Origin of the sequence: Allobacillus sp. SKP2-8 (assembly GCF_007559355.1) — a bacterium.
In the GTDB taxonomy this organism is placed as follows: domain Bacteria; phylum Bacillota; class Bacilli; order Bacillales; family Alkalibacillaceae; genus Allobacillus; species Allobacillus halotolerans.
Genome location: NZ_VMHF01000007.1, coordinates 1 through 54,144, shown reverse-complemented (window position 1 = coordinate 54,144; position 54,144 = coordinate 1). Strand labels below are relative to the sequence as shown.

Genomic DNA, 54,144 nt, shown 5'->3' with positions numbered 1-54,144 from the left:
ATGATCAAAAATCCATATAGTTAAAAGTAAATGGGTATACAAGTGGAGGGAAAAGTACATGCAAACATACTATTTAACCGTTTACGCTCAAACAGGTGAAGCATTATTGAATGAATCCTTTGAAGCAGAAAATGATGAAGCGGCCACGAATATGGGGAAAGAAAAGTTAAACGAAAACGGACATGCAGATATTACCCATCGTCTCGTATCGCCGGATGGCCGTCTTTTGCTATTTCATCGTTAATGATACACAATGTCATTAATAATAAAAAAAGACCTCAAACGCTTAATGGCCGCTTGGGGTCTTTTTTCGTTTACTGAACGTCATTGTTGCCTGTTCCGTAAAGCTCTTCTAATGGTTTTGTGATAATTTGGCTAATGTCAGAAATAACCGTATTTAACCGTTGCTCTTCTTCCATTAACTTATTAATGTCTTCGTTTTGCTGAACAAGTTCAACTACTTGTCTCGCTTTTTCAACTTCTTCCTCGGAAATGTCTTCACCTTGCATTTGTTTTTGTTGCAAGTTCAATTGTGTTTCACGGAAATTATCAAACATTTGCTTAGCGGATGGATCGCCCATTACTTTCTCATAAGCTTCTTTTAATGTTTGAAATTCTTGGCTATCTCGCAAGCCTTTTTCTAAGTCATAAGCTAAATCATAAATATTTGCCACAATGATTCCTCCTCAATTTTCATGCCTTTTGACTCTTTTAACTGTAACAAAAAACATCTTCTGTGTATAGGAATAGTCCATCAACCAATGATCGACACGAGAATCGCTTGAAAGAAACCGATTGCGCCTCCTAATAATGCGCCGAGATACGTAATCATTTTTAGTTCTCGCTTTGTGATTTCGATTAACATACCCTCCAGCTGCTTGATTTCAAAATTCTTCACTTCATTTTCAACGAGACCTGCTAAATTGAGATGCTTCATCATACGTGGTAGTCGTGTCGCTAAAAGGTCGATCGTTTGCTTTGCGATTTGAGGGATAACAGTCTTTTCAATACGTTCTTTATAGGGATACAACATGTCGGAAAGCGGACGATTAATCTGCTTATTTACATTGAAGACTTGGACGAGCTTTTGTGCGAATTGCTTTTCGTCGATTTCAGGAAAGACTTTTTCCCGAATCGTTTCAAGTTCATATTTTTTGATACTTTCCCATTCATTCACCAATAAGCGGTCCGTTGTTTCTTTGAGTTCTTCGGATTGCAGGGCTTGAAGAATGGAAGGTAACAATTTCTCACTTATTCGTTTTTCGCCTAAATATTGAATGACCATTCTTCCTAAGAATCCTTTTTCACGTAAAAAACGATCGGCAAAAAGAGAAAGTTGGTGCTTACCCTCTGTACTTTGTATATATCGTTCAACTTTTTCCAGTAATTGCACGCGGATCTGTGGGATGAATTGAAGTGCCTGCTCATTCATTTCATCGCTAATATACTGATCGATTGGATTACTTTTATGCTTCTCATAAAAGTCTTTCAGTCGTTTCTCAAGAGCCTGCTCGATCGTTTCTTCAATTCGCTTTTCAGTTAAAAGAACTCCTGTTTTATCGATGAGCTGATGTAAAGTTAATTTTTGTTCATTCAAATCATACCAATTTCGTAACAAGAATCTTTCCAATTGTTCTTGATACATCGGCTCCCTTAATTTCGATTGAATGGATGCCGTTGTCACCAAATAATTGGTCACTAATCGTCCGAGTTGATTAGCTAGTTCATCCTGACGCTTTGGAATTAAACCTGGTGTGAAAGGAATTCTCCATTTTCCAAAATATTTTGCGTCATACGGACGGAATAGCATGCGAATCGCCAATAAATTTGTTACGCCACCAATTAAGGCACCAATGGAAATCATGGTGAGACATAAGATCAAGAAATTCATGATTGAAGACTCCTTATCGAACTTGTGTTTTTGCGCTAGAGAATTTTATACAAAAATCATTGCTTTATTAAGACACATCTTCTTTATCATACATTCCCTTTTGGTACCTGTTTAAGCACAAACTACAAACTCTTTTCCAGTAAGCTTACGGTATGTTCTGACCGTTTCGTCAAAAGATAATATATGAGGAGGGATTGTTCATGTCAAAAAAACAAAGAAAAGAGCATCCAATACGAAAAGCTCAAGATTTAAATTTAGACGGTGTTACTGAAGCCGAAGAAAGTGAAGATGGAATCACCGCTAGCGATATACCCGATGAAGTGCCAGCGTATAATCAAGAGATTGCTGCAGACAACTCCGTTGATGCGAATCAATATACGCTTGATTTGGAAAATGAGGGCCGTAATGCTTATGACCTCGACATCGACCGAATGATCAATGAAGGAATGGCCGGTGGTTATATTCGAGGGGAACGGAATCAAATCACAGAGGCCCATCCAATTCTTGAAAATGACGCACCCTTTCCGACTCCTGGAGAAGAAAATGAATCTGAATAAGTAATATGTATAAATGAAGAGGGTCATGGTATTCATGACCCTCTTTTGTTTGTGTGGTTATTGAGATCCTCCACCTAGTTGTTGTTCAGCCATTTGAACTAGGCGCTTAGTAATTTCACCACCAACAGAACCGTTGGAACGTGAAGTGGAGTCAGGACCAAGCTGTACACCAAATTCTTGGGCAATCTCTACCTTCATTTGGTCTAAAGCTTGGGCAACACCAGGTACTACTAATTGATTTGAACTATTTCCTTGGTTAGAAGCCATTGTCATTCACCTCCTGTGTATCTCTAGTTTCTTCAGGAGGTGAAAATAATATGAGTAAAATTAAACGGTAAATATTGTTAGCTTATTTAACGTTCGGCTTCGTCATTTCTTCTGGCTTAACAAGGCGTTCAAAATCTTCTTCAGAAAGAATGCCAGTCTCAACGGCAGATTCTTTTAAAGTCAATCCTTTTTCATGTGCGTTCTTCGCAATCTTTGCGGCATTTTCGTAACCGATATGTGGATTCAATGCGGTAACTAGCATCAATGAATCATTCAAGAACTGCTCGATTTTTTCGTGATCAGGTTCAAGACCTGCCAAGCAGCGCTCGTCGAATGAGATCATACTATCAGCAAGAAGCTGACAAGATTGCAAGAAGTTATAAGCAATCACCGGCTTGTACACATTCAATTCAAAATTCCCTTGACTTGCAGCAACACCGATTGCCGTGTCATTCCCCATCACTTGAACGGTTACCATTGTTAGCGCTTCAGCCTGAGTTGGGTTGACTTTTCCTGGCATGATGGAACTTCCTGGCTCATTTGCTGGGATTGTAATTTCACCGATACCAGAACGTGGCCCACTTGCTAGCCAACGCACATCATTGGCAATTTTCATTAAGTCAGCCGCAAGACCTTTCAATGCACCATGTGTATGAACTAATTCATCATGGCTTGTCAATGCATGGAATTTGTTTTTCGCTGAAACGAATTGACCATTTGTTTCTTCATTGATTTTTTGAGCAACGACATCCGCAAAATCAGCATGCGCGTTAATTCCTGTACCAACTGCAGTGCCACCAAGGGCAATTTCGCGAACGTATTTTAACGAATCCACGATCATAGATTCTGTTTTTTCAAGCATGCGGAACCAACCACTGATTTCCTGACCAAGCGTAATTGGCGTCGCATCCTGTAGGTGTGTACGTCCAATTTTCACAAGGTCCATATATTCATCTGACTTTTGCTTCGTCGTTTGCTTAATTTGTTGAAGTGCAGGCAAAACATGCTCTTCGACTTTTTTAACCGCAGCAATGTGCAATGCCGTTGGATACGTATCATTCGAGCTTTGTGACTTGTTGACATCGTCATTCGGATGCAGTCGAACTTCTTTTCCTTGTTCTTCAAGCCACTCATTTCCGACATATGCAATGACTTCGTTTACGTTCATATTTGACTGGGTTCCACTACCTGTCTGCCAAACAACCAATGGAAAATGCTCGGTCAACTCTCCGCTTAAAATTCGATCTGCCGCGTGCGCGATCGCATCCGCTTTGACGGAATCAAGCAATCCGAGTTGTTCATTTGCTCGAGCCGCACTTTTTTTCAAAATCGCAAAGCCGTTGATAATCTCAACAGGCATTTTTTCATCTCCGATAGGAAAATTTTGAAAACTACGTTGTGTTTGTGCTCCCCAATACTTATCACTTGGAACCTTCATTTCCCCGATTGTATCTCGTTCAATACGATAATCCATTCAAGTATCCTCCTCATTAATCTGCAATTTTTTCTTTCCCATATCTTATTATAATGCGAATTGAAATTTTTTTAAATGAATTGTGACAGAATAGATGATAATTCGAGAAATAACCTTCTTCACATAGGTATTCCTACGAACCTTATGTAGCTGTCGGGCGGTTTCACGCGTTTGTTGAGCGGTTCCACGCGTTTGTTGAGCGGTTGTCAGCGTTTATCGAGCGGTTGTCAGCGTTTATCGAGCGGTTGGCCGTGTTTGTCGAGCGGCTCGGCGCGTTTATCGAGCGGTTCCACGCGTTTGTCGAGCGGTTCGGCGCGTTTATCGAGCGGTTCGAACCGTTTGTTGAGCGGTTCCATGCGTTTGTCGAGCGGTTCGACGCGTTTGTTGAGCGGTTCCACGCGTTTGTCGAGCGGTTCCATGCGTTTGTCGAGCGGTTCGGCGCGTTTGTTGAGCGGTTCCATGCGTTTGTCGAGCGGCTCGACGACCAGCTAAGTGTCGATGAAAAACCAGTCAAACAGAAAAACCCGAGCGATTTAATCGTTCGGGTTTATGGCTTATTCAACTAATCCAAAGAATTTCTCGATCGTGACCTCTTGTTCATGGATGCTTGTCGCGATCTCCTGACCAACATACCGTAAGTGCCATGGTTCATAATTGTATCCAGTAATATCACTCTTTCCTTTCGGATAACGGATCACAAAGCCGTGTTCATGCGCATTTTCAGCAACCCATTGTCCTTCAGGAGTTTCTTCAAATGCTTCAACTAAGTCAAACGCAACGGAAGCTGCAGACACATCCATCGCAAGTCCTGTTTGATGTTCGCTATGTCCTGGCTTCGCAGAATACTGATCAGCATACTCTTTTCCGTTAACTTCGACACTGCGATTATAAAGATACTCTTGCGTTTCGTATCTGCGGTAACCGGAGACGGCCACTAATTCAATTCCGTCATCTTCAGCAGCTTCAAATAATTTTTCTAAAGCTAACGCCGCAGGCTCTCGTAAATGCTTCCGCTCTTGATTGACCGCTTGAAATGCAACATCTGGTATCTTCAAGTCTGGCGGTTCATATCCTTCCGGAAGTTTGCGCTCTTTATTAACGATGACTTGTACCGATTCTGGTTCACCGACGACAGTGACACCATCCGAATTCACTTCACCAGATACAGCTTCTGCCCACACCTCTTGTCCAATATTCGCCATGCCATGTGTTATAATTTTTTCTTTCTCGGATTGCTCTGTTTGTATTTTATTTAATGAATTTACAGTCTTCACTTCACCATTCATTGAACAACCTGCAAATAGTGCTAGTAGAGAAATAACAAGTATTGTGTATGTAAATCTCATGCTGAACCCTCTTTACTAATCAAATTTAATTCTTTTTTATTGTAACAAAAAAAGCTACTCGAAAGTAGCTTTTTTCGTGAGTCTTATTCATGAATGACATAGACTGCATACTGTTTACTCAATCGGTAAAATTCTTCTTCATTCTGACTGTCAATCGCAGCGTCAATTCGTTTTTCCAAATACTCTTTATTCCATTGATAAATTGCTTCATCCAAAATTAACCTTGCTGCTAATTTAATCTCATAATTCATGTCTTTCCTTGCCATTATCGGTAAGTGTCCATTGGAAAAATGTAAACGTGATAGTTTATAGGAGCTAAATTGCTTTTTCATCATGGTAATGCCCCCTTATCTCCTTTTTAATAGTTTACCCCAAAAACCACATGAATTGCAATAATTTTCTGACTATAACAAGTTTGAAAAATCCCTGGCAATTCCATATTGCCAGGGAAAAGTCCTCTGTTGGGAGAGAGGTGTATAATGAACTTCGCCATTGCGAAAGGTTCATCTAAGCTGTATATCATATTCATTAGGATGATCTTCCCTGTTTATGGGGGTCATTCAAAACTTTATGAATGAATTTGTTTTGTAATAGTATACGCTCTTTTCGCTTGATGTTTCACAGCTTTTTCAACATCATCTTGGAGATTTCCTTCTCCATCCACTGTCGAGCTTGTGCCATAAGGGTTTCCACCAGCTGCGAAAACTTCTTCAGCGGAGTAACCTGGCGTTACAACAATCGCTCCCCAATGGAACATCGATGTATAAAGTGCCGTTAATGTTTGCTCCTGTCCACCATGTGGATTTTGAGCAGATGTCATTGCAGTTACGACTTTATTCACCAATTTTCCTTGAGCCCAAAGTCCTCCAGCTTCATCAAGTAATTGTTTAACTTGAGCAGGCACATTTCCGAAACGTGTTGGTACACTGAAAACAAATCCGTCTGCCCAATCAAGATCGTCTGTACTCGCCTCTGGGACATCCTTGGTTTCTTCGTAATGTTTCTTCCAATTTGGATTACTTTCAATTGCTTCCATCGGTGCTGTTTCGCGAACTTTAAGTAATTTCACTTCTGCACCAGCTTCTTTTAAAGCTTCTTCAGCCCACTGTGCCAGTTGATAGTTAGCACCCGTGGAACTATAATAAATTACTGCAATTTTTGCCATAAGGAAAAACTCCTTCCAGTACTTTTCTTCTCAAATAAAGCCTTCCCCGGAAACCGTTGGATTAAACGGATTCCAGGGAATCTTTATCTCAAGATATGAAAGGATAAAAAATAACTGATTAGATGGTCAATAAATAAACGGTAACAATCGCACCAACGACTGAAAAAATAACGTTCACATTTAACAGTGCAATCGCAGCTGCTACAAGACCTCCTGTAATTCCGATCCACGGAGCATCTTCAATGACAGTCATGATTCCTGGAAAAATCAATGCGCCTAGCGCAGCAAAAGGGATTGCATTCAGCCATTTATTTAGCCATGGCTTTAACGCAAGTCGGTCCATAATGAATGCTGGTATGAAGCGTGGTACCATAGTCACAATCGCCATACCGAGTATCGTCAGCATAGTCATTGTGCATCATCCTCCTCCATCATTGGTATCGCAATTAAGCTGCCAACAACTGTAGCGAGAACAATCGCCCAACCTGTTTCAAGACCGACGAACTCACTGAACATATAATTAAGCAACATACTGACCACTGCAACTACACCAATTCGCCATTCTTTTTTGACGGAAGGAGCCAACAAGCCAATAAACATGGCATATAACGCAATGCCCATACTGTCACTCAGTTGCTTAGGGATGATCTCACCCAAAAGTGCCCCTGCAAAACTACCCGCAACCCAAGAAAAATAGGCCGTCAGAATTAAGGCTAAATAAAAAAACTTACTATTTTCTTTATGCGCCTCTTTTTTATGTAATGCGGAAACAGCAAAGGTTTCATCCGTCAATCCGAGCGAAAGACCGAATTTCCACGGTACAGAATAATGCTTTAGTTGGTTCATGAATGACATACTCATAATGAAATGCCTGAAATTCAAAACGAAAGTAGCCACGACGATTTGTAAAAACAATGCGCCTTGAGCTATCATATTCGCTGCCATAAACTGAGCTGCTCCTGCGAAAACAAGTACACTCATCATTGTTGTTTCAAAAATCGTCAATCCTGACTGGCTTGCTAGCACACCATAAGCGATAGCGATCGGCATATAACCGAGAAAAATAGGCATTCCTGCAACAGATCCTTGCTTAAATGCTGTGCCAATGGATTGTTGTGTTTGAACGACTGCTTCTTCTTTCACTAAGTCTCCCCCCCCATTTTCTTACAATTAATCTGTGCCGAATATTTCCGGATGGAGTATTGGGGCAAGTTTTTTCAACCCTTCCAATAATCTTGGAGAAGGGCGACAATACAAGTGTTCTTCAAGAACATGAATACGGTCTTGTTGAATCGCTTCAAGTTGATTGGCACCTTCCCGCTTCTTAATAATTTTTGGATTCATTTTAGCTTCTTGAACACCAACCCACACCATACAAATATCATCCGGATCTTTCTCTAGCACTTCTTCCCATTCAACTTGGATGCTGGCATCAGCATAGCTAGAGAATACGTTTTCTGCACCTGCCAATTCACTAATATAACTTAACCAATTTTTACGACCCGGTGTAAAAATCGGTTTTGGCCACCATTCCCAGTAAATTCGTTTTTTCTTCGGCACTTCACGTGCTTTTTCTTTGTAAAAATTAATTGTTTCATGATAATGATTGTATACGCGTTGAGCCCGGTCTTCATACCCGGTCAACTTTCCCACTGTCAAAATATCTTCTCCAATTTCATTCAATGAATTTGGATCTAAAATAACATAAGGAAGATTTCGTTCTTTTAATCCTTCTATATTTTTCTCCATACCTGGAACACTTAAAGAAGCTAACACCAAATCCGGCTGTAATCGTTCCACTGCATCCATATCGACACTCAAATCACGCCCTACTTTCGGAAGCTCATTCACCGCTTCCGGCCAATCAGAATCATCGTCCACACCGACCACTAAATCCATTAAATCCAAATAGGCCATAATTTCGGTGTTGCTCGGACAAATAGATACGATGCGCATGTTTTCATCCCTCCAGTAAATAAAAAGAAAAGACTGCTCCACACAGTCTTCAAATGTATTCATCTATTATAAACGAAATTTTTCTACTTTTCTATTTAATTCTCCAGCCAATTGATTTAAGTCGTTAGCAATCGTCGAAATTCCGTCCATTGAATGACTCGCTTGCTCAACGGAAGCCGCCGTTTCTTCGATCCCTGAAGCTGATTCTTCTGAAATGGAAGCAATTTCTTCCACTGAACCACTCATGTTCACACTTTCGTTTAAGACATCCTGTAGATTAGAAGTAATTTCTTGAATTTGTTGGCTCATCTGTGTAATGGCTTCATCAATTCCTTTGAATGTTTCTTGTGTAGAATGAATTTGTTTTGTTCCCTCCGTTACCTCTTTATATCCTAATTGCAACGATTCTGAGACAACGTTCGATTCTTTTTGGATGTTAGAAACGATTGATGTAATGTCACTGACTGAGTTTCCTACTTGTTCCGCAAGCTTTCTCACTTCATCTGCTACAACAGCAAATCCTTTACCATGCTCTCCCGCACGAGCCGCTTCAATTGCTGCATTTAATGCGAGTAAGTTCGTTTGGTCGGCAATATCTTTGATCACCTCAACCAACTGAGAGATTTCACCGGATTGTTTAGCAAGCCCGTTCACCTTAGTGACAGAATCTTCAACAATCGCATGAATTCGATTCATTTGAGCTACCGAGTCTGCCATTTTTTCCCTACCTGATACAGATAAGCGCATCACTTTTTCCGAGGTAGACGACATCTGCTCGCTATTTTCAACCGAATGGTTCATTCGCCCAACTAACTTTTCTGTCAGCTCAGATATTTGTGAAGCACTTTCAGCTTGTGTTTCCGAACCGGAGGATAATTCTTCCATAGTTGAGGCGATTTGTTCGCTACCTTCTTTTAAAGACTCAGCTGCATGCTTCAATTCATCGGATTGACTGGTAATCGATTTGTTCGAGAAATTGACGTCATGAATGATTCCATGCAAACTCGCTTTCATCGAATTAATGGATTGAGCCAAATCGGCAATCTCATCTTTTCCTTTTACAGAAACATCTGTAACACTTAGGTTCCCTTTTGCCACTTCATTGGCAACAACCTGTACAGCATGTATATTTTTACGAATTCGTCGATTAACGACTATCAACAACAGAACAGCCATCATAACCGCTAAAACAATTCCGATCATTAGTGCGAGTTGCATTTGTTGAAACGAAGAACTCATTTCATTTTTTGACTGTTCAAATTCAGCTTGAACCGACTCTGTTAATTGGGTGAGTAGTCCGACTGCATCTCGGCTTATGATCGTGGCTTTCATCCGGCTCGAAATGGCATCGTCCTCGTTTCGACCTTCTACATTAGGGATAATTTCTTCCTCAACTATTGCATTGATCTCTTGATTAATCGTCACCACTTGCGTCAACAGAGTCTCCTGCTCTTCATCTAAGTATTGGCGTACATTTTCTTCTATGTTTTGAAAGGCTTGGTTTAATTCTTCATATTGACTGACATAGTCATTTGTTTTAAAGGTAATATAATCACCAAGCAATCCATTTTTCGCCCGAAAAGCAGATTCCATGTTACCGATATCGATTGCGACACTTGTTTTTGTCTCTTGCTCATTCAGTTTCGTTTCGGATTGAGAAGAGAGTATGTAAACAATTCCGGAAGCAATAACGAAAAAGAGCATAATCGTAATCACAATCCATGCATATTTCGCCCCGAGTGAAATCCCCCTTCTTTTGACTGGTTCCTTCTTTGTTTTTTTGGATGGTAGTTCCTTGTTCTTTTTTTGTTTTTTCACCAATCTCCCCTACTTTCTAAATCGTTATTTCTCTGGCTTGATATAAACTCTCCCGCCCCAAAGAGTTTGTAACTGTTGACGGATTTCTTGAAAGGAAGCTTTGTTATGTATGTCTTGTGCTTGATAGTAAACCGTCAGTTCTCTCGTTTTCTCCGTTTTTAAGCGGTCTACCTTTAATATCGGATAGAGGTCGAGATTTGATAGGTTAATTAAAAATTTTTTTACTATTTCATAATCTCGTAGCTTTTTTTCATTCGTAAACATTACCGCAATGTTTTCATCATGATGGATTGTCTTTGTATACGCTCGCTGGATCAAGTCTGCATCGTTAAATGTCTCGACGGCTTGACGGATTTCCGGTTCAGTCAATTGCTGCAAGAGGGTCCTTCCTAAATCCTGTAGACGTATACCTGTCGGCCATCTTTTCATTTGATTAAATAATAAAGCTCCTTCAATTGTTTCCTTTTTCGATAATACATTTGCCATGATGTCCATTTGTTTTAAGCTTGCCCAGCCTTCGCGCAAGAGAGATGTTGAATGATGTATGTATTGCTGACGAAATCGATTTTTTATGATTTGTCCTAAATCTCTTTGCCACGGAAACAATTTGTTATTCGTTTCTAATATGTATGTGTATAAGTTGTCCGGCTTTTGTAAGGTTGTAAAACCAATTGCCTCAAACGCCTTGATCAATCGGTTGACATCGTCTGTTTCATATATTTCTCGATAAGATTGGATGGCTTGACCTACAGGGTGGGGATATTTTTTTGTATATTGATTTCTTCTATAAAAATCAGCATAGACCATTCCTCGAATAATCGCCAGCTTTTTTTCACTATTATTCAAATATTTCGACACCAATAAATTGATCTGGCCTTGTTCATCTATGGTCAGGGTGCTTGGTAATTGATTTTTTCCATATAACGAAGAATACGTTGATGGAAGCTCACTCACATAGGTAAGTTCAATCTGGTCAGCTTGTAAGCCTAAAGCTAAACTTACCGATTGGATTTGCGAAAAATCGTTCACTGAAACTCGCCTCCCTTTTGTTACATTTATATGAGCGTGTGTACACGTAAAATCAATTCTAAGCATTTTTTAAAAATAAGACTCTGTTAAAATCCATGATTGAACTTGTGATTTCACGATTGGTTTCTCCATGATTTTTCGATGGCTTTGCGCAATTTTTCGATGGCTTCGTTTGATTTTTCGGCGGCTTCACTCGACTTTTCGATGGGTTCGCGCTGTTTTTCGACGGCTCCACTCGACTTTTCGACGGCTTCGCTCGGTGTTTCGGCGGCTTCACTCGACTTTTCGATGGGTTCGCGCTGTTTTTCGACGGCTCCACTCGACTTTTCGACGGCTCCACGCGTTTTTTCGACGGCTTCGCTCGGTGTTTCGACGGCTTCACTCGACTTTTCGATGGGTTCGCGCTGTTTTTCGACGGCTCCACTCGACTTTTCGACGGCTTCGCTCGGTGTTTCGACGGCTTCACTCGACTTTTCGATGGGTTCGCGCTGTTTTTCGACGGCTCCACTCGACTTTTCGACGGCTTCGCTCGGTGTTTCGACGGCTTCGCACATTTTTTCGACGGCTCCGCTCGGTGTTTCGACGGCTCCGCGCGTTTTTCGACGGCTTCACTCGGTTTTTCGACGGCTTCGCTCGATTTTTCGATGGCTCCGCACGGTTTTTCGACGGCTTCGCTCGGTTTTTCGGCGGCTCCGCGCGTTTTTTCGACGGCTTCACTCGGTTTTTCGACGGCTTCGCTCGGTTTTTCAACGGCTTCGCTCGAACCTTTAACAGAGCCAAAAATAAAAAAGAAACCAGCATTGCGCGAGCTGATTTCTTTCTTCGATATGGTTAGTTACTATTTTCATGATCTGGAAAAACACGTCGAATCATATCATTCATTTCTTCGAATAATCCTTCGACCGGTTCACCATTGTCAATACTTTCGGCGTAATCATTCAACGACCCAGCGAAATCCGGGTTCGCTGTAATATACACATCATCAACCCGATTACTGGATGTTTGAACAATATCCGTAATTTGATCGTTTAGTTGTTGCCCGACACCATTTTCGTTTCCATCGGTGTTCCGATTACTCCCTAAATCAACCGCAACATAAGCGTTTTGACCATCCGTCATGACGTTTGCATCCTCAACACCATCGACATTATTAACAATCCGTTCAGCAATTCCCTCGGCCATCTCAAAGTTATCTTGCTGATTCCCAATACCAAAATCATCATCATTGGCATCGGTCCCTCGATGTATTCTGTCTTGGACACCATTTCCGTTTCTGCTATTGTTCATTTGAAACCCTTGACCTCGGCCATCCTGGTTGTTTGTATCATTATACCTTGTTTGTTCATAATTCGTTTGGCCGTCTTCATTCCCCATTCCAGTGTCATCTGTCTGACAAGCTGCAAGCAACATGACAATGGCGAAGAATGCCGCCATCAAATAGATACGCATAATAAAAACTCCTCCTTTCACGATATTACTCGTTAGTATGGAGTGAAAAGGAGGAAATATGCTTGATAGACGTTTTCCAATATCTTCTAATGTTCAGTTAGAGACCCTATACTGCGCTGCGTGTGTACTCCTTATCAATACCGATGAAAAGAGATCATTTTTTGAAGAGCAGAAGAAGTATCCGGCAATTCAATGTGATCGTGAACAACTTCATCAACAGTGGCTTCGTGCAATAAATCTCCATTTTCCATTAGCCACATTTTATCTGCCAATTCATGGATGACTTGCCAATCATGTGTGACAAAAACAATTGTAACTCCTCGGCTATTTAAGCGATTTAACCAGTTGAGCATATCGTGTTTGGCCGCTAAATCCACACCGACAAAAGGTTCGTCCAAAAACACGATTTTCGGTTGTTGGATCATACCGACAGTGAGATTTACTTTTCGTTTCATTCCACCGCTTAGTTCATCGATTCGTTTATTCCAAAAATCTTTTAATTGTAAGGTTTCAATCATTTCATTCATGAAAGGATTCGTTTTGCTGCCTATCATTTTTTGATAAAAACGAAGATGCTCCTTCACAGTCAAATTTTCAAATAACGCTAATTGCTGTGGAATATAACCGATTGCATTTTTTCCTGACAATGAATCATCATAGGTAATGGTTCCGCTACTTGGCTGGATGATCCCGGCCATTAGCCGCATGAGCGTTGACTTCCCCGCTCCGTTTGGCCCAAAAATTGTCAGTCGGTCTCCCGGTTGAACGGTGGCAGAGACACTTTGGATTAAATCACTTTTTCCCTTTTGGTAGGAAACGCTATTCAACTGAAGCATAATCTCACCTCTCTTTAAAATGGCTATACCAATAACCATGTTGGTATAAATAAATACATCCAGTCACTTTCAATGATTTTCCAATCGGCCAACAGAAAAATAACAAATGAAGCTACACTATAACTGATCATCCAAGCATACATCGTCCATTTCTTTTTCACGATTTCAAAGAAAATAAAATAAATAAGCACCGTACCGAACGGGATTAAATATGCCCACTTGACTACTGGTATTTCCATCAGTTGTGTAGCCATTAAAAAGATACTGTAAGTAATACCAAAAACTCCGATTAACCAAGTTAAGTAAAAGCGACCAGATCGCTGAACCATTTGAAGTCGTTCTAACACTCCGTCAGCACGCCACTCATATAAAAATTGTGTAAAATAGCCAATCAGCATCGAAATATACAGCCATAAGAGGATAAACAGCAAGTGGTCTCCTGATTCATCTACTGTTGCTGACCTATCTTCAACACCACTGATATGCTCGAATTTCATTTCGAAAATCGGACGCGGTTCAAAATACCGCAATCCATATTCGTAAACTTCTTCCCAATCCGCTTCAGGTTTATATTGAGTAACAACCGATGCTGCTTCCGCACGAACCACTCGACTCATCAATGCTGAAGCGAGCTTTTCTTTAAATAAGCCGTCTACATAGCTATTTTCAGTTCGATACCACGTAATGATCTCATCTGTTTGTCCAGATAAGATATTCGCTTCCATGTTGTCATTGAAAACAAAGATTGCTTCTGCCTCACCTGTTGACAATAAACGAAGATCCAACGTATCCATCCTGGAAACTTGAAAAGGTTCTTCATCGATTTCATTTAGCAATTCATCTGTAATCTCTTGGTCTGTCTGATCGACAACCGTAATCGGAACCGATACCTGACTCACCGTATCCTTGATTGTCGGATAAATAACCAACCCGAATAGGATTGGAATGATGACGACTAACACCCAGGTCGTTTTTCTTTTCAAAATCGACTTCCATATCATACACATCAGCGTTGCACCTTCTCTCTAGGCAACCCATTCAATAAAAGAATGATTCCAATACCGACCAGTATAAAAACCCATTCGACCCATGGCCACTGGTTATGCGCCAAAATAGATACAAAGCCCGTATACAAGCTGCGTAGAGTCATCAGCCAAGTAGCTTGTAAAAATTCAGGGAGATAAGCTGGTGGAATAATGAAGCCATTTACAAAAAGGAATGCAATCGAAATAAGTATAAAAACAAACCACATACTTGCACGTTCCTTGATCAAACGACTAGTGACCATAAACAATCCAGCAAATATAACCGCCAAGCTAAACCATTGGAGGATATACAGCCAGCTAAATGACAAGTACGCTTCAAACTGACTAGATACAATCCATATCAACATACATAAATAGATCCAACTAAACGAAACATGAAACAAAAAAGTTGCCAATCGTTGTTTAGATTTGGTCACGGAAATCAATTGCAATCGCTCTTGAATGGCGTGGTTTTCCTTTGGTTGAAAAAGACTCGCCAACAATATGTACGTAAGAAAATAAACAATCAATATACCGGTTAGGACGGCTTGGTGATTCCAGCTGAGTAAGCCACTTGAAGCTCCTTCACGCATATCAAAAAGATCGTTTCTTCCTAATGCCAAAAAAGTAAAATGGATGGTATTTTGTTGGAGTACATCACTTCGCTCTTCTCCCTCTAAGTCGCTACTATAGAAATGGTGAACCGTGTTGACACCCGCTTGTGCTGAAGTGATATAAGATTGTCCACTTTCCAAAAACAATTGAGCCAACTGGGAACTAAATGGTACTTGTTCGTTCAAATAAATCGTTATATTTTCATTTTCACCGGAGCGGAGCTGTTCCGTAAAACCTTCTGGAATCTGGATAATTGCAGCTGCCTCTTTTGGATTTTGGATGTGTTCTTGAAGATTCGTTCCACCGTCTATAAAATGAATTTGTTCTGCCAATGTTTGATCGCCGGCCAGTTGATTGATGAGTGCCTTCGTTTCAAACGTTTCATCTTCATCAATGATGACCATTTCAACTTCTTCAAGATCTTCTTGAACAGATGAATAAACCACGAACCCAACAACGATCAATAAAGCAACTGGTAATAATAACGTAACTAACAAAAGAGCCGGTGACTTCCAAAGTCGTTTCCATTCATTTATCCATAGATGATATAACAACATTCACCGCCCCTCTCTTTTTTGCAATATGGAACCATTATAGTATATTTTCACTTCCCCGTTAACTTTCGAAAAAATTCTGATCCGTTATTTTGAGTATCAGGAATATTTTATGAAGACAGAGCGCCTGAATGCATAGAGTAATAATTCTGATTAATGATGAAGGCGCTCTAATTAATGTTGAAGCATTCCACATTAATGAAGAAGACGAGGAAATTAACACCGCAGCATTGCAAAGTCGCCAACAGTTAGCGAAGGATTTCAACGTAACGGTAAACTAAAACCCGTACGAATGATTAAAACTCTTCAATCAATCATACGGGCGCTCTATAATGATCATCCTCGCTTGAGCTGTTAACTTCATCATTATTTACCGGATGGATTCCCTCGATTTGATGGGTGATCATCATCCTTATTTGATGGGTGATGATCTGAATGCTTAGCAGGTTTGTTCCCTTTTGACTTTGATGAATCAGTCCCTGTATGTTGGTTATTATTCTTCCCCTTTTTTGACGGATGGTTTTCTCCCTTTTTTGACGGATGACCTTTTCCCTTGTTAGATGGGTGATCATCTCCCTTATCGGAAGGGTGGTCACCCGAAAGATGAGGCGGGCCGTGTCCTCTTGAGTTAGAAGGATGGTCGTCGTCTTTTTCCGATGGATGACGCCCGCCTTTATTTGGAGAATTATTTTCTTTACGATCTGAAGCATTCTCCCTCTTTTTGTTGGATGGGTGATCTCCCCCTTTACTGGATGGATGGTCTTTTCCCTTATTTGATGGGTGGCCTTCCCCTTTATTAGATGGATGATCTTCTTCTTTTTCAGATGGATGGCGATCTTGATCGGCTTTATTTTCTACTTCTGATTCGTTATCTTCAAGCGATTCGGTTGATGAGTTATCTTGATTGTCCTGTTTCTTTTGCAGTCCAGGCGGAAGTGCTTTGTCTTCTTTTATTTTCTTCAATAATCCTGGTGGCAGCGAATCGGCATTTGAACGTTTAATAAATCGTTTCAACATCTCCACTTTTTGTTCATGATCTTCAGCTCTAAAACTTCTGCTTTTTCTTGTCGCTTTACTCTCTCGCTCAGCATTTTCTTCATCCGTTGAAACATCCAAGTCAACAGGAGCAGCGCTTTCTCTTTCTTCATAGTACGTCTTCAATGTTTCACTGGCATATGTTAAATTCATTGATTGATTTTTATGATGTGCCTGTTTACGAACATATTCCGGTATTGTAAACATGGCCACTTTAATATGATCGTTGTAGTCATTTAGTTTGTCGGAAATCTGTCCAAGCAGGTCGGTTTCGTCTTCATCATTCAAATAACTGATCCCTAGCATGACTTCATGCTCTTTTTTTAGGTAACCTAACTGATCACTCTTTTGTATGATTGTCTCAGCCAAATCCACTACCGACTCATCCTGCCATGTCAGGTCATTGATTAATGCAGTTCCTTCTTTATTCAAGCCTTTTATATCAATGACTTCATCATGATGATTGACCGTCAATTCGATACTTGGGTTAATATCGATGCTGACATAAGCTTCGGCTTTGTTTGGTTGACCCATCCAAGAATATATCGGAAAAATAAGTAATAAAATAAGTGCAACTGCGGTGCTTAAGCGTATGGATGGATGCTTGAATAAGTTATTGATCATCGATTGAGCGGATTGGCGCTCTTTGAATGGTGGTAAGATTGCTTCTTCCCCAATTTCAACATGATTGACAGGCTTTGTTTTCTGAAAATCACCCTCTTCAGTCAGCACAATGGCATATGACTTCCTTTTTTCGATCAATACACCCTTAATCATTTCTGCTCACACCTCCTTTACATATTCTTTCAGATACATAAAATCTTCATTGAGTAATACGAATACAGCAAGAATGTATTTTCGGTTACGCTCAATCGTTTTTTTGCTGACGTCAACGAGAGGTAAAATCTTTTTGATCGGCAACCGCTTTTTTTCCATAACATATTGGCGAATTTCTGGTTGCCCATAGATCAACTTTGCAATTTTCTGCGCTTGTTTCTTCGTATCTTCATGCTTCGGTGAAAATTTCACCAATTCCGCAAAAGATAGCTTATATTCCTGTAATTTCTCATTATATTCTTCAATTTCAATCTGGCGGTTCCAAGCATGCTCGCTTTCGATAAATTGATTCGTTGAGAGTTCAGAAACGCTTTTTTCTTCCGTATACGCTTCATTCGATTGACCGGAATATTCAAGTGGAACGGTTTGACGATGATGCTTCTGTTGACGAATGTAATCAATTACTTTTCTTGAAATCACCAGACGAGCGAAGGTAAAAAAAGAACTACCCTTCCCCTCATGGAACGAATCAATGGCTTCGTTAAAAGCAATTAAACCTACACTAAATTCATCGTCTTGCTCTTGATCAATATACCTTTTGCATACTCTCGACACACTGGTCGCGATGAAAGGCTGATAGTCTTCAATCAGGCGATGACGAATCTGTTCGTCTCCAGCTTGGGCTTGGAGAACCAGTTGCTCAAGGGTTGTGTCATCTCTCTTTTGACCTCTGAACACCCCTCATCACTCCCAACTCCCTATAGTTTTCGAAACTTTTATTCACGATTAGACTGTTCTTCATCAGAATGTTCATTGATTTTCGGTAAAATCGTATCACCTGTTTGTTCGAGTAACGCTTCGATTGGAACGGCCAGCCCGATCCGACCATGATCTGGATCTTCTTTTGTCGCATAAATGACACCAATGACTTGGCCATTTTCAGTGATGACAGGGCTTCCGCTATTTCCTTTGTAAACAGGCGCATCCAACATGTAAGCCTCTACGTCAATGGATACAGCATCTGTTTTTCCAATGACTGTTCCCTCATTGGCAATTCCGCTAAACCGTAACGGATTCCCGATGAAATAAATCGGTTGATTCGTTACATCTTCCGGTTGTTGATTGACCTCAAGATAAGGAAAATCATCTCCTTCTAAATCCAAAACAGCTAAATCAATAGCTTCGTATGTATGTGTCACTTCAGCAGAATATGGACCTTTCTCATTGATATAAACCCATAGTTGCTCACGGTCTTCAATGACGTGATGATTCGTGATGACGTAACCTTCTGGGTGAACGGAAAAGCCAGTTCCTTTACTGTTTCCTGTATCCACTAACGCAATGGACTGCTTATACGTTTGCATTTCTTCATCCAAGAGTAATGTTACGGAAGTTTGCAGAAAGTCGATTGCCGGGATGGAAAAGATTCTTGGTAAAGCCGCTCCCAAATTGATGACCATAAAAACAGCAATAAGCCAAAAAACCCATTTAGGAAACGGGGGGCCTTCTGGCTTGCTGTCATCGACGGTTTGTTTCGTTTTTCCTCTTTGTTCATGAATGATTTCACGAATCTGTTCTTCATCAAGCTCTTCATACAAATCTTGTTCGTCCACAGTTTCAGGAAGTGATTCCTCACTCAACGGATTCTCTTCCTGGGAAATATGGTCGTCTTCTTCTTGCGTCGGCCTATGATGATTTTGGTGATGATTTTGGTGATGATTTTGGTCTTTGTCACTCATCGTTTTTCCCTCATTTGCAAAACGTCTTAGGAAACACTTTCCGGCTGCCTGCCATGTTGCATTTCATACATCTTAAAGTATTCGCCTTTTTCTTTCAATAACGTTCGGTGTGTCCCTTCTTCTAATATTTTACCATGTTTTAAAACAAAAATTTGATCGGCTTGTTGAATGGTTGATAAACGATGCGCAATGACCAATGTTGTCCTTCCTGTTTTTAAGATATCCAGCGCTTTCTGGATCATTGTTTCCGTTTCTGTATCGATGTTTGCGGTTGCTTCATCTAAAATGAGGATGGCTGGATCAAACGCCAACGCTCTGGCAAACGATAACAGTTGTCGTTGACCTGTTGAAAATTCATTCCCTTTCTCCTTGACCGGTTCATCGTATTGAAGGGGTAGCTGCTCGATAAACGTATCTGCACCGACAGCTTTTAACGCTTGAATCGCATCTTTTCTTGAAATAGATGGATCATTCATCGTAATATTAGAAAGTATCGTTCCTGTAAAAATGAATGGGTCCTGAAGAACAATCCCAATATGTTGCCGCGTTTCTTGTCTTGATCCGTGGGTGATATCCTTCCCATCAATCCGAATCACCCCATGTGTCGAATCGTAAAAACGGAATAACAAATTCATGATTGTGCTTTTCCCTGAACCTGTATGTCCCACAAAGGCAACAGTATCTCCAGGGTTTACGTTAAACGAGATATCTTTAAGCACATATTCGTCTTTTTCGTAGGCAAACGAAACATGGTCAAATTGAATGGCTCCTTCATAGCGCGGTGAAGATTTTTCTTCTACTGTTTCACCTTCGACATTCAATAATTCAAACACTCGACTACCGGAAACGCGTGCTTGCTCTAATTGTGGTAGCTGGCTAATAATTTGTTCTACTGGTTCGAATAACCGTGTCAAATAATCAATAAATGCATACAACACACCAGCTGTTACGATGCTCGTTGCATTTAAAGACGCGCCCCCAAAGTACAAAATAAATACAACGAAGGATAAATTTCTGAGCAAATCGACGAGGTTAAATGATGAGTAAGACGTAAATGTGTTCATCCGTGTTTGGAAATCTCTTTTCTTTTCATTTAAGACCTCGAATTCACCCTTCATTCGCTCTGTCTGGTTGAAGGCTTGAATGATTGGCATGCCTTGGATGGATTCATTAATATTCGCATTGATTTGACTGTTTGTTTCACGGATGACTCGGTTGTATTTTCCTCCTACTTTCTTATACACCTTCATCCAAACATATAAAATCGGCAAGAGAACAAGACAAATGGCCGCCAATTTTGCATTCAATAAGAAAAGTGCAATAAATATGCCAGATATATAAATAAACCCAGATGCAAATACTTCTAACACCCGTTCATATAACTCTTTGATCGCTTCCGTATCATTTGTCACTCTTGATAATATGGTTCCCGCCGGTTGATCGACAAAATAAGAGACCGGCAGCCGTTGAATATGTTCAAATGCATCACCGCGCATTTTTTGAACAATCCGATTCGATACATATTGCAGCAAGTACGTTTTGTAATACAAAAAGATCGATGCAATGAGGATGAGGCCCATATATAAGCCAAGCAGCCATAAAATCGGCTCAATTTCTCGTTTAAAAAATAGAAACACATCATTAGGCGTCAGCTTTTCACCTGTTGTGTGCATTAAGCGATCTTGATATTCGAACTGAAATTGTCCATTATTGCTATCAACTAGCTTTGCATCTAAAGGCACACGTTCATGTAAAAAGTAGAACGATAGGCCATCTTGAAACAATGTAAAAACTTGGGTTTCCCCCTCGCCATGAAGTCTTTCTAATTGAAGCCCATTGTAAGTGATCGCCGACTCATCTTCCGATTCCACATAATGATTGGCAACATCTACAATATGGTCATCAATTAACTTCTTGGCGATAAATGGACCGGTCAACTCCAATGCAACCGCTATGATCAAACAAAAAAGGCCGATGAAAATTGTTTTCTTGAATTGCATCGCATACTCAACTAATCGTTTTTCTGTTGAGGGATTATTCATCCTGATTCCCTCCTTCCATTTGTTGTTTTTTATATTGAGAATAATACCAGTTATTATTGTGCATTAGTTCTTTATGACAGCCACGTTCAGTAACTTTTCCGTCTTTGAGCACGATAATTTCATCGGCATGTTTGACTGCGGATAGACGGTGTGCAGCAATTAATGTCGTTTTTCCTTTTCGTTCCTCTTTCAAATGTTGAATGATTTTGGCTTCAGTCTGACCGTCGACTGCCGATAACGAGTCATCTAGAATCAAAATCTCGGGATTTTTAATAAGTGCTCGCGCAAGTGATACCCGTTGTTTTTGGCCTCCGGATAGTGTTACGCCACTTTCACCGACAAGTGTGTCGAGTCCCTCCGGCAGTTCTTCAATATCCTTTTTTAACGAGGCCATCTCTAAAATTCGGTAGATCTCTGCATCGGTTGCATCCTCTTTTCCGAACAAAATATTTTCCCGGACTGTTTTAGAAAATAAAATATGGTCTTGGGGTACATAACCAATCCAATGACGTGTTTGTTCCAGTGCATATTTTTGGATTGGATAGCCATTGATAAAAACATTACCTTCATCACTTGGTGGATATTCTCTTAACAATTGACGGAACAAAGTCGTTTTACCTGCACCGGTTTTCCCGACAATTCCTACTGTTCCTCCTTGGTCGATGTGCAGGGAAACATCCTTTAAGCTAAAATCGGCTGCATTCGGATAGCGAAATGAAACATGATCAAATGTAATCTTTTCTACATGCTTGGCTTGAGCTGGATTCAAAGGATCCGTCACATCCGCTTTCTGGGATAATAACTCCCCCGTACGATCCAAAGAAGCATTTCCTCGTTGCATGACATTGATCAGTTCTCCCACTGCGAACATTGGCCAAATCAACATGCCTAAAAAGATATTAAAGGTCACAAGTTCACCAATTGTAATCACACTTTGCATAACAAAAAAAGCTCCATAACCGATTCCAATCGCATAAGAAAGACCGACCAATACTTTGATCGTTGGCTCAAAGAGCGCATCCAACTTCGCAACTAAAATGTTTCGTTGAAATACATCCTCCGCTTGTTCTTTAAACCGTTCGGTATCCCGATTTTCTTGCACGAAAGCTCGGATCACCCGGACACCTTGAATTGATTCGAGTGTATTATTATTCAAATCACTAAACGCCGACTGTGCGTCCATAAAACGCTCATGAATTTTTTTGCCGTACTTTTGCATGATCAGTGCCATAATCGGTAAGGGAATGAGTGCAGCAAATGTTAGTTTCCAATTGATGACAACCGCCATGACACCAATAATCAGTGCCATAAAAATAGTTGCATCGACTAACGTTAATATGCCGAAGCCTGCGGTCATATTGAGTGCGCGAAGATCATTCGTACTACGAGCCATCAAATCACCCGTTCGAAATCGTCCGTAAAAAGGCGATGTCATTCGCATAAAATGGTCCATTAGCTTTGAACGCATTTTCTTCTCTAATAATATCGCCCGTCCAAATAATGTGTAGTCCCAATAGATCGATAATAAATAACTGACCACCAATATAGAGATAAACAGAACAACATAATAGGTGAAATCCTCCTGTGTGAGTCGGTTATATTGAATTAAATCAATGACCCGACCGACGAGTATAGGCGGAATAACACCTAATATATTGACGACAATCAGTGCCGAAATGGCTAACGTATATTTCAGCCATTGTTCTTTAAAGTACCATGATAATTTCTTGAATACGGAAATCATTTGATTCCCTCCTTGTTCAATCCATTCTTTTAAACGTAAAAATCCAATCTCTAAATTCATAATTTCTTTGCTTGATCTCAAACGAATCAGCAAGTTCCAGTGTCTCTCTATAGTCAATGCCTGTTTGATCGAAATTCTATTACAGCTAAAGCTCTTAAAACCGCATTTCTTAGTGGCTATGCTATTTATACACAAAAATACCGTGGGTTTTGTAGCCCACGGCATGCAATTTCGATTATAAGGATTGGTCGACAATTCACTGTTCATCGTATAAAAATATCATAACGATATAATTTATAAATGAACAGAAACTTGAACGGCTTAATCACCCACCGACTCCAGCAAGGTCACGGACTTGTTTTCTAGCATAAATTTTCACGGTGTTAATTTGTTGAATCATCAACATCTCCATGACCTCCTTTCAATCATTTTCTCTAAAAAGTATAACCATTAAAAAGCTGAAATTCAACTGCTTTTTTAAAAAATCTAAAAAATTCAACGATACCATTTAACGCCTTCCTTACATAAATATACGTTCAGTTCACATACTACGTGGCAAAGGATAGCAAAGGGAGACTTTTATGAAGCGGAAATCAATGAAGAAAAAACAAAAGAGCCTCTTTCCTTGTACGTTGGAAGAATTACAGACGGAGCTCAAAGAAAAACCAATGAACAATAACCCGGATTTTACGATGAAAATCGTTGAAACGGAAAGTGAGCAACGAATAGGTTTTTATTTTTTGTATTCAATCGTTAAGCCGCAAGTATTATACGATCAAATTATTTCACCCATACAAAAAGCCAAGAAGACATTAGACATTCAATCCATCGATCATATGATTGTGTTACCGGATTCAAAACAAAGAGACAATTTAGATGAGATCGGCCAACTTCTTATTCAGGGCTCAGTATGTATTTATATCGAAAATGACCAAATGAGCCTTTTGCACCCCGTACCGCTACAAGAACACCGTTCGATTGAACGAGCGGAAACCGAATCACTCATTTTTGGCCCACAAATTGCCTTTACGAATTCCATTGGGACAAATTTAAATATGATTCGGAACATGGTTGACACAACTCATCTAAAGATTGAAAAGTTCATTATCGGCAATCGAATTCCGACCGAAGTTCAAATGATGTATATGGATGACATTGCAAATGATGAGAGTGTGAACGAATTAAGAAATCGTCTCACTTCCTTGGATACAGAAGATGTGATGAACAGCTCAACATTGAGCCAACAAATTGAAGATAATCCGTATTCGATTTTCCCCCAATTCATGGTCTCTGAATTGCCTGATCGGTTTAGCTACAGCATTAAGGAAGGAAAGATAGGTATTCTCGTTGATAATAGTCCTTCAGGAATAATCGCGCCCATCACATTCTCTAGTTTTTTTGAATCAACGGATGATATTTATGGACGATGGATTATTGGATTTTTCACACGCCTCATGCGCATGTTTGCGATGGTTTTGTCTATTACGTTAACACCTATCTATGTCGCAGCCCTGACCTTCCATTATGAAGTGATTCCAGAGGCACTGTTATTGTCACTCGGTGAATCACGTAATCGAGTGCCTTTCCCACCATTATTAGAAACGTTAATTTTGGAAACGATGATGGAGTTCATCCGGGAGGCAGGAGCTCGATTGCCGACAAAGGTAGGCCAAACGATGGGGATTGTCGGCGGGATTGTCATCGGGCAGGCAGTCGTCCAAGCTGGTTTTACGAGTAATATTTTGATTATTTTCGTTGCACTCAGTGCACTCGCTTCCTTTACGACACCTGATTACGTCATGGGGTCTTCTTTACGTATTTTGCGTTTTCCAATTATCATATTTGCCGGATTTTTAGGATTCGTTGGCTTCTTTTTCATGTTAGCTTTCATTATTATTCATTTACTGAGACTTCGTTCTTTACATCAACCATACACAGCGCCAATCTATCCGTTTCGCTTTACAGATTTCGATCAGTCACAAGTTCGCATTCCATTTGTTCTGAACAAGGAGCGTGCTGTTTCCAATTTACCGAAAAAAACAAGGAGACAAGGACGAAACTCTCATAACCATCCCTTATTTAGAACAAGAGGAAAAGACATCGATGAATAGGTGATCAAATGAAGAGCCCACTTAATATCCCTGAACATCTGAAATTTCGTGCCAGTTATTTATTCTTTATTTTATTCAATATATTGATCGGTGTCGGTATTGTTGCATTACCTCGACGAGTTTTTCAGTATGCTAAACAAGATAGTTGGCTCGTAGTTATCCTTGCAGCAGTAATCGTCCATTTAATCGTCGCTATCATCATTTTTATTCTGAAAACTTATAAAGGTACAGACTTATACGGGATTTTACAAGAAACATTCGGCAATTGGCTGGCTAAGGTGTTTGGCTACTTGTTCATTGTTTATTTTTTCATTGTTTATTTAAGTGCACTTACTAAATATACCGAATTTATTGTGGTGTTCATTTTCCCCCACCTTTCAAGGTTTATCATTGGCTTCTTGATGACAATTTTAATAGCTTACTGCATTTACGGAGGAATACGTGTCATTGTGGGGGTTTGTTTTCTCTTTTTCTTGTTTTCATTTTGGATCAACGGACTGTTGGTTGCTAATGCTACCATGATTGATACGAATAATTATTTCCCATTATTTGAAATTGATCAACAAGGATTATTTAATGGTTTACTCGTTTCGGCCTATTCCTTTCTTGGCATCGAAGTTTTATGGTATTTGTATCCCTATATCCGAAACAAAGAAAAAACGATGCTTTATAGTCAATTAGGTCTGTTTGCCACTGTAATTTGCCTATTAGGATATGTAATTATATCGATTGGCTTCTTTGCACCAAAGCAACTTGAATCACTGGTTTGGCCAGGGTTTGTCATGTTTAAAGTTATTTCTTTTTCCATTTTTGAACGGCTTGATATTTTTGCCGTTTCCTTTTGGAAGTTTATCATCTTGCCGAATTTAATCTTATACGCTTGGTTAATGACGCGTAGCTTAAAACGAATCAAACAAATTAAACAAAAACATTCCGTGTGGGCCATTATCATTCTTTCTTCCATAGGTTTGCACTTCATTGATACGCAACGCCAATTGGAGCATCTTTTGAAAGTTGCCGACTATTCGGGTTTATTCTTTGCATTTTTGTTTCCAATTCTTTTACTTCCTTTTGCCATCATTAAACGACTGAGGGGTGCTAAAAATGAGAAACAAAATTAAAAAATTTTTTATCATCATTAGCACCTTCATGTTATTGACAGGCTGTGCCCAAGAACATGTCTTAGAACAATTGGGAATTATCACTGCGTTCGGATTTGACAAAGGAGAAGAAGAACGGGAATTATCCGGTTCATTTATAACCTACAAATTTAGCCAGGAACTAAGCAATGAAAATTCACCCATTCACTCAACTGGACGGACAGCACGAGATGCTTTCAATCGTGCCTTTTCCAAAACTTCCAAACAGTTGGTTACCGGACAATTAAGGGCCGCTCTTTATGGACCTGAGTTAGCTAAAGAAGGCATTTGGCCTCATCTTAATGGATTACAACGAAATCAATTTGTATCCAATTTAATATATATTACGGTGACGGATATTCCAGCAAAAGAAGTGCTTAGTGCACAAATATATGAAGAAGCCCCTAATGTCGGTATATATATATACACACTCCTGGATCAAGTGGTCGGTAAAGAACAAATTATTGATAGCAGTTTACATGAATTCGTTAAAAATTATATGAAAATCGGTGCCGATCCAATTACGCCCGTTCTATCCAAAAAAAACGACCGAGTTATTGTCACAGGACTTGGCCTATTCCAAGATGACCGACTCATGGAAACCATCGATTTAAGAGAGGCGTTTTATGTTCGTTTGATTCTGGATGAATTTAAAGCTGGAGAATTACAAGTTGAGTTGCCCGTAGATAACTATCAGCAATTTATGGAGGATTTTGAACCATCACCTGACGAGGAACCTCTTTCGATTTCGGTGCAACAAGTCAGAAGTAGTTCTGCTATTACAGTGAAAGAACCGGAAACCTATCGTTTTGACTTGGATATTAATTTTGAAGGTGAGATCAGAGAACTTAGTAAAGAGATCGATTTGGAAAATGAAGAAGTCATCCGCACGCTTGAAAAGGCCCTATCGAAAAAAATTGAAGAAAATATTAAAAAAATTTTAGAAAAAACACAAGAACTGAATGTGGATTCTTTTGGTTTTGGAACTTTTTGGAATTCCACTTTTAAAGGGAATAAAAAACTATCGGAGGAAGAATGGAGAAAAGAATATCCGAATTTTCAATTTGATATCAATGTGAAAACAAAGATACTGCGACATGGAGTTACGCAGTAACCGATTTTTCTGGCGGTTAGGTACCGGTTAGAGTGTTGTGCTTTATTTTTGGAGTAGACACCTGCGGTCAACTAAATAGCTACGGTTGATGACTGCTGATGTTTGGCTGCTAACTGCTGAAGTTCGGCCGATGACTGTTGATGTTTGGCTGCTAACTGCTGAAATTGTGCCGCTGACTGCTGATGTTTCGTTGCTGACTGCTGAAGTTCGGCCGATGACTGTTGATGTTTGGCTGCTAACTGCTGAAGTTCGGCCGATGACTGTTGATGTTTGGCTGCTAACTGCTGAAGTTGTCGCCCAAGCAGGAGTTAGCCTATTAATTGCTGGATCCAATGCCATATAACTATTAAAAAAAGCGGCCACGCATTCCGCGGTATAGAAGACACTGCGATTTATCGCAGATGTCGCCTTATGCCCTGTGGGTACAAGCGAGACCGCCAGTCAAACAAAAAACCCGAGCGATTTATGAACATCTAAATCGTTCGGGATTTCATTTCTTCTGTAATTTTTAATTCAAACTTTTCCACTGTGAAAATTTATTTTTTCATCGTTTCTTTTATCAATTGGATGACATCATCTTTTGTCTTCCTCGGTTCAAACTTCGCCATTTGATCTTTGTAAGAAAAACGATCATGATATAATTCGTTCACGTGATTGACTAATCGCTCACCGTCGAGGTTTTCCTCTTGTAACACGGCAGCGAAGCCTTGCTTTTCAAATGACTCTGCGTTTAACAATTGATCTCCACGACTAGCTTGTAAAGATAACGGAATCAATAACATCGGTTTTCGCAAAGCTAAAAACTCAAAAATGGAGTTGGCACCAGCTCTTGAAATAACGATATCACTCATTGCCAACAAATCTTTTAATCCATCTGTGACATATTCATATTGAACATAGCCTTCCTGGTGAATGGATGAATCAATATTGCCTTTACCACATAAGTGGATAATCTGAAATTTTTCTGTTAATGTTTTCAATTCCCCTCTAATCGCTTCATTCATTTTTACGGAGCCGACACTTCCGCCCATCACCATCAGGACAGGTTTTGCTTGGGTGAATCCAGTTAATTCATATGCGCGCTCCCGACTTCCTTGAAACAGTTCTTCACGGATAATGGCGCCGACATACTTTGCTTTCTCTTCTGGTAAATACTTCACTGTTTCTGGAAAATTCGTCAAGACAAAACGCGCAAATTTTGAGGCAACTTTATTGGCAAGCCCAGGCGTAAGATCTGACTCATGTATGATGGCCGGTACTTTTTGAAATTTCGAAGCGATCACAACGGGAACCGAAACAAATCCACCTTTTGAGAAAACAATGGAAGGTTTTATTTTTTTAATTAATCGATTCGATTGATAAACACCTTTCAAGACTTTAAACGGATCTTTGATATTTTCTTTGGATAAGTATCTCCGAAGCTTTCCAGTGGAAATGGCATGGTAGGTTACTCCAGACAACCCTTCGATTAGCTCACGTTCAATCCCCTCATACGAACCAACATAATGAACGTCATATCCCTCTTTTAAAAATTCGGGAATTAGTGCCAGATTGACGACGACATGCCCAGCCGTCCCACCTCCGGTAAATAAGATCGTTTGTTTCCCCACTGATTCCCATCCTTTCTGCATTTATGTCTTCTAACAGCTTAAACTAATTTTTATACTTTAATCATTATACTATTCTACGGTCACTTTTCCATAAGGATTCATTATTTAATACGGTGAACTACGAAGCAAGTGTTCCTGAATAAAATGGTGTCCGATTTTCATCTATTCTGCCTTCACTTAAGGATGGATTGATGAAAATAATAAAATAAGGCTGGGACAAATCAAAGTTATAAACTCAGAAACACGATTAACAATCTAACTTAGCGTAGGAAATATACGGAGACTTCTGCGGTCAACTAAATACGGCCACGTCCTGTGGCCAACGTTGACACTAGCCCGTCCTGGGCGTCGGGAGCAAAAGCTTAGGTGAGACCCCGCAGTGCGAAGCACGAGGAGGCTCAACAGCTGCCCGCGATATAGAAGACACTGCGGTTTACCGCAGATGTCGCCTTATGCCCTATGGGTAAAAGCGCAGTATATTTCCGAAGCGGGTATTTCCGGCACACTAAATTAGAATGTTCGTATCTGAGTTAACTTTAAAGATTTTGTCCCAGCCTCATTGTGAAAGCTTTAAACAAATAATCCAGCAATTGTTGCAGATAGGACAGATGCAAGGGTCGCACCAATCAATAACTTCATTCCGAAGCGTGATACAATTTTTCCTTTTTCAGAACTGATCCCAGCAACAGTACCGGCGATAATACCGATGGAGCTAAAGTTCGCAAAGCTTGTCAAGAATACAGAAACAATGGCTTTTGTTTTCGCGGAGAACTGTGCGGAAATTTCTCCAAATTGGGCCATGGCAACAAATTCGTTGGTAATAATTTTTGTCCCCATTAAACTACCTGCATTGATGACTTCATCCATCGGTACACCCATTAGGAAGACAAGTGGAGAAAGAATATAACCTAGAATTTGTTCTAAGGTAACTCCATTGAATATACCTCCGATGATCCAATTGACAAGTTCTAGAGATGCTAAGAATGCAATTAACATCGCAGCAACGATTAAAGCAATCTTACCACCATCTAATGCACCGTTTGCCATCGCTTCAAACACACTTTTTGCGCCGGAAACGTTCTTAACATCAACATCATCATCTTCTTCATTCGTTTTCACAGGCGCAATAATTGAAGCAATGATCAACGCACTGAACATGTTCAATGGTAATGCGACCAACACATACTGTGGTGGAATCATTGTCATGTAAGCACCCACAATGGAAGCTGATACAGAACCCATGGCAGAAGCACTGACGATATATAGACGATTATTCGTCAATCGATGAAATTGTGATTTAATGCCAAGCAACGCCTCTGATTGACCGAAAAACAAACTATTTACCGCATTAAAGGACTCGATCTTTGGTAGGCCTGTAATCTTTGACAAGGCAGCTCCGACATATTTAATGATAAACGGTAAAATTTTTAAATAAGTTAAAACGGATAGAATCGTAGCGAAAAAGATGATAATCATTAAGACATCAAAAAGGAATACTTGATCACCCGTTATCTCAATCCCTCCGATAACAAATTCTGCACCGGAACGACCGAATGATATTAATTTATTAAATAGGTCAGAAATCCATAAGATGATCGTTTCACCGAACGACGTGTTAAACATAAACCATGTTATAATTACCTGTGCAACTAACATTATCCCTATCCCTTTGAAAGGGATGTATTTTTTATCATTTGATAATAACCATGCCAGCCCCAACACGAGAGCTATTGCGACAATGGCTAATAAAATTCCCATATTTGTCTCCTCCTCTATGATGAAACGAAAAAAGATTATAAACTATTTTTTAATGTACCAAGAAATATACCTGTAAGCAATAGATATGGAAGACAAAAATCGGTTTTATTCAATCATTTACATCCTTTATTACCAAAAACTCAACTTAGAGGTTAGTTTATGCAATTAGTCTAATACACTCAATACAGCAGACTTTTCTGCAACGGAGTGTTAGCCATTGTTAGACCATAAAATCTTCCGATGAGATGTACGTTGAGGCGGAGAATTGCCTAGAAATCTCTTCTCCAAGAAAACTCGGTGACAATCCTTGTTTTCGAATCTCGCGCAGTGTGTAATAATGCCCTTTCGATGCATACTCATTCAGATGCTGAAGTATTGCTCTACACTCGATGGTTGGAATTTTTCCGTCACTGATGTGTTCGATGGAAAAATGAAAAGAATTGGTATCATGATTTAGCAACTCTTTTAATTGCTTGAGAGGATGCATAATAGAAGTAGCCCCTTCAATAGCTGGTAAGCTCAACTGATTGGACCAAGAAAAAATCGATTCACGATGGTAAAGCAAAAACATTGGAGCGTTAGAAGTTTTAGGGATCGTTAATCGTTTAAGAGAGTCCAGATAATCACCCATTGAATGAGAACAATCGATCAAGATGATTTTCACCAATTGATTTTGCCTTAATTCAGTCATTAATGGAAAACGGTAAGTGACTGCTTCTTCGAAAGGGATTCGTTTGCTTTCTGACTTCAATAATGTTTTTTTACTATTGAATACCTTTCGTATGTGGGTATTCGTCATTCTTTCAAGCTTCTCGAATTCTCGAATCAAATCATGCATTTTATATGGATAAACAGGCGTGCGTGATGAAGAAAAACCACTTCCGCGTTTCGGCTTTTCATTATCTGTTGAATCAATTTCATTTCCATGGAAAATGATCGGAACATTCGTCATCCATTTCTCAAGATCGCTAAACAAATCATCACTCCTTACATAAAAAACTCGCTCATTAATATGTAATTAATGAGCGAGTTATGATTTAACGATACGTCTTTGGATTCAAAGCATCTTTAATTCCTTCACCGATAAAGTTAATTGACAAGATTGTCAGTACCAAAACAATTCCAGGTGGTGCCCAAATCCATGGCATATGTTGTAATACATCCGATTCTTGGGAAGCTTTTAACATGTTCCCCCAACTTGGTGTTGATGAAGGTACACCGAAACCAAGATAGCTCAAACCGGATTCTACGACAATCATATTAGCGAAAAGAATGGTTGATTGAACAATGATCGTAGATAAGATGTTTGGCAGTAAGTGTCTTGTAATGACTTTGAACGGATTTGTGCCGATTGAAATTGCCGCTAACACATACTCATTTTCTTTCTCCGTCAAAACTTTACTACGTACAAGACGTGCCACACCGCCCCAACTTAGTACACTAATGACAAGGATCAATACCCACACACCATCGACTTCACCGAACAAAATTGCACTTAGTACGATTACGAAAACTAAAAACGGAAAGTTCAAAACGAAATCCGTAAAACGCATTAAGATACTATCAATTTTTCCTCCGAAATATCCGGCGATTGAGCCGACAATCGTTCCGAAAATAGTAACTGCTACAGTACAAGCCATTCCGACGAGCAATGAAACTCGTCCACCATATAATAGCCTCGTAAAGACATCTCGGCCACTTTTATCTGTTCCAAACCAATGATCAGCAGATGGAGGAAGCTCCATTTGACCGATTTGGACGAGACTTATATCTGCTGTCGTAATATAAGGAGCCAAAAATGAAATGATGATGATAAATAATAAATAAGCTGAGCTGATCATGGCCAATTTATTTTTAATAAATTTTCTTCTGGCTATCGCCCATGGCGACATGTTCTTTTGTGGCTTTGGTGCAGCGTTAGTAATTGTATTGGTTTCCACAGCCACTCCTCCTAATCTATGCGAATTCTCGGATCCACTATTCCATATAGTAAATCTGCCACTAAGTTTCCAATTAATACGAGTAATGAGAAGAACATTGTTAAAGTCATCAGTACGGAATAATCACGATTGTTCACCGAGTTTAAGAATAGAGTTCCTATTCCTGGATACGTAAAGATTGCTTCTGTGATGACCGCACCGTTAACAATGGTTACAATGTCGAATCCTAAAAACGTTATTAGGGGTATTACGGAATTCCTTAAAATATGACTGTTATAAATTTTTGACTCTGATGTTCCTTTTGCTCTTGCGGTTCGGACAAAATCTTTTCGACTACTTTCAATAATATCGTTACGTAAAAACTGCGTGTAACTGGCGGTACTTAACGCACCGAGTACGATTGCAGGCGCTAACACATGGTGGAAGCGACTGATCCAATACTCCAATGTACCTGGTTGTAGTCCGATTTCATGTGACCCACCAAATGGAATCCATCCTAACTTAAAGGAGAAGAAATAAATGATAACAACACCAGCAATATAGTTTGGAACTGCTAAGCCAAAATAATTTAATCCACCGATGAAATGATCTAATTTTGAATAAGCTTTTCTCCCGGCAGTCATCCCCATTGCGAAAGCGAAGATGTATGTAATGACAATCGAACTTATACCCAGAAACAACGTGTTCAGCATTCGAGATTTAACGAGTTCTGAGACTTGTACTTTGTACTGTGTTGATTTACCAAAGTCTCCTTGGACAAAATTGGTGACCCAAGTCCAGTACTGAACATGTATCGGGTCATTGTATCCTAATTTCTCTCTCATTTCCTCAATGTACTCTGGATCGGAATTCGTTGGATCAATTTCTCCACCAAGTGGATCCCCTGGCATAAACATTGCCAGGGAAAACACTACAATGGAGATAAGGAGTAGCATTGGAATCATGCCTAGTAATCTTCGGAGTGTATATTTTAACATGTCAATTCTCCTTATCGTTTCATACTAACGGATGGTTTACTTATCTGCTCCGTCTGTAACAAACCAGTTCATAGCGTTGTTGAATCCAGTAACATCATATTCAAGTCCGCCTACACGTTCGTTGACAGCATAAACTTCTTCAAGCTCACCAATGATCAAGGCAGGAGCTTCTTCGTTGATAAGTTGTTGCCACTCAGTGTATACGTCTTTACGTTTTTCTTTATCGTTACCAACAACTTCTACATCAAGAGCGTCTTCTAGTAACTGATCAGCTTCTTCATTATTGTAACGTGGGTAGTTCCATAGCTGGTCAGATGCCCATAGTGCAGTTGGGTCTGGGTCAGCTCCGACACTCCATCCACCGAAGAATGCTTCGATTGCAGGGTCGTCGTTTTCAATCATGTCATAATAGTTTTGTACTTCTACCATTTGAAGTTCAGATTTGACACCGATTTGTTCCCACTGCTGAACAAGTGCTTGTGCACGAGTTTCGAATGATGGGTTACCTGTATCATAGTGAGAGAATGACAAGACAAACTCATTTCCTTCTGGGTCTTCTACAAAACCATCACCATTTGTGTCTTCATAACCTGCTTCAGCCAATAGTTCTTTTGCTTTGTCAGTATTGTACTCATACTGCTTCAAGTCATCGTTTTCTGCAGCAATCCAGTGAGAAGTAGGAATCGGTGCATTTAAAGTTGTACCATAACCACCGAAGAATGTTTCGATCCACTGTTCACGGTCAATTGCATGCCATAGTGCTTGACGCAATTTCTTGTTGCTATATTTTTCTTTTTCTTCAACAATTTCACCAGCTTCTTTATCAAATACGCCTAGTTTGAATCCTACATAGTAGTAAGAAACACCTGGGTAAGTGATAACAGAAACGTTGTCTAAAGCATCTGCTTCTTCACCTTGAGTTGGGTGAACTGGAACCATGTCAACTTCACCATTTTCAAGAGCACCGATTACAGATGTATTAGCTACAACACGTACTGTCAATCCATCTAGGTGAGGCTCGCCTTGCCAGTAGTCTTCGTTCTTTTCTAACTCATAGTACTCACCAGCGGAAGTGTTTTTCACTTTGAATGGACCAGTACCTACTAATTCAGTCATAGATGGTGCAGATTCTTCCATTTCAGCAACTTCGATTCCTTCAAATGCTGTTTGGTTCATTGGATAAGTCCATAGGTTCAATAAGTTGTTTACACGTGCTTTGTCAAATGTGATTTCAATTTCGTAATCACTTTTAACATTCAAACCAGCAATTTCATCCGCATTACCTTCACGGAAGTCAGCAGCCCCTTCGATTGTTTGGACGTTTGCCCAACGAGGACCTGTATAATCAGGATGTGATAACGTTTCAATTGCGAATACCCAGTCATTAACTGTTAATTCGTCACCGTTATGCCATTTCACGCCTTCTTTAATCGTGAAGTTATATGTTTTTTGATCTTCTGTTTCCCATTCCGCTAAATGAGGAATTGGATTGAATTCTTCATCATATTCAATGAATCCTTCTTGAACAAACTGGTTAATCTCTTCTTCAGTAGCTGATCTATAGAAGTTGATATCAAGTGGACCAGATGGTTCTGAGTCAATTGCATAAATCAATGTTCCTCCATCAACTGGTTCACCGTCAGCTGAAGCTTCTTCTGAGCTTTCTTCTGAGCTTTCTTCTGAGGATTCTTCTTCTGTACCTTCTTCTGAAGATTCTTCTGAAGACTCTTCCTCTGTTCCTTCTTCTTCTCCACTTTGCTCTTCGCTATCATCCCCGCCACAAGCAGCTAGGAACATTGCAAGAACAAGCATCATGGCAACTAGCCAATAAGATTTCTTCATTTTCTTTCCCCCTGTGTTTTGAATATTAATTGACTTCTTCATCATAAAGGATGCAAGCTACGTGATGACCTGGCTTCACCTCCTTTAAAGTCGGTCTGATTTGTGAACATTCCTCTTTTGCCATCGGGCAACGCGTATGGAACGGACAACCAGATGGTGGGTTAGAAGGGCTTGGCACATCGCCTTCCAACACAATCCTTTCCTTTTTCATCTTTGGATTAGGATGAGGAATCGCAGATATTAACGCTTGCGTATAAGGATGAAGTGGTTCACTGTAAATCGATTCATTATCCGCTAATTCCACCAAGTTACCAAGATACATAACGCCGATTCGATCACTCATATGCTTTACAACACTTAAATCGTGCGCGATAAACAAGTATGTAAGATCAAATTCATCTTGAAGGTCCATTAAGAGATTCAACACTTGTGATTGGACCGAAACATCTAAAGCCGAAACAGGTTCATCAGCGATAATGAATTTTGGATTCAAAGCAAGTGCGCGGGCAATCCCGATTCTTTGCCTTTGCCCTCCTGAAAACTCATGTGCATATTTGTCGTAAGCATCTTGAGGAAGTCCGACTCGATTCAATAAGTCTCTGACCTCTTTTTCAATTTCCTTCTTGTTTTTACCTTTATAATAGTTTCGTATCGGTTCAGCAACGATTTCACCTACGTTTTGCATTGGATTCAACGATGCGTAGGGATCTTGGAAAACCATTTGGAAATCTTGTCTTCGTTTACGAAGTTTATTTCCAACTAGATTGGTAATGTTTTCTCCATCAAATATGATTTCTCCTTCGGTTGGTTTCAACAAGCGTAGGAGGGTCCGGCCCGCTGTTGATTTTCCACAACCTGATTCACCAACAAGCCCAAACGTTTCTCCCTTTTTAATGTTGAAGCTAATATCATCGACGGCTTTCACGTTACCAACCGTCCTTCTGAAAAATCCACCTTTGATTGGATAATAGGTTTTTAGATTTTTGACCTCTAGAATATTCTCTTTTGCGTTACGTTGTTCTTTTTTGACTTCTGCATTTTTGAATGTCTCAGTTGTCGCCATTACGCATTCGCCCTTTCTTTTGGTCGACTTTCATCATATAAGATACAAGCTACTTCATGATTTTCCTTTACCGTGCCTAGTAATGGTGTGATCGTTGTGCACTCTGGCATTGCTTTTGGACAACGATCTGCGAATTTACATCCTACTCGCGGCATATTTTTCAACGATGGGACGATTCCTGAGATGGAACCGAGTCGGTCTTGTTTCACACCCATTTTCGGAATCGAATCAATCAATTTCTCTGTATACGGATGTTTAGGATTTTCAAACAACTCTTCTACGGAAGTTTTTTCAACAATCTCACCAGCATACATGACGATGACATCATCACACATCTCAGCGACTACACCTAAATCATGTGTGATCAGTACTATTGCCATGTCATTGATGGATTGAACCTCTTTTAAAAGATCGAGAATCTGTGCTTGAACCGTTACATCAAGTGCCGTTGTTGGCTCGTCAGCGATTAATAATTGTGGCTGACAAGCAATTGCCATGGCGATCATGACCCGTTGTCTCATCCCACCTGATAATTGGTGTGGATATTCTTCAACAACATCATCCGGTCTTGAGATCCCAACACTACGAAGTAACGAAACAGATTTTTGCCGGGCCTCTTTCTTTGAAATTTTAAAGTGATTGAACAAAACTTCTTCGAGTTGGAAACCAATTGTAAAAACCGGATTTAATGCAGTCATTGGTTCCTGAAAGATCATTGAGATATCTTTTCCGCGAATTTTATTCATTTCTTTATCGTCATAGTGAGTAATTTCCTTACCATCTAGAAGGATTTGCCCACCTTTAATTTTACCGATCCCCTTAGGTAGCAAGTGCATGATTGAAAGGGACATCACACTTTTACCGCAACCAGACTCTCCGACGACACCGACAATCTTGCCGCGATCAACAGTAAAAGAAACACCATCTACTGCATTATAGTATTCACCATCAATCGGAAAAGCCGTTTCCAGGTTTTTAACCTCGAGAAGTGGACCTTTAATTTCATTTGTATGTTCGCTCATTGAAAGCACCTCTGTTGTTTTAAAATAATTCAGAATTCATACCTTAAAAAACACTAAAAAATGTAACCGTAGTAAATATGTATAAATAAATCAAATTGGTTAATAAATATATTATACATATTTAGTTATAATTTCAAGAGTTTTTTTAAAATTTAAATTAAACGTTTTTCTAAATATGTAAATCATCAAAATATTAAGTTGTTATTACAAGTTAATTTATTATATCACGAAGAACTAAAAATACGAAACTAGTTTTTTATTTTTTCTAATTATTTTTAAGATTTTCTTTTGTGGAAACGCTTACCTTACCAGAGGAACTTCTTTTTGATTGATTACTCGATAAATAAAAAACTGACATGCACTTTGTACAAGTGCATGTCAGTCTTTTTTGTTCAGCTATTATCCTTCTAATAGTAGATTATATGGATCTTCAATCATTTCTTTGACACGAACCAAGAATTGAACGGCCTCTCTACCGTCAATGATTCTGTGATCATAAGAAAGTGCCAAATACATCATTGGACGAACTTCAATTGAATCATCCGGCATAACGACAGGGCGTTTTTGGATAGTGTGCATTCCTAAAATACCAACTTGAGGCGAATTCAAAATTGGCGTAGATAACAAGGATCCAAAGATACCACCGTTTGTAATTGTAAATGTACCTCCACTTAGATCATCTAATGTCAGTTTGCCATCACGAGCTTTTTTCGCCAAGTCGCCAACTTCTTTTTCAATTCCAGCGAAGCTTAGACGATCGGCATCTCTAACAACAGGAACGACAAGTCCTTCTTCTGTTGATACAGCCATACCAATATCATAAAACTTCTTCTTCACTACTTCTTTGCCTTGGATTTCAGAATTCACTAATGGGAATTCTTTTAACGCACCGACAACTGCTTTGGTAAAGAATGACATGAAACCTAACTTAACGCCATGTTTGTCCAAGAACTCATCTTTACGTTCGCTGCGGAGCTTCATAATATTCGTCATGTCGACTTCATTAAACGTTGTCAACATCGCAGATTCTTGTTGAACTTCTACTAAGCGCTTGGCAATCGTTTGACGACGACGAGATAACTTCTCACGCTCAACCGGTTTTTCGAATTCTGTTCTTTCGCTGCTTTCTTCTTTTTTCGAAGACTTCGCTTTGCTGCCTTCTGCTTTTTGGCTTGCAGCTGCTTCAACATCTTCTTTAGAAATACGGCCTACTGGATCTTTTGGCTTAATGTCATTTAAGTCGATTCCAAGTTCACGCGCACGCTTACGTGTTGCTGGAGATGCAACCGGCTGGTCAGTTGAGTCTGCTTGCTCTTTTTCTTCTTTCGCAGGCTCTTCTTTCTTTTCTTCAGCTGGCTTTTCAGCAGGTGTTTCTTCTTTCTTTTCTTCCTTCTCTGCTGGTTGTTCACTGGATTCAGATGAACTACCTCCAGCTTCTCCGTTCTCATCAACTTTAGCGATGACGTCACCTACTTCAACGTCGTCACCCTCTTCAACAAGAACTTCTGCTAAGACGCCAGTGAAGTCTGAGTTAACTTCAACGTTTACTTTGTCTGTTTCTAATTCAAGGATGGCGTCTCCTTTTTCTACTTTTTCACCTTTTTGGACTAACCACTCGGCTACTGTACCTTCAGTAATGGATTCGGCTAATTCTGGTACAACGATTTCCTTCACGTCAATTTCCTCCTTTTAGTCAAGCTTTAGTGCTTCTTCAATGATTTGACTCTGTTCTGCTTTGTGAATGTTTGGATCACCAACTGCAGGTGAAGAGCGATCAGGTCTTCCTACATAGAGGAGATTCTGCTTTTTCTTCATAATGTCACGAATTCTGTCGTTGACGAATTCCCAGCTTCCCATGTTTTTCGGTTCTTCTTGAACCCAAACAATATCTTCTACATTTTTATATTTCTTCAAAAGATCTTTAAGTCGGTCTTCTGGGAATGGATAAATTTGTTCTAATCTGACACAGTGCAAGCTTTCAGTATTGTCCATGTCTTCTAAAGCTTCTTCAAGGTCAACCATGACTTTTCCGCTTCCGATGACTAATCGTTTTACGGATTCTGGATTGCCTCCCGTTTGTTTATGCTCTAATACTGGCTGGAATTTACCCTCACTCAGTTCATTCGCTTCAACGGCAACGCGTTGATTACGAATAAGACTTTTCGGTGTCATCAAGATCAGTGGACGGGCATTTTCTTTTCCGACAATTGCCGCTTGTCTTCTTAGCAAGTGGAAATATTGACCCGCAGTTGTTACATTGGCTACCGTCCAATTGTTTTCTGCTGATAGTTGTAAATAACGCTCCAAGCGGGCACTAGAGTGTTCCGGTCCTTGACCTTCATAACCATGTGGAAGAAGCATGACAAGACTCGCAATTTGTCCCCATTTGGCACGGCCAGATGAAATAAATTGGTCGTAAATCACTTGTGCGACGTTCGAAAAGTCTCCATACTGTGCTTCCCATAATACAAGTGTATCATCAGTTTGCACACTATACCCATACTCAAAGCCTAGTACTGCGACTTCAGATAGTGGGCTGTTGTATAAACTAAAGGATGCATCTGCTCCTTCAATTCCATGCATTGGACTATATTTTTCATTTGTTTCAACATCATGCAAAACGAGATGGCGGTGCGCAAATGTTCCACGCTCGGAATCTTGACCGGTCATTCGGATTGGTGTACCGTCTTTCAAGATTGTTCCAAAAGCAAGCGCTTCACCAAGTGCCCAATCGACTTTTTGCCCTTCTTCTAATGCATTCTCACGACGTCTAAGAATTTTTTCAAGTTTTTTGAAGCCAGTAAAACCTTCCGGACGTTTTAACATATCTTCATTTACTTGGTTTAGGACATCCTTATTCACTTTTGTTTCAATCGAATCGAGCTCATCTGCAACTCCTTCAGGTAAGGCTGGCACATAAGTTTCATGGATTTCATGCTCTTTCATGCCATTATAAATATCCCGAAGTTTTTGAATGGCATCCTCTTTATATTTCATTTGCTCTTCTTCGGAAAGTACTTTTTCTTCTACTAGACGTTTCGCATAAACTTCATACGCTGTATCATGCGCATCGATTTCCTGGTATAACAATGGCTGAGTACCACGAGGTTCATCCATTTCGTTATGACCATAACGTCTGTAACCGACTAAATCGATAACGACGTCTTTTTGGAACTCTTTACGGTATTGATAAGCAAATTCAACCGCACGAATACAAGCGACCGGATCATCTGCGTTAACGTGTAGAACAGGCATTTCAAAGCCTTTCGCCAAGTCAGATGCATATTTTGTTGAACGACCTTCTACTTTATCGGTTGTAAAACCGACAAGGTTGTTGGCGATAATATGGACGGCTCCACCCGTTTTATAACCGTGTAGTTGCGCAAGGTTAAGGGTTTCTGCGACAACACCTTCACCGATAAAGGCTGCATCTCCGTGGATTTGTACAGAGAATGATTTATTGAAGTCTGGTTTCGCTTCGCCTTTATTTGACCGCTCATCTTGTACGGCACGTGTATATCCTTCAACAATCGGATTAATGAATTCCAAGTGAGAAGGGTTGTGTCCTAATGTGATTTTCGTTTTTGATTCATCTTGCTTAAAGTTTCCACCAAAGTGGTATTTAACGTCTCCTGTCCAACCATAATTAATCCCTGTTGAACCTTCTGAAGGTACTAATTCCTTATTTGGAGAATGAGCAAATTCAGAAAAAATCCTGTCATACGGTTTTCCAAGAATATGAGCCAAGACGTTTAAACGACCACGGTGAGCCATGCCCATCATGATGTGTTCAACGGAGTCTTTGTTACTATTTTTAACAAGGTGGTCGAGCATCGGAACCATAACATCAAGGCCTTCAATCGAGAAACGTTTTTGAGCAACAAACGTTTTCTGTAAGAATGCCTCAAATCCCTCTACTTCACCTAGTCGTTTTAGTAAATCTTTTTTATCTTCATCTGAAAAGTCAATTTCAAAAGTTCCTGTTTCAACCTGCTGATAAAGCCATTCGCGCTCTTCATCATCTGGAATATGGTTGAATTCATAGGAGGTTTTTCCTAAATACTTTTCTTTCAAATGCTCGATATATTCGTAACCATTATTAATTCCTTTGTGTTCATGACCTGCTAGCAACTTCACATCGATCTTTTTCAAGTCTTCGTTTGTTAAATTATAACTCTCAAGGTCGATTAGCGAATCATGCGATTGATCATGACCGCCGACTGGATAAATATCTGCACCAAGATGACCATGTCGACGGATGGCCTCAACTAACTTCATTGCACTTGTCAACTTTTTCAAGTCAGTAAATGAAGTGGCGCCTCCTGACTGCGGTGCTACTTGGCCACCATCATCGGCATCCATCCATTCCGGTGCCCCGTATTGTTCAAAAATATGACGCAGTGATTCATCTACTGCATCCGGGTCGTCTAAAAACAGTTCATATTGCTCTTCAACATAGCCCATATTGGGACCGTGAAAAGCTTCCCAAATACGATTGCTAGACCCATCCATAGCCACGATTACTACCCCCATCAATTTTGGACTGTTCATCCAATTGTCCTTAATGATTTTCATGTCGTTTATCCGCTCGAATATCCATTACACGTTTACCCGTAGATTAGGATTTACAAACTAACTGGAAGTCCGAGTGGAAAACGGCTTTATCCTCCAACTAGTATATATGATAACTGCTTAAGAGTGAAGGATTTGAGTCGAAATTTCACTACTTTTGACTCAGCCTTTCAATGTTCAGAAAATTAAATTAACTGTGCGTATAATTTTTGATAATTTTTTCCAAATTAGTTTGAAATTGAAGTTCTTTTTTTGAAAGTTTCGGCAATAATTTCCGTTCATACCAATCACTTAAGTTACCATATTTATACACCCATAGTTTTATACTCTTCCGACAGACGTATTCTCTCACTTTTTCCGGTAAATCTTTGAGCTGAACCGTCACATTTTGTCGAACGAAGTTTTCATGAATAACGGTTAGAAATTCGTCATCGTTTCTATTATCTCGATTGAGGTAATCTTGTGTAATCCTTTCTACGAATTCTTCCTCCTGCTCAGCGAACTTCCTTAAAAGAAAGCGTTCAAGTTGCATGTAGAAATATCGTTTCCCTTGCTTGATTGCTGTTTGAAATTTTTCTTTTTCTGTCGCATGCAGTCTTAGATCAGTATTCACTTCGTGTGAGAGTAAGTCGAGTAACTGTTCAGCAGTCACGATCCCTTTCCGACTCGTCATTACAATTGAAAGGATATGAAAGATAATCCTAGAATCTAACCCTTCCATACCTTCTTCAGTGAATTCTTGTTTCAACGATTCATAAGGAGGTAGCTTATGTTGATAAAGCGAAATTTTTTCAAGCTTCGTAATCTCTTGCCGGCTCGAATGCATTCTGGAATAAATAACGGTAGCAGCAAGTGATTCTAAAGCAAATGGTTGAATACGTGATAAGTCTTTTTCCGTTAATTTTGTTTCATATAATCTCACCTCTTCACCGAGATCTAAATTATAAGGAACGCGTTGGAGAATCATTCGGCTCGTCAAAGGCTTATTTTCTGGAGACGTCATAATTTGTTGAAATTCTTCAGGATTACTATGACCAATAATGATTAAGTCACTATGAATCATTGCTTGGCGGGAAATTTTATATTGCTGTTCTTCTGTGACAGATAGCAATGGATAGAGCAATTTTGGCGATAGCTTAAACAGTTCTTGCAATTCCAAAATGCCCTGATTTCCTACTTGAAGTTCTCCGTCATATCGGTAAGCGTATGGGTGGGATTGCGATCCATAAGTTGTAATTGTCGAAAAATCCACCTCTCCCATTAAGTCAGAAATTTCTTGTACTTGTGGATCGCCTGGTAGGAAAGTTCCAATTCCTCTCCGTTCATTTTCTGAAATTGTCATTCGTTCGACAGGAATTTTTCGCCAGTCACCCTCCCATTCGACGGTAAGTTTATGTAAATTTAATGGTGAGAGCTCACCACGAACTTCGTAGCCAGTAACACGTTTAATTGTATTTCGAATAGGTATTGGCAGTGCATGAAGTGGATTTTCATTGAGTGGACAACCCAAAATTCGATAAACTGCTCCTTGGTCTGTGGTCGAAAAGTCACTCAATGCTTTTTTGAGAAATTGGACTAACGTTGATTTCCCACTTCCAGGCGGGCCGACCAGCACGAGCATCCTTTTACGGACATCATAACCTTTTGCTGCAGGACGGAAATAACGATCGATTAACTGTTGCAACAATTCATTCATACCAAAGAGGTGTCGATGTTTATCCTTTTTTATCGCATCCTGAATCGCCAAATAAAGTCGTTCATGACTCGTCCGTGGAATAATGTTTCCTTGCAATATTTCTTCAACATATGTTTCTAATGTAAGCGAATTTGTTGTCATGGTAAGCCTCCTTCAATAAAGACTCTTTTATACTTTATTCCATGCGAATGGATTGTTTTCATGAATACCGTAAAGAATTTTACGAACTTTATTTGACTTTTCTTTGGGTTATAGTTCACAATCGAATAAAATTCAGCTATAATCAAATCATAAAGTATGCTTAAAGAAGAGGTGGAAGCTACATGAAACTCGCACTAATTATTGGCGTATGTATTACATTTCTTGTTTCAATCTTCGCATCAGGTTATGAAGCAAAACGCTAATTTCCATTATGAAAAAATACACCAGCCATCAAAATTGATTCGATGGCTGGTGTTTTTATTTGCCTTACGTTAAATTCGGAAAACCTTGTTGGCGGAGTGCTTCATATACGATAATTGCTGCCGTATTTGACAAATTAAGTGACCGCACCTTGTCATTCATATGAATCCGCAAACAGCGATCTTCTTTTCCTTCGAGCAATGTTGTCGGAATTCCGTCCGTTTCCCTTCCGAATACGAAGAATATCTCTTCTTCCCGATCACTGAAATCATAATCAGTATAATGTTTGGTGCCAAAGTTTTCTATATAATAATAACTGCCTGTCGGGAAAGTTTCGTATAATTCTTCAATCGAATCATAGTAGTGAATATTTACGTCATGCCAATAATCCAATCCAGCCCGCTTCAGCATTTTATCTTCAGTTGAAAATCCAAGTGGACGAATCAAATGCAACTCCGTCCCTGTTGCAAGCACCGTCCGAGCAATATTTCCTGTATTCGCTGGAATCTCTGGTTGATATAAAACAATATGTAACCCCATAATATATACACCTCTTAAGCTTAGTTGAACGGAAATATTATATCATAATTTATGTTGTAATTATCAGTGGTAATTATTTTTGTTCAAAGCGCCCAACACAACTTTTATTGTACATCCACATTCTCAATTGCTAGAAGTTTCTCTTTACGGTCCAATCCTCCACGATATCCTGTTAATTTCTTATTCGCACCAATCACCCGATGACATGGAACGATAATCGATAATGGATTTTTATTAATCGCACCACCAACTGCTCGGACCGCTTTTGGGTTGTCGATCTTTTGTGCAATTTCTTTATACGTCGCGGTTTCACCATAAGGAATGGAACAAAGTGCCTTCCACACCTTTTGTTGAAAAGGAGTGCCAAATAATATCGTTGGTGTCGTAAAGGATTTATTTTGATGGAAAAAGTATTGGTTAAGTTCTTCGATCGTCTGCTGGAACGCTTGATCATCTGTATGCAAAGGGACTTTTGGTAGATTTCTATTTTTCCATTGATCAATCCAGTCCATTTTTTCCTCTAAAGAGCCGTGTTCAATAAAATATAGCGTGTTTTCCTGTCCACCTAATACAAGTTTGCCAATTGGCGAATCAATTTCTCGAATGACCAAGGAATTAGCTGACATTTTCATCCCCCTTCCGTATAGTCGCCACTTCAAAATAAAAATTAAGAGGCTGGGATTTACGCATACATACAATCAGCATAGCCGAAATCTCGACTACCACTTCGGAAAAACACTTCGCTAATGAAAAATCCGAACCGATTCGCATATTTATGAATCGCCGTTCGGATTTTTTACTAAACTGTCTTTGATCTTGTCGCTTTCGATTTGAATGGCCTTTCGTTGTAATCTCCACGTACGTCAAAGAATTAGCAGGAGATCAGCCATCGAGCATGGCGTGACGCCCGGTGAACGTGTGGAGCCGCCCGATAAACAAGGCGAACCGCTCGATAAACGACGTGAACCGCTCGATAAACGCTGCCAACCGCTCGACAAACGACGCCAACCGCTCGATAAACGCCACGAACCGCTCGATAAACACTGCCAACCGCTCAATAAACGCTGCCAACCGCTCAATAAACGCCGCCAACCGCTCGATAATCGACGCGAACCGCTCAACAAACGCCGGCGAACCGCTCAACAAACGCCGGCGAACCGCTCGACAAATGCCGCCAACCGCTCGATAAACGTATCGAGCCGCCCGACAAATGTGGCGACTCGTTCCTTCTTCTGGCGCAGTCTCTTTTATTATATCGCACGTTCTTGTTTTGTTAATGCTATGCCTTTGTTCATTTCTTCCAAAACATCTTCATCTGTCTCTTTTTTCATCGCTGCTTCAATCAGCTCTTTTGCTTCCATTGTTCCAATTTTACCAATTGCCCATGCAGCAGTTCCTCGAATGACTGGTCGTGGATCTTTGTGCATTAAGTCATTCAACGTATCAACTGCTGTTTCGTCGCGGTAATGCGCTAAGGCAATAATGGCGTTCCGCTGTAAAGGTTTTTTACCACGCCAAGAGCCGGCCATGTAGCCGAATTTTTCTCTGAATTCTCGATTCGATATTGTCAACAGTGGTATCAAACGCGGTTTCACCAGTTCAGGGTCTGGTTCCAGTTCTTCATGCAAATGAAAATCCATTCCTTTATTTTTCGGACAAACTAGCTGACATGTATCACAGCCATAGAGACGATTGCCTAGTTTTGAACGGAATTCATCAGGTAGAAAGCTTTTCGTCAATGTTTGAAACGCGATACAGCGAGAGGCGTTCAATTGACCTCCCTCAACTAAAGCTCCAGTCGGGCAAGCATCGACACAAATATTGCAATCACCGCACCCATCCTCTACGGGTTGATCTGGCTCAAATGGGATGTTGGTAATGAGTTCGCCTAAGTAAACATAGGAACCGTATTCTTCAGTTATTAAAGCACAGTTTTTCCCGACAAATCCAACGCCCGCACGTTCAGCAACTGCACGATCATGCAATTCACCGGTGTCAACCATCGCTTTTGTCGCGACACCTTCGACCTTCTGATGTAAAAATTCTTCCAATAAACGTAATTTTTCTCGCAAAACATCATGATAATCTTTACCCCAAGAAGCTCTGGCAAAAAAGCCGCGTCGATCTCCTTTACGGCTTTTCGGCGCATCTTTCATTCTTGAAGGATAAGCAATCGCAATCGATATAATCGACTGTGCTTTTGGTAACAGCTTGGTAGGAGTGGTCCGCTCTTCAATCGAACCCTTTTCAAATCCTGACTGATAACCGAGCGATTGTTGAACTAATAATCGTTGCTTCAACGTATCGAAAGTATCCGCAGAAGCAAATCCGATCTTTTGGATGTTTACTTCAGCCCCGTATTCTAGTAATTCTTGTTTCAATTGATTAAAGTCCATGACCACTCCTCCTTTCTATTATCATTTGAATTTATTCGCTTTTCACATGGTTAACTCACGAAGCCGGTTAAGCGCACTAGCTAGTTCCATCCGTCGTGGACGAGCTAGCTCACCCGGATGCTCATTTGTATTCTTTTGGGTGAAACTTAAACCTTTTTCATCTATTTGATGTTCAATCCAATCCAGCCACTCGGGGATGGATTTCTGTTCATTTGTTTTCTTTAACGCCATATATTTTAACACATTTGCAATCATTCTGGTTTGGGAAACATCGACAATTTGTTCAATTAAACTGAGGTCAATCGGATTTTTCCCGAATAAAATGGTATCCTTACCCTTTGCTTGGACTTTTGGTTTATGACCGAGCATTGATTGCAGTCCACCTAAGTTTGGTACGCGATTTTGTTGGAATTCCAATGGTTTGGTACTACCTAAAGGCTCTCCAGCTATTTCCTTCGCTTTTTTCGTCACATTCTTCGGATAATATTGATCCATCATAATGACCTCATCCGCAACTTGGAAATAATCTCCGGATCCTCCCATGACTAGAATCGTTGAAATGCCTTTCTCATCAAATAAAGATTTCACTCGATGGACAAATGGTGTGATCGGCTCCTTTTCTTTTGCGACTAATTGCTGCATGCGTTGATCTCGAATCATAAAATTCGTTGCGGTTGTATCTTCGTCAATTAGAAGTGTATTCGCTCCCGCTTCCAATGCTTCTACAACGTTAGCTGCTTGTGACGTACTTCCACTCGCATTTTCTGTCGAAAAATTTGCAGTTGATGAACCGTTTGGCAGGTCATTGATAAATGGTGAAATATCCACGCCTGTAATGCTTCGCCCGTCTTCTGCGCGGATTTTTGTCGCTGTTGGATCGGTTAAAACAAACTCTCGTCCGTCACCAGCAATATGTTCATAGACACCTTCTTCAAGTGCTTGTAATAACGTACTTTTTCCATGGAAACCACCACCGACGATTAACGTAATCCCTTTTTTAATTGCCATGCCTTTGATGGGTTTACTCCGATGTGGAAGTTGAACGGAGACCTCATTTTCTGTCGGGCTTTGAAAAGGGATGGCATTATTCATCGGCTTCGTACTAACACCGCTCTTTCTCGGAAGAATGGAACCGTTCGCAACAAAAGCAATCCAACCTTCTTCATGCATTTTTTGCCGCAAAGCATCATGTTGATCAGCCAGATGGATCGCTTCAATCACTTTTTTCTTATCCAATGAAAGTACGGACTGTTTCGCGATCTTCGTCAATGCATCGAAAAATAATTTTTCTGCTTCCTTCCCGTTGATTCGTCGCCCATTTGCTGGTAATCCAATGGATAGACAAATTGTCCCCTGATTTGGTGTCAGTTGGACGGCCGCTCGTTCCAAAATCACTTGATCAGGAGCGTCGATTTCAACTTTTCCGCTTTTCCCGCTTCCACGTACCGCTATTTTCGACTGCTTAATAGCACGATTCACGGAACGATTCATAACATCTTCCACATAAATTTTTCTTCGTTTCGTCTCAAACCAGCTACTTTCAATGCCTAACTGTTCTTTTGAGAAAATCAACCGAATTTTCGATGGTGCCGCAAAAGGATCACCCTGTACGTAATCAATAGCGAGTTGAAACTCAGGAAAAGTATAAGTGTTGGCAATATCTTTATAAGCTTTATAGCTCTTTTGATTGATTCGCTGTAAATGTTGTCGTAATTGTTGCATCCATATTTCCTCCATTATCCTGTTTTCGATTCACTACGTTTTTCTACTTTTTCCATGATTGTCCGTCTCCATAATAACGGAATAATAACGATTAAGAAATACAAAATAGCGACCGAGGCCATTTTGACCGGACTGCCGCTGACAATACTTGAACCCAATAAGTTATAGACAATCGTTCCAGGAATAATCCCTATTGTCGTAGCTTTCAAGAAATCAGTTAATCGAACTTTTGAAATCCCTGCTGAGTAGCTGATCAAATCAAAGTTGACGATTGGCATTAACCGGAGAACCAGTATATACATAAACCCCTTCTCTTCAAACCGGTTGCTTAAATCTTCTAACTTTCCCTTCAGTTTGGCATTAATGGCCCGTTGCCCAAACCTCCTTGCGACGATAAAAGCTGTAAAAGCACCGGCAACCGAGCCGATTAATGCAAAAATAAAGCCAAAGAGCGCACCAAACGCAAGTCCGCCAGCTATCGAAAAAATAGATGCTGGAAAGAGGACGAACGGTCTAACTGCATATAAGACAATATAAAACAACGGAGCTAACCAACCGGCTTGATAGATAAATGTCCGAATGGTTTCCGGTGATATTGTTAATAAACGTTGATTGAATGAATATATAAATAATATAAATAGGAGTACGAGAATTATTTGTACAACATGTCTCTTTTTCATCTGGCACCCTTCCAATCCCTTTTGTTCGTTGAATTCCCTTTGTCAATAATCCTCAACCATTTAGTTGTAACATTTCCACCTAAGCTACGTCTAATATTGCAAATGAGACGATGGGGGTCATTCATTTGATAAGATATTCTTTAAAATTATTTCTGATTGGATTTGCTGTATTTATCACTGCTTGTTCAAGTGATTCACCTTCAGCTTTAAACGACGCAGATACCGATATGGCAGAAGATGCAAGTTACAAAATGGCAAACGATGAAGCTACCGAAGAAAAAGCTCTCGGTTTTGAGGGCGAAGCAGAAGAAAGTCACGAGCAAGAAATTGCGCAAGAAGACGAGCAAGTTGTAAAAAATCAGCTTCCTGATGTACAAATGATTATTTATACAGGTCACATACAAGTAGAAGTTGATGATCTGACAACGATGAATGAGACGATCCGAACGAAAGTTGCCAAGCTCGGCGGGTATGTCGTCAGTTCTGAAGAATACGTATCAGGAGAAGGCGAACGCCGACATGGGCGAATCCAACTACGTATACCGCAAGAGCATTATGAAGAAATGATGCAATTCACAGAAGAGAACTCGGCTAAAGTGATGGAAAAAGTTTCGAATGGTCAGGACGTAAGTGAGGAGTACGTTGACTTAGAATCAAGGCTTCGCTCAAAAGAGGCTGTGGAAGAAAGATTGCTCACATTTATGGACCAAGCAAAAAAGACAGAAGATTTATTGAAAATATCCAACGATTTATCTGCTGTTCAAGAAGACATTGAACGAATTAAAGGACGCATGGATTATCTGGACAATCAAGTTGCATTCTCAACGATCACGATTAATATTCAAGAAAACCAAGTGAAAGTTTCCGAATTACAAGGTAGGGACGACTTAAATACCGGAGAAAAAGCTCAAAGTTTATTTATGAATACAGTTAATTTCCTCATTACAATCGGTTCAGGATTCGTAGTCTTTTTAGTTGGACTTTCACCTATTTTAATTCCACTCCTGATTGCTGGAGGGTTCATTTGGTGGAAAGTACGCACGAAGAAGAGAAGTCACTCAAACGAGTAAATCAGAAGACTAGTCTTCTACCGTCGTGATCGATTGAGCGGCTGGAGGTAGTTAATCGACGGGTTGACGTTATTTTTCAGCGGCTTTGCATGATTTATCAACGGGTTCACGCAGTTTTTCGGCGGCTTTGCACGATTTATCGGCGGGTTCACGCAGTTTTTCGGCGGCTTTGCACGATTTATCGACGGGTTCCAGCAATTTTTCAACGGCTTCACATAAAAAGCAGCTTACACGATTGATAAACGGGTAAGCTGCTTTTCTGCTTATTCATCGGCTGGCAATTCAGCCAGTACGCCATAATGATTTTCACTAACTGAAACTTCCTTCGAATCAAAACCAATCTCTTCGACTTTTTTCATTAAATCACTTTCAGGAATACGAATGTGAAGCGGTGGACCAGATTCGGTCTCTTTTGCTTTCCAGTCCAACAATAGAGTTTTTCCGCCTGGTTTTAAAATCCTTTTAATCTCTGATAATGTTTGATCTAAATCATCAACCTCATGTAACACAAAAGCCGCAAGAACTTTATTGACCGATTCATCTGGTTGTTCGATTTTTTCCAACCGGCTAAGTAAATAACGAACGTTTGATAAATTTTCCGCTTCAACATTTACACGCAGTTGATCCAACATCGCCTGCTGTGCATCTACTGCTGTAACCATCTCGGCTGTTTGCTTGGCAATTGGAATGGTGAAAAACCCATTTCCACATCCTAGGTCGGCCACTTTATCTTTCTCTTGTAAATCAAGATCCGAAAGCACTTTTTCAGGTGGTAATGCTTTTCTTCGTTCCTCACTCATTAAAAAATGTGCGTGATCGGCATGAAACTGATGTTCACTCAAAACAACACCCCATTATATAAAATTCTTTTGTTTCCTCTATTATATTGCCTTTACTTACTTCAATCTAAACATCATCGAGGATTTCATGTTTCTAACGGTTCAAGCAACCAAAGAAGCCAGGAACATTCCATTCCTGACTTCAATGATTAATCCATATGTTTTTCAATAAACGTATATAGTGTATCTAAGTATTCTTCTTCATACATAACGATTGCCTCTCCATGACTCGCTTCGTCAAAAATGTGAATTTCCGTTTCACTATGAGTATTTTCATAAAGTTCTTGAGCCATCGATGTCGGTACGAAGGTATCTTTGCCACCATGTAAATATAAAATCGGTAGCTCTGCATGTTCTACTTGATTTAAAGCTGATGCATCATATAAAGAGTAATTAGCCCGCATTTCCGTAATCTTACTTGTAATTGGCAATAACGGAAAGTCTGGTAGATTGAACATTTGCTCCATTTGATAATCGAATAAATCGTATGTACTAGAAAATGGACTATCAGCAACGATTGCTTTGACATTGGATGGCAGTTCTTCACCGCTTGTCATTAATACGGTTGACCCACCCATTGATAAGCCGTGCAATATAATTTCCGTGTCCGGTCCTTGCATGGCAATAATCTCATCGATCCAATCCAAGTAATCAAGCCGATCATGCCAACCGAACCCTATGTATTCGCCTTCACTTTCACCATGTCCTCGCAAATCTGCTGTAAAGATATTGTATCCTAAGTCTTCATAATAATATTGTCCGTAAAGCGCCATATCTCTCGCTTTACCTAAGTACCCGTGTGCAAAAACGACTGTCTTATTTGTCGGCTCTTCCGCTTCCAAATAATAGCCTCGAAGTGATAGCCCATCAAATGATTCGATTTCCATTGGCTTAAAATCCGACTGGCTAAACCAACTCCTCCAAGACCCCGTCAGAAATACATCCATTGTTTCTGCAGATACGACTAAATCCTCGTTGTCTTGCAAGTATGTTTTCACCTCTCGTTTAATCGCTAGGTTATAGAAAAAATTACTTGCCACGATACTAGCTGTGACGAGTAGGGTGAAAACGACCAACCCACTAATAAACCAACGTTTTCTTCTTTTTGTTTTGAACACTTCTCGTCCCCTCTCTATTGTTGTCAATCTTAGCTGTAGTTCTATTATACAGAAAATTCTACAATTTTAATAGAGTGAATTTTGGGATATACATGAAAATATTGAGAAAGTGAGTCGCATATGGTCGATGGTAGTTCGAGAATAATTGATTCATAAGCAGTTAGATAAACAGTTACATAATGAATTCAGACTCTCTGGAAACTCTCGGTCAGTCTGATTAGTCTTTTTGTTTTTTTACGTATTAATTAAAAAATTCATATTCTCATTTTCGTTTAGTTTCTCAAAGTCTTCGTTTTTGGATAATTGTGTGTATAGGTCTTCCGGGGACATCCATAGAAAGTCATTTTCGATCTCGTAATCTGCACCATAATAATAAGCCAACCAAACTAGTTTCGAACAATAAATATATTCCCACGGGTCGGTCAGATCCTGGGTAGATAAATAAGAGTACTTCGGAGATGGATTTCCCTCATCCAAGTTTTTCTTGTACTCTTTTTCATAATTGATTGCATAGTCTGCAGCTTTCTCACCCATTTCGCTACTCACAGGTCGAAAATGAGCATGCTCAGGGTGTTTCATCTTGAATTGCTCGATCGTGTCTTTCACAATGGCCGGTGTACCTCCAGGCGATTCGATCAACTCATTTTGATTGATAACAATCGCGGAATGACCAACAAACCCAGTCAACTTCTCGTTCACATTATCGCTAGCGACAAGTATATCGCCTGACAAATATTCAGTTGGTTCGTCTCGCTGAGCTGTTAACCAATAATGGAAAACAACGTCTTTTCGTTCTTCCCAACTACTTTCTGTCATAACGATCGTTAAAACACTGGCTGAAGTGTTAACCAAATAAATCTCCTGACCGTTGAAAATCGATGCCTTATATTGACCATCTAAGTAAAATCGAAAATTATTAAAAACTGTTGGTTGCTTCATTTGGATGCGTACCCACTGATCTGCCGTTTCAATATGAATAAAATTATTCACTTTACTCATCACCCCTCCATCAATATTATTCATCGATGGTTAGGTGCGTGAGTAGAGACAACGGAATTTAATGCGTCCGAAACTTGATGAATTAGATAGAAGGAAATAAAATTTGTTAATGATATTTTTTATGCAATGTTTGACAACGTGAATAAATTTCATAAATCTTAGCCCTTACAGGGCAAGGGTTTCAAAACACAAAAAAGGAAGTACCTCCCCAAAGT

General features: G+C 39.9%; 51 protein-coding genes. 9 read left to right on the top strand and 42 right to left on the bottom strand.

The genetic code is table 11. The features are described 5' to 3' along the window. The first annotated feature begins 58 nt into the window (after positions 1–58). Positions 59–244, top strand: coding sequence for a YhzD family protein (locus FPQ10_RS07675; protein WP_144162663.1), 186 nt, complete (start codon positions 59–61; stop codon positions 242–244). 70 nt (positions 245–314) lie between these two features. On the opposite strand, the gene FPQ10_RS07670 is transcribed toward FPQ10_RS07675, so the two are convergent. After that, positions 315–674, bottom strand: coding sequence for a YlbF/YmcA family competence regulator (locus FPQ10_RS07670; protein WP_144162661.1), 360 nt, complete (start codon positions 672–674; stop codon positions 315–317). An 80-nt stretch (positions 675–754) separates the two neighbouring features. Further along, complete coding sequence (locus tag FPQ10_RS07665; RefSeq protein WP_144162659.1) at positions 755–1,891, bottom strand: DUF445 domain-containing protein; 1,137 nt, start codon at positions 1,889–1,891, stop codon at positions 755–757. 200 nt (positions 1,892–2,091) lie between these two features. Here FPQ10_RS07665 and FPQ10_RS07660 point away from each other — a divergent pair, with 200 nt between their 5' ends. Continuing rightward, positions 2,092–2,448: a hypothetical protein gene (locus FPQ10_RS07660; protein ID WP_144162658.1), complete on the top strand. Its 357-nt coding sequence runs from the start codon at positions 2,092–2,094 to the stop codon at positions 2,446–2,448. A gap of 57 nt (positions 2,449–2,505) precedes the next feature. On the opposite strand, the gene FPQ10_RS07655 is transcribed toward FPQ10_RS07660, so the two are convergent. Then, positions 2,506–2,715: an alpha/beta-type small acid-soluble spore protein gene (locus FPQ10_RS07655; protein WP_144162656.1), complete on the bottom strand. Its 210-nt coding sequence runs from the start codon at positions 2,713–2,715 to the stop codon at positions 2,506–2,508. Between the two features lie 82 nt (positions 2,716–2,797). Next, the gene (fumC, locus tag FPQ10_RS07650; protein WP_144162654.1) at positions 2,798–4,189 is read right to left on the bottom strand and encodes a class II fumarate hydratase; all 1,392 of its coding nucleotides are present in this window, start codon (positions 4,187–4,189) and stop codon (positions 2,798–2,800) included. A 171-nt stretch (positions 4,190–4,360) separates the two neighbouring features. On the opposite strand from fumC, the gene FPQ10_RS13315 reads away from it, so the two are divergent. Beyond that, a complete protein-coding gene (locus tag FPQ10_RS13315) occupies positions 4,361–4,681 on the top strand; it encodes a hypothetical protein (protein ID WP_370512032.1) in 321 nt (106 codons plus the stop codon). A 62-nt stretch (positions 4,682–4,743) separates the two neighbouring features. Here FPQ10_RS13315 and FPQ10_RS07640 read toward each other — a convergent pair whose 3' ends face one another. From FPQ10_RS07640 to FPQ10_RS07580, 13 genes are all read right to left on the bottom strand, one after another. Continuing rightward, positions 4,744–5,535, bottom strand: coding sequence for a M15 family metallopeptidase (locus FPQ10_RS07640; RefSeq protein WP_144162652.1), 792 nt, complete (start codon positions 5,533–5,535; stop codon positions 4,744–4,746). An 83-nt stretch (positions 5,536–5,618) separates the two neighbouring features. Then, entirely contained in the window at positions 5,619–5,870 is a 252-nt protein-coding gene (locus tag FPQ10_RS07635) for an IDEAL domain-containing protein (protein ID WP_246569226.1), read from the bottom strand. A 233-nt stretch (positions 5,871–6,103) separates the two neighbouring features. Then, positions 6,104–6,700: an NAD(P)H:quinone oxidoreductase gene (gene wrbA, locus FPQ10_RS07630; protein ID WP_144162648.1), complete on the bottom strand. Its 597-nt coding sequence runs from the start codon at positions 6,698–6,700 to the stop codon at positions 6,104–6,106. A 118-nt stretch (positions 6,701–6,818) separates the two neighbouring features. Beyond that, positions 6,819–7,112, bottom strand: a complete 294-nt coding sequence (locus tag FPQ10_RS07625; protein ID WP_144162646.1) for an AzlD domain-containing protein — start codon at positions 7,110–7,112, stop codon at positions 6,819–6,821. Next, complete coding sequence (locus tag FPQ10_RS07620) at positions 7,109–7,843, bottom strand: AzlC family ABC transporter permease (RefSeq protein ID WP_311379127.1); 735 nt, start codon at positions 7,841–7,843, stop codon at positions 7,109–7,111. Before FPQ10_RS07620 ends, FPQ10_RS07625 begins: the two co-directional genes overlap by 4 nt. 27 nt (positions 7,844–7,870) lie before the next feature. Then, entirely contained in the window at positions 7,871–8,656 is a 786-nt protein-coding gene (locus tag FPQ10_RS07615) for an ABC transporter substrate-binding protein (RefSeq protein ID WP_144162644.1), read from the bottom strand. Positions 8,657–8,722: 66 nt separating this feature from the next. Next, positions 8,723–10,474, bottom strand: coding sequence for a methyl-accepting chemotaxis protein (locus FPQ10_RS07610; protein ID WP_144162642.1), 1,752 nt, complete (start codon positions 10,472–10,474; stop codon positions 8,723–8,725). A 24-nt stretch (positions 10,475–10,498) separates the two neighbouring features. Continuing rightward, the gene (locus tag FPQ10_RS07605; RefSeq protein ID WP_186278606.1) at positions 10,499–11,503 is read right to left on the bottom strand and encodes a SpoVR family protein; all 1,005 of its coding nucleotides are present in this window, start codon (positions 11,501–11,503) and stop codon (positions 10,499–10,501) included. A gap of 113 nt (positions 11,504–11,616) precedes the next feature. Then, the gene (locus tag FPQ10_RS07600) at positions 11,617–12,057 is read right to left on the bottom strand and encodes a methyl-accepting chemotaxis protein (protein ID WP_144162638.1); all 441 of its coding nucleotides are present in this window, start codon (positions 12,055–12,057) and stop codon (positions 11,617–11,619) included. Positions 12,058–12,334: 277 nt separating this feature from the next. Further along, positions 12,335–12,952 carry a YhcN/YlaJ family sporulation lipoprotein gene (locus tag FPQ10_RS07595; protein WP_144162636.1) on the bottom strand — a complete coding sequence of 206 codons (618 nt, stop codon included), beginning with the start codon at positions 12,950–12,952 and terminating at the stop codon, positions 12,335–12,337. 134 nt (positions 12,953–13,086) lie between these two features. Further along, positions 13,087–13,788 (bottom strand): ABC transporter ATP-binding protein, encoded by a 702-nt coding sequence (locus tag FPQ10_RS07590; protein ID WP_186278605.1) that lies wholly within the window; start codon positions 13,786–13,788, stop codon positions 13,087–13,089. Positions 13,789–13,811: 23 nt separating this feature from the next. Next, positions 13,812–14,795, bottom strand: a complete 984-nt coding sequence (locus tag FPQ10_RS07585; protein WP_144162632.1) for an ABC transporter permease — start codon at positions 14,793–14,795, stop codon at positions 13,812–13,814. Beyond that, positions 14,795–15,985, bottom strand: coding sequence for an ABC transporter permease (locus FPQ10_RS07580; RefSeq protein ID WP_144162630.1), 1,191 nt, complete (start codon positions 15,983–15,985; stop codon positions 14,795–14,797). The genes FPQ10_RS07585 and FPQ10_RS07580 overlap by 1 nt, the downstream gene beginning before the upstream one ends. A 128-nt stretch (positions 15,986–16,113) precedes the next feature. Here FPQ10_RS07580 and FPQ10_RS13070 point away from each other — a divergent pair, with 128 nt between their 5' ends. After that, entirely contained in the window at positions 16,114–16,263 is a 150-nt protein-coding gene (locus FPQ10_RS13070; RefSeq protein WP_186278604.1) for a hypothetical protein, read from the top strand. 85 nt (positions 16,264–16,348) lie between these two features. On the opposite strand, the gene FPQ10_RS07575 is transcribed toward FPQ10_RS13070, so the two are convergent. From FPQ10_RS07575 to FPQ10_RS07555, 5 genes are read right to left on the bottom strand one after another with little or no spacing between them, the layout of a single operon-like run. Continuing rightward, complete coding sequence (locus tag FPQ10_RS07575; protein ID WP_144162628.1) at positions 16,349–17,794, bottom strand: anti-sigma factor domain-containing protein; 1,446 nt, start codon at positions 17,792–17,794, stop codon at positions 16,349–16,351. 6 nt (positions 17,795–17,800) lie between these two features. Next, entirely contained in the window at positions 17,801–18,532 is a 732-nt protein-coding gene (sigI, locus tag FPQ10_RS07570) for an RNA polymerase sigma-I factor (RefSeq protein WP_144162626.1), read from the bottom strand. 38 nt (positions 18,533–18,570) lie between these two features. After that, positions 18,571–19,533 (bottom strand): S1 family peptidase, encoded by a 963-nt coding sequence (locus tag FPQ10_RS07565; RefSeq protein ID WP_144162624.1) that lies wholly within the window; start codon positions 19,531–19,533, stop codon positions 18,571–18,573. A 26-nt stretch (positions 19,534–19,559) separates the two neighbouring features. Next, the gene (locus FPQ10_RS07560) at positions 19,560–21,575 is read right to left on the bottom strand and encodes an ABC transporter ATP-binding protein (RefSeq protein ID WP_144162623.1); all 2,016 of its coding nucleotides are present in this window, start codon (positions 21,573–21,575) and stop codon (positions 19,560–19,562) included. Continuing rightward, a complete protein-coding gene (locus FPQ10_RS07555; protein WP_144162621.1) occupies positions 21,568–23,319 on the bottom strand; it encodes an ABC transporter ATP-binding protein in 1,752 nt (583 codons plus the stop codon). Before FPQ10_RS07555 ends, FPQ10_RS07560 begins: the two co-directional genes overlap by 8 nt. 581 nt (positions 23,320–23,900) lie before the next feature. Here FPQ10_RS07555 and FPQ10_RS07550 point away from each other — a divergent pair. From FPQ10_RS07550 to FPQ10_RS13065, 4 genes are all read left to right on the top strand, one after another. Next, a complete protein-coding gene (locus tag FPQ10_RS07550; protein ID WP_144162619.1) occupies positions 23,901–25,430 on the top strand; it encodes a spore germination protein in 1,530 nt (509 codons plus the stop codon). Positions 25,431–25,438: 8 nt separating this feature from the next. Then, positions 25,439–26,551 carry a GerAB/ArcD/ProY family transporter gene (locus tag FPQ10_RS07545; RefSeq protein WP_144162617.1) on the top strand — a complete coding sequence of 371 codons (1,113 nt, stop codon included), beginning with the start codon at positions 25,439–25,441 and terminating at the stop codon, positions 26,549–26,551. After that, the gene (locus tag FPQ10_RS07540) at positions 26,535–27,683 is read left to right on the top strand and encodes a Ger(x)C family spore germination protein (RefSeq protein WP_144162615.1); all 1,149 of its coding nucleotides are present in this window, start codon (positions 26,535–26,537) and stop codon (positions 27,681–27,683) included. The genes FPQ10_RS07545 and FPQ10_RS07540 overlap by 17 nt, the downstream gene beginning before the upstream one ends. An 88-nt stretch (positions 27,684–27,771) precedes the next feature. After that, positions 27,772–28,026 (top strand): hypothetical protein, encoded by a 255-nt coding sequence (locus FPQ10_RS13065; RefSeq protein WP_186278603.1) that lies wholly within the window; start codon positions 27,772–27,774, stop codon positions 28,024–28,026. 193 nt (positions 28,027–28,219) lie between these two features. Here FPQ10_RS13065 and FPQ10_RS07530 read toward each other — a convergent pair whose 3' ends face one another. From FPQ10_RS07530 to FPQ10_RS07450, 17 genes are all read right to left on the bottom strand, one after another. After that, complete coding sequence (locus tag FPQ10_RS07530; RefSeq protein WP_255439785.1) at positions 28,220–29,293, bottom strand: undecaprenyldiphospho-muramoylpentapeptide beta-N-acetylglucosaminyltransferase; 1,074 nt, start codon at positions 29,291–29,293, stop codon at positions 28,220–28,222. Positions 29,294–29,863: 570 nt separating this feature from the next. Beyond that, positions 29,864–31,051 carry a NupC/NupG family nucleoside CNT transporter gene (locus FPQ10_RS07525; protein WP_144162609.1) on the bottom strand — a complete coding sequence of 396 codons (1,188 nt, stop codon included), beginning with the start codon at positions 31,049–31,051 and terminating at the stop codon, positions 29,864–29,866. A 220-nt stretch (positions 31,052–31,271) separates the two neighbouring features. Continuing rightward, positions 31,272–32,027: a hypothetical protein gene (locus FPQ10_RS07520; protein ID WP_144162607.1), complete on the bottom strand. Its 756-nt coding sequence runs from the start codon at positions 32,025–32,027 to the stop codon at positions 31,272–31,274. A gap of 61 nt (positions 32,028–32,088) precedes the next feature. Beyond that, positions 32,089–32,943, bottom strand: a complete 855-nt coding sequence (opp4C, locus tag FPQ10_RS07515) for an oligopeptide ABC transporter permease (RefSeq protein WP_144162738.1) — start codon at positions 32,941–32,943, stop codon at positions 32,089–32,091. 59 nt (positions 32,944–33,002) lie between these two features. Beyond that, positions 33,003–33,968, bottom strand: a complete 966-nt coding sequence (gene opp4B / locus FPQ10_RS07510) for an oligopeptide ABC transporter permease (protein WP_144088289.1) — start codon at positions 33,966–33,968, stop codon at positions 33,003–33,005. A gap of 36 nt (positions 33,969–34,004) precedes the next feature. Further along, positions 34,005–35,810 carry an oligopeptide ABC transporter substrate-binding protein gene (gene opp4A / locus FPQ10_RS07505; RefSeq protein WP_144162605.1) on the bottom strand — a complete coding sequence of 602 codons (1,806 nt, stop codon included), beginning with the start codon at positions 35,808–35,810 and terminating at the stop codon, positions 34,005–34,007. A gap of 25 nt (positions 35,811–35,835) precedes the next feature. Further along, positions 35,836–36,873 carry an ABC transporter ATP-binding protein gene (locus FPQ10_RS07500; protein ID WP_144162603.1) on the bottom strand — a complete coding sequence of 346 codons (1,038 nt, stop codon included), beginning with the start codon at positions 36,871–36,873 and terminating at the stop codon, positions 35,836–35,838. Beyond that, positions 36,873–37,895, bottom strand: coding sequence for an ABC transporter ATP-binding protein (locus FPQ10_RS07495; RefSeq protein ID WP_144162601.1), 1,023 nt, complete (start codon positions 37,893–37,895; stop codon positions 36,873–36,875). The genes FPQ10_RS07500 and FPQ10_RS07495 overlap by 1 nt, the downstream gene beginning before the upstream one ends. Before the next feature lie 399 nt (positions 37,896–38,294). Beyond that, positions 38,295–39,569 carry a 2-oxoglutarate dehydrogenase complex dihydrolipoyllysine-residue succinyltransferase gene (odhB, locus tag FPQ10_RS07490; protein WP_144162599.1) on the bottom strand — a complete coding sequence of 425 codons (1,275 nt, stop codon included), beginning with the start codon at positions 39,567–39,569 and terminating at the stop codon, positions 38,295–38,297. A gap of 15 nt (positions 39,570–39,584) precedes the next feature. Next, positions 39,585–42,407 carry a 2-oxoglutarate dehydrogenase E1 component gene (locus FPQ10_RS07485; protein WP_144162736.1) on the bottom strand — a complete coding sequence of 941 codons (2,823 nt, stop codon included), beginning with the start codon at positions 42,405–42,407 and terminating at the stop codon, positions 39,585–39,587. A 250-nt stretch (positions 42,408–42,657) separates the two neighbouring features. After that, a complete protein-coding gene (locus tag FPQ10_RS07480; RefSeq protein ID WP_144162597.1) occupies positions 42,658–44,304 on the bottom strand; it encodes a P-loop NTPase family protein in 1,647 nt (548 codons plus the stop codon). A 327-nt stretch (positions 44,305–44,631) separates the two neighbouring features. After that, positions 44,632–45,105, bottom strand: coding sequence for a tRNA (uridine(34)/cytosine(34)/5-carboxymethylaminomethyluridine(34)-2'-O)-methyltransferase TrmL (gene trmL, locus FPQ10_RS07475; RefSeq protein ID WP_144162595.1), 474 nt, complete (start codon positions 45,103–45,105; stop codon positions 44,632–44,634). Between the two features lie 104 nt (positions 45,106–45,209). After that, positions 45,210–45,731: a methylated-DNA--[protein]-cysteine S-methyltransferase gene (locus tag FPQ10_RS07470; protein WP_144162593.1), complete on the bottom strand. Its 522-nt coding sequence runs from the start codon at positions 45,729–45,731 to the stop codon at positions 45,210–45,212. A gap of 256 nt (positions 45,732–45,987) precedes the next feature. Then, entirely contained in the window at positions 45,988–46,251 is a 264-nt protein-coding gene (locus FPQ10_RS07465) for a hypothetical protein (RefSeq protein ID WP_144162591.1), read from the bottom strand. Positions 46,252–46,355: 104 nt separating this feature from the next. Continuing rightward, positions 46,356–47,501, bottom strand: a complete 1,146-nt coding sequence (gene queG, locus FPQ10_RS07460; protein ID WP_144162589.1) for a tRNA epoxyqueuosine(34) reductase QueG — start codon at positions 47,499–47,501, stop codon at positions 46,356–46,358. Positions 47,502–47,543: 42 nt separating this feature from the next. After that, entirely contained in the window at positions 47,544–49,223 is a 1,680-nt protein-coding gene (locus FPQ10_RS07455) for an ABC-ATPase domain-containing protein (protein WP_144162587.1), read from the bottom strand. Positions 49,224–49,237: 14 nt separating this feature from the next. Continuing rightward, positions 49,238–49,903 carry a TVP38/TMEM64 family protein gene (locus FPQ10_RS07450; RefSeq protein ID WP_144162585.1) on the bottom strand — a complete coding sequence of 222 codons (666 nt, stop codon included), beginning with the start codon at positions 49,901–49,903 and terminating at the stop codon, positions 49,238–49,240. 125 nt (positions 49,904–50,028) lie between these two features. Between FPQ10_RS07450 and FPQ10_RS07445 the strand changes: the two genes are divergently transcribed. Further along, entirely contained in the window at positions 50,029–50,973 is a 945-nt protein-coding gene (locus tag FPQ10_RS07445) for a DUF4349 domain-containing protein (RefSeq protein WP_186278602.1), read from the top strand. Positions 50,974–51,236: 263 nt separating this feature from the next. On the opposite strand, the gene FPQ10_RS07440 is transcribed toward FPQ10_RS07445, so the two are convergent. From FPQ10_RS07440 to FPQ10_RS07430, 3 genes are all read right to left on the bottom strand, one after another. Then, positions 51,237–51,815, bottom strand: coding sequence for a class I SAM-dependent methyltransferase (locus tag FPQ10_RS07440; protein ID WP_144162581.1), 579 nt, complete (start codon positions 51,813–51,815; stop codon positions 51,237–51,239). Between the two features lie 146 nt (positions 51,816–51,961). After that, positions 51,962–52,930 (bottom strand): alpha/beta hydrolase, encoded by a 969-nt coding sequence (locus tag FPQ10_RS07435; protein ID WP_255439782.1) that lies wholly within the window; start codon positions 52,928–52,930, stop codon positions 51,962–51,964. Between the two features lie 234 nt (positions 52,931–53,164). Continuing rightward, the gene (locus FPQ10_RS07430) at positions 53,165–53,920 is read right to left on the bottom strand and encodes a hypothetical protein (RefSeq protein WP_144162579.1); all 756 of its coding nucleotides are present in this window, start codon (positions 53,918–53,920) and stop codon (positions 53,165–53,167) included. Positions 53,921–54,144: the final 224 nt, after the last annotated feature.

Bases quoted from the DNA above. Each gene is read 5' to 3' on its own strand.
- FPQ10_RS07675 (WP_144162663.1), top strand. From the start codon at position 59: ATGCAAACATACTATTTAACCGTTTACGCTCAAACAGGTGAAGCATTA.
- FPQ10_RS07665 (WP_144162659.1), bottom strand. From the start codon at position 1,891: ATGAATTTCTTGATCTTATGTCTCACCATGATTTCCATTGGTGCCTTA.
- FPQ10_RS07660 (WP_144162658.1), top strand. From the start codon at position 2,092: ATGTCAAAAAAACAAAGAAAAGAGCATCCAATACGAAAAGCTCAAGAT.
- FPQ10_RS07655 (WP_144162656.1), bottom strand. From the start codon at position 2,715: ATGGCTTCTAACCAAGGAAATAGTTCAAATCAATTAGTAGTACCTGGT.
- fumC (WP_144162654.1), bottom strand. From the start codon at position 4,189: ATGGATTATCGTATTGAACGAGATACAATCGGGGAAATGAAGGTTCCA.
- FPQ10_RS07640 (WP_144162652.1), bottom strand. From the start codon at position 5,535: ATGAGATTTACATACACAATACTTGTTATTTCTCTACTAGCACTATTT.
- FPQ10_RS07635 (WP_246569226.1), bottom strand. From the start codon at position 5,870: ATGATGAAAAAGCAATTTAGCTCCTATAAACTATCACGTTTACATTTT.
- wrbA (WP_144162648.1), bottom strand. From the start codon at position 6,700: ATGGCAAAAATTGCAGTAATTTATTATAGTTCCACGGGTGCTAACTAT.
- FPQ10_RS07625 (WP_144162646.1), bottom strand. From the start codon at position 7,112: ATGACTATGCTGACGATACTCGGTATGGCGATTGTGACTATGGTACCA.
- FPQ10_RS07615 (WP_144162644.1), bottom strand. From the start codon at position 8,656: ATGCGCATCGTATCTATTTGTCCGAGCAACACCGAAATTATGGCCTAT.
- FPQ10_RS07600 (WP_144162638.1), bottom strand. From the start codon at position 12,057: ATGTGCGAAGCCGTCGAAACACCGAGCGAAGCCGTCGAAAAGTCGAGT.
- FPQ10_RS07595 (WP_144162636.1), bottom strand. From the start codon at position 12,952: ATGCGTATCTATTTGATGGCGGCATTCTTCGCCATTGTCATGTTGCTT.
- FPQ10_RS07590 (WP_186278605.1), bottom strand. From the start codon at position 13,788: ATGCTTCAGTTGAATAGCGTTTCCTACCAAAAGGGAAAAAGTGATTTA.
- FPQ10_RS07585 (WP_144162632.1), bottom strand. From the start codon at position 14,795: ATGTGTATGATATGGAAGTCGATTTTGAAAAGAAAAACGACCTGGGTG.
- FPQ10_RS07580 (WP_144162630.1), bottom strand. From the start codon at position 15,985: ATGTTGTTATATCATCTATGGATAAATGAATGGAAACGACTTTGGAAG.
- FPQ10_RS13070 (WP_186278604.1), top strand. From the start codon at position 16,114: ATGCATAGAGTAATAATTCTGATTAATGATGAAGGCGCTCTAATTAAT.
- FPQ10_RS07575 (WP_144162628.1), bottom strand. From the start codon at position 17,794: ATGATTAAGGGTGTATTGATCGAAAAAAGGAAGTCATATGCCATTGTG.
- FPQ10_RS07565 (WP_144162624.1), bottom strand. From the start codon at position 19,533: ATGAGTGACAAAGACCAAAATCATCACCAAAATCATCACCAAAATCAT.
- FPQ10_RS07560 (WP_144162623.1), bottom strand. From the start codon at position 21,575: ATGAATAATCCCTCAACAGAAAAACGATTAGTTGAGTATGCGATGCAA.
- FPQ10_RS07555 (WP_144162621.1), bottom strand. From the start codon at position 23,319: ATGATTTCCGTATTCAAGAAATTATCATGGTACTTTAAAGAACAATGG.
- FPQ10_RS07550 (WP_144162619.1), top strand. From the start codon at position 23,901: ATGAAGCGGAAATCAATGAAGAAAAAACAAAAGAGCCTCTTTCCTTGT.
- FPQ10_RS07545 (WP_144162617.1), top strand. From the start codon at position 25,439: ATGAAGAGCCCACTTAATATCCCTGAACATCTGAAATTTCGTGCCAGT.
- FPQ10_RS07540 (WP_144162615.1), top strand. From the start codon at position 26,535: ATGAGAAACAAAATTAAAAAATTTTTTATCATCATTAGCACCTTCATG.
- FPQ10_RS13065 (WP_186278603.1), top strand. From the start codon at position 27,772: ATGACTGCTGATGTTTGGCTGCTAACTGCTGAAGTTCGGCCGATGACT.
- FPQ10_RS07525 (WP_144162609.1), bottom strand. From the start codon at position 31,051: ATGGGAATTTTATTAGCCATTGTCGCAATAGCTCTCGTGTTGGGGCTG.
- opp4C (WP_144162738.1), bottom strand. From the start codon at position 32,943: ATGTCGCCATGGGCGATAGCCAGAAGAAAATTTATTAAAAATAAATTG.
- opp4B (WP_144088289.1), bottom strand. From the start codon at position 33,968: ATGTTAAAATATACACTCCGAAGATTACTAGGCATGATTCCAATGCTA.
- opp4A (WP_144162605.1), bottom strand. From the start codon at position 35,810: ATGAAGAAATCTTATTGGCTAGTTGCCATGATGCTTGTTCTTGCAATG.
- FPQ10_RS07500 (WP_144162603.1), bottom strand. From the start codon at position 36,873: ATGGCGACAACTGAGACATTCAAAAATGCAGAAGTCAAAAAAGAACAA.
- FPQ10_RS07495 (WP_144162601.1), bottom strand. From the start codon at position 37,895: ATGAGCGAACATACAAATGAAATTAAAGGTCCACTTCTCGAGGTTAAA.
- FPQ10_RS07485 (WP_144162736.1), bottom strand. From the start codon at position 42,407: ATGGATGGGTCTAGCAATCGTATTTGGGAAGCTTTTCACGGTCCCAAT.
- FPQ10_RS07480 (WP_144162597.1), bottom strand. From the start codon at position 44,304: ATGACAACAAATTCGCTTACATTAGAAACATATGTTGAAGAAATATTG.
- trmL (WP_144162595.1), bottom strand. From the start codon at position 45,105: ATGGGGTTACATATTGTTTTATATCAACCAGAGATTCCAGCGAATACA.
- FPQ10_RS07470 (WP_144162593.1), bottom strand. From the start codon at position 45,731: ATGTCAGCTAATTCCTTGGTCATTCGAGAAATTGATTCGCCAATTGGC.
- queG (WP_144162589.1), bottom strand. From the start codon at position 47,501: ATGGACTTTAATCAATTGAAACAAGAATTACTAGAATACGGGGCTGAA.
- FPQ10_RS07455 (WP_144162587.1), bottom strand. From the start codon at position 49,223: ATGCAACAATTACGACAACATTTACAGCGAATCAATCAAAAGAGCTAT.
- FPQ10_RS07450 (WP_144162585.1), bottom strand. From the start codon at position 49,903: ATGAAAAAGAGACATGTTGTACAAATAATTCTCGTACTCCTATTTATA.